At 55.3% G+C, this 53,080-nt stretch carries 65 protein-coding genes, 1 tRNA gene, 1 pseudogene and 1 riboswitch (1 of these 68 cut by a window edge); of the genes and pseudogenes, 16 read left to right on the top strand and 51 right to left on the bottom strand.

Annotation, left to right across the window (positions count from 1 at the left end; genetic code table 11):
• Positions 1 to 98: the 5' portion of a 4,5-DOPA dioxygenase extradiol gene (gene ygiD, locus WFO64_RS11200; protein WP_337011665.1), read on the bottom strand. 688 nt of this gene lie to the left of the window's left edge; the window shows 98 of its 786 coding nt (coding positions 1-98); its start codon is at positions 96 to 98; the stop codon falls past the left edge of the window.
• 235 nt (positions 99 to 333) lie between these two features.
• Positions 334 to 990 carry a 3,4-dihydroxy-2-butanone-4-phosphate synthase gene (gene ribB / locus WFO64_RS11195; RefSeq protein WP_337011663.1) on the bottom strand — a complete coding sequence of 219 codons (657 nt, stop codon included), beginning with the start codon at positions 988 to 990 and terminating at the stop codon, positions 334 to 336.
• A 109-nt stretch (positions 991 to 1,099) separates the two neighbouring features.
• A riboswitch (FMN riboswitch) is annotated at positions 1,100 to 1,257 on the bottom strand.
• Between the two features lie 171 nt (positions 1,258 to 1,428).
• Between ribB and ubiK the strand changes: the two genes are divergently transcribed.
• A complete protein-coding gene (gene ubiK / locus WFO64_RS11190; RefSeq protein ID WP_337011661.1) occupies positions 1,429 to 1,827 on the top strand; it encodes a ubiquinone biosynthesis accessory factor UbiK in 399 nt (132 codons plus the stop codon).
• Between the two features lie 39 nt (positions 1,828 to 1,866).
• Here ubiK and hldE read toward each other — a convergent pair whose 3' ends face one another.
• The 3 genes from hldE to WFO64_RS11175 all read right to left on the bottom strand — a co-directional run bounded on the left by hldE (position 1,867) and on the right by WFO64_RS11175 (position 7,558).
• Positions 1,867 to 3,291: a bifunctional D-glycero-beta-D-manno-heptose-7-phosphate kinase/D-glycero-beta-D-manno-heptose 1-phosphate adenylyltransferase HldE gene (gene hldE / locus WFO64_RS11185; protein WP_337011659.1), complete on the bottom strand. Its 1,425-nt coding sequence runs from the start codon at positions 3,289 to 3,291 to the stop codon at positions 1,867 to 1,869.
• A gap of 70 nt (positions 3,292 to 3,361) precedes the next feature.
• Entirely contained in the window at positions 3,362 to 6,214 is a 2,853-nt protein-coding gene (gene glnE / locus WFO64_RS11180) for a bifunctional [glutamate--ammonia ligase]-adenylyl-L-tyrosine phosphorylase/[glutamate--ammonia-ligase] adenylyltransferase (RefSeq protein WP_337011657.1), read from the bottom strand.
• A gap of 33 nt (positions 6,215 to 6,247) precedes the next feature.
• Positions 6,248 to 7,558 (bottom strand): CYTH domain-containing protein, encoded by a 1,311-nt coding sequence (locus WFO64_RS11175; protein ID WP_337011655.1) that lies wholly within the window; start codon positions 7,556 to 7,558, stop codon positions 6,248 to 6,250.
• A gap of 272 nt (positions 7,559 to 7,830) precedes the next feature.
• Between WFO64_RS11175 and WFO64_RS11170 the strand changes: the two genes are divergently transcribed.
• A complete protein-coding gene (locus WFO64_RS11170) occupies positions 7,831 to 8,451 on the top strand; it encodes a TIGR04211 family SH3 domain-containing protein (RefSeq protein WP_337011653.1) in 621 nt (206 codons plus the stop codon).
• A 158-nt stretch (positions 8,452 to 8,609) separates the two neighbouring features.
• Entirely contained in the window at positions 8,610 to 9,833 is a 1,224-nt protein-coding gene (locus WFO64_RS11165; protein WP_337011651.1) for a multifunctional CCA addition/repair protein, read from the top strand.
• Positions 9,834 to 9,857: 24 nt separating this feature from the next.
• Here WFO64_RS11165 and bacA read toward each other — a convergent pair whose 3' ends face one another.
• Together bacA and folB are read right to left on the bottom strand one after the other, a co-directional pair.
• Positions 9,858 to 10,676, bottom strand: a complete 819-nt coding sequence (gene bacA, locus WFO64_RS11160) for an undecaprenyl-diphosphate phosphatase (protein WP_337011649.1) — start codon at positions 10,674 to 10,676, stop codon at positions 9,858 to 9,860.
• A 191-nt stretch (positions 10,677 to 10,867) separates the two neighbouring features.
• A complete protein-coding gene (gene folB, locus WFO64_RS11155; protein WP_013359068.1) occupies positions 10,868 to 11,227 on the bottom strand; it encodes a bifunctional dihydroneopterin aldolase/7,8-dihydroneopterin epimerase in 360 nt (119 codons plus the stop codon).
• Between the two features lie 108 nt (positions 11,228 to 11,335).
• Here folB and plsY point away from each other — a divergent pair, with 108 nt between their 5' ends.
• Positions 11,336 to 11,941, top strand: a complete 606-nt coding sequence (gene plsY / locus WFO64_RS11150) for a glycerol-3-phosphate 1-O-acyltransferase PlsY (protein WP_337011647.1) — start codon at positions 11,336 to 11,338, stop codon at positions 11,939 to 11,941.
• A gap of 28 nt (positions 11,942 to 11,969) precedes the next feature.
• On the opposite strand, the gene tsaD is transcribed toward plsY, so the two are convergent.
• Positions 11,970 to 12,983 carry a tRNA (adenosine(37)-N6)-threonylcarbamoyltransferase complex transferase subunit TsaD gene (gene tsaD / locus WFO64_RS11145; protein WP_337011645.1) on the bottom strand — a complete coding sequence of 338 codons (1,014 nt, stop codon included), beginning with the start codon at positions 12,981 to 12,983 and terminating at the stop codon, positions 11,970 to 11,972.
• 278 nt (positions 12,984 to 13,261) lie between these two features.
• Between tsaD and rpsU the strand changes: the two genes are divergently transcribed.
• The 3 genes from rpsU to rpoD all read left to right on the top strand — a co-directional run bounded on the left by rpsU (position 13,262) and on the right by rpoD (position 17,587).
• Entirely contained in the window at positions 13,262 to 13,477 is a 216-nt protein-coding gene (gene rpsU, locus WFO64_RS11140) for a 30S ribosomal protein S21 (RefSeq protein ID WP_001144069.1), read from the top strand.
• Between the two features lie 118 nt (positions 13,478 to 13,595).
• Positions 13,596 to 15,341, top strand: coding sequence for a DNA primase (gene dnaG, locus WFO64_RS11135; RefSeq protein WP_337011643.1), 1,746 nt, complete (start codon positions 13,596 to 13,598; stop codon positions 15,339 to 15,341).
• Between the two features lie 404 nt (positions 15,342 to 15,745).
• The gene (gene rpoD, locus WFO64_RS11130; protein ID WP_337011641.1) at positions 15,746 to 17,587 is read left to right on the top strand and encodes an RNA polymerase sigma factor RpoD; all 1,842 of its coding nucleotides are present in this window, start codon (positions 15,746 to 15,748) and stop codon (positions 17,585 to 17,587) included.
• A 31-nt stretch (positions 17,588 to 17,618) separates the two neighbouring features.
• On the opposite strand, the gene mug is transcribed toward rpoD, so the two are convergent.
• Complete coding sequence (mug, locus tag WFO64_RS11125; RefSeq protein ID WP_337011639.1) at positions 17,619 to 18,179, bottom strand: G/U mismatch-specific DNA glycosylase; 561 nt, start codon at positions 18,177 to 18,179, stop codon at positions 17,619 to 17,621.
• Entirely contained in the window at positions 18,176 to 18,637 is a 462-nt protein-coding gene (locus tag WFO64_RS11120; protein ID WP_337011637.1) for a TetR/AcrR family transcriptional regulator, read from the bottom strand. The genes mug and WFO64_RS11120 overlap by 4 nt, the downstream gene beginning before the upstream one ends.
• 272 nt (positions 18,638 to 18,909) lie before the next feature.
• On the opposite strand from WFO64_RS11120, the gene WFO64_RS11115 reads away from it, so the two are divergent.
• The 4 genes from WFO64_RS11115 (at position 18,910) to WFO64_RS11100 (ending at position 20,276) form a co-directional block, all read left to right on the top strand.
• Positions 18,910 to 19,137 (top strand): hypothetical protein, encoded by a 228-nt coding sequence (locus tag WFO64_RS11115; protein WP_337011635.1) that lies wholly within the window; start codon positions 18,910 to 18,912, stop codon positions 19,135 to 19,137.
• Positions 19,138 to 19,237: 100 nt separating this feature from the next.
• Positions 19,238 to 19,498, top strand: coding sequence for a hypothetical protein (locus WFO64_RS11110; protein WP_337011634.1), 261 nt, complete (start codon positions 19,238 to 19,240; stop codon positions 19,496 to 19,498).
• Positions 19,499 to 19,699: 201 nt separating this feature from the next.
• A tRNA-Ile gene (locus tag WFO64_RS11105) sits at positions 19,700 to 19,775 on the top strand.
• 123 nt (positions 19,776 to 19,898) lie between these two features.
• Positions 19,899 to 20,276 (top strand): hypothetical protein, encoded by a 378-nt coding sequence (locus WFO64_RS11100; protein WP_337011632.1) that lies wholly within the window; start codon positions 19,899 to 19,901, stop codon positions 20,274 to 20,276.
• A 20-nt stretch (positions 20,277 to 20,296) separates the two neighbouring features.
• Here WFO64_RS11100 and WFO64_RS11095 read toward each other — a convergent pair whose 3' ends face one another.
• From WFO64_RS11095 to WFO64_RS11030, 14 genes are all read right to left on the bottom strand, one after another.
• Complete coding sequence (locus WFO64_RS11095) at positions 20,297 to 20,515, bottom strand: ogr/Delta-like zinc finger family protein (protein WP_071888693.1); 219 nt, start codon at positions 20,513 to 20,515, stop codon at positions 20,297 to 20,299.
• A gap of 66 nt (positions 20,516 to 20,581) precedes the next feature.
• The gene (locus WFO64_RS11090) at positions 20,582 to 21,682 is read right to left on the bottom strand and encodes a phage late control D family protein (protein WP_337011630.1); all 1,101 of its coding nucleotides are present in this window, start codon (positions 21,680 to 21,682) and stop codon (positions 20,582 to 20,584) included.
• The gene (locus WFO64_RS11085; protein ID WP_337011628.1) at positions 21,679 to 22,164 is read right to left on the bottom strand and encodes a phage tail protein; all 486 of its coding nucleotides are present in this window, start codon (positions 22,162 to 22,164) and stop codon (positions 21,679 to 21,681) included. The genes WFO64_RS11090 and WFO64_RS11085 overlap by 4 nt, the downstream gene beginning before the upstream one ends.
• Positions 22,161 to 25,196, bottom strand: a complete 3,036-nt coding sequence (locus WFO64_RS11080; protein ID WP_337011626.1) for a phage tail tape measure protein — start codon at positions 25,194 to 25,196, stop codon at positions 22,161 to 22,163. Before WFO64_RS11080 ends, WFO64_RS11085 begins: the two co-directional genes overlap by 4 nt.
• Positions 25,189 to 25,323 (bottom strand): GpE family phage tail protein, encoded by a 135-nt coding sequence (locus WFO64_RS11075; RefSeq protein ID WP_105399974.1) that lies wholly within the window; start codon positions 25,321 to 25,323, stop codon positions 25,189 to 25,191. Before WFO64_RS11075 ends, WFO64_RS11080 begins: the two co-directional genes overlap by 8 nt.
• A gap of 2 nt (positions 25,324 to 25,325) precedes the next feature.
• The gene (locus WFO64_RS11070; RefSeq protein WP_061063398.1) at positions 25,326 to 25,634 is read right to left on the bottom strand and encodes a phage tail assembly protein; all 309 of its coding nucleotides are present in this window, start codon (positions 25,632 to 25,634) and stop codon (positions 25,326 to 25,328) included.
• Positions 25,635 to 25,690: 56 nt separating this feature from the next.
• Entirely contained in the window at positions 25,691 to 26,206 is a 516-nt protein-coding gene (locus tag WFO64_RS11065; protein ID WP_337011622.1) for a phage major tail tube protein, read from the bottom strand.
• 12 nt (positions 26,207 to 26,218) lie between these two features.
• A complete protein-coding gene (locus WFO64_RS11060) occupies positions 26,219 to 27,388 on the bottom strand; it encodes a phage tail sheath protein (RefSeq protein ID WP_336748605.1) in 1,170 nt (389 codons plus the stop codon).
• 118 nt (positions 27,389 to 27,506) lie between these two features.
• On the bottom strand, positions 27,507 to 28,106 hold the full coding sequence (locus WFO64_RS11055; protein ID WP_061063401.1) for a tail fiber assembly protein: 600 nt from the start codon (positions 28,104 to 28,106) through the stop codon (positions 27,507 to 27,509).
• Positions 28,106 to 29,362 carry a phage tail-collar fiber domain-containing protein gene (locus WFO64_RS11050; RefSeq protein WP_337011616.1) on the bottom strand — a complete coding sequence of 419 codons (1,257 nt, stop codon included), beginning with the start codon at positions 29,360 to 29,362 and terminating at the stop codon, positions 28,106 to 28,108. Before WFO64_RS11050 ends, WFO64_RS11055 begins: the two co-directional genes overlap by 1 nt.
• Positions 29,359 to 29,970: a phage tail protein I gene (locus WFO64_RS11045; protein ID WP_337011614.1), complete on the bottom strand. Its 612-nt coding sequence runs from the start codon at positions 29,968 to 29,970 to the stop codon at positions 29,359 to 29,361. The genes WFO64_RS11050 and WFO64_RS11045 overlap by 4 nt, the downstream gene beginning before the upstream one ends.
• Positions 29,967 to 30,881 (bottom strand): baseplate J/gp47 family protein, encoded by a 915-nt coding sequence (locus tag WFO64_RS11040; protein WP_337011612.1) that lies wholly within the window; start codon positions 30,879 to 30,881, stop codon positions 29,967 to 29,969. Before WFO64_RS11040 ends, WFO64_RS11045 begins: the two co-directional genes overlap by 4 nt.
• Entirely contained in the window at positions 30,868 to 31,224 is a 357-nt protein-coding gene (locus WFO64_RS11035; protein ID WP_313611540.1) for a GPW/gp25 family protein, read from the bottom strand. The genes WFO64_RS11040 and WFO64_RS11035 overlap by 14 nt, the downstream gene beginning before the upstream one ends.
• Complete coding sequence (locus WFO64_RS11030; protein WP_337011609.1) at positions 31,221 to 31,799, bottom strand: phage baseplate assembly protein V; 579 nt, start codon at positions 31,797 to 31,799, stop codon at positions 31,221 to 31,223. Before WFO64_RS11030 ends, WFO64_RS11035 begins: the two co-directional genes overlap by 4 nt.
• 97 nt (positions 31,800 to 31,896) lie before the next feature.
• On the opposite strand from WFO64_RS11030, the gene WFO64_RS11025 reads away from it, so the two are divergent.
• Positions 31,897 to 32,601, top strand: coding sequence for a DUF6216 family protein (locus WFO64_RS11025; protein WP_123809969.1), 705 nt, complete (start codon positions 31,897 to 31,899; stop codon positions 32,599 to 32,601).
• On the opposite strand, the gene WFO64_RS11020 is transcribed toward WFO64_RS11025, so the two are convergent.
• From WFO64_RS11020 to WFO64_RS10965, 12 genes are all read right to left on the bottom strand, one after another.
• Positions 32,589 to 33,044: a phage virion morphogenesis protein gene (locus WFO64_RS11020; RefSeq protein WP_337011602.1), complete on the bottom strand. Its 456-nt coding sequence runs from the start codon at positions 33,042 to 33,044 to the stop codon at positions 32,589 to 32,591. The two genes, WFO64_RS11025 and WFO64_RS11020, sit on opposite strands and share 13 nt — an antisense overlap.
• Positions 33,037 to 33,468 (bottom strand): phage tail protein, encoded by a 432-nt coding sequence (locus tag WFO64_RS11015; protein ID WP_337011600.1) that lies wholly within the window; start codon positions 33,466 to 33,468, stop codon positions 33,037 to 33,039. The genes WFO64_RS11020 and WFO64_RS11015 overlap by 8 nt, the downstream gene beginning before the upstream one ends.
• Entirely contained in the window at positions 33,431 to 33,670 is a 240-nt protein-coding gene (gene lysC, locus WFO64_RS11010) for an Rz1-like lysis system protein LysC (RefSeq protein WP_337011598.1), read from the bottom strand. Before lysC ends, WFO64_RS11015 begins: the two co-directional genes overlap by 38 nt.
• The gene (gene lysB, locus WFO64_RS11005) at positions 33,564 to 33,992 is read right to left on the bottom strand and encodes an Rz-like lysis system protein LysB (RefSeq protein ID WP_337011596.1); all 429 of its coding nucleotides are present in this window, start codon (positions 33,990 to 33,992) and stop codon (positions 33,564 to 33,566) included. Before lysB ends, lysC begins: the two co-directional genes overlap by 107 nt.
• Positions 33,989 to 34,360, bottom strand: a complete 372-nt coding sequence (locus tag WFO64_RS11000) for a DNZ54_00345 family protein (RefSeq protein WP_337011594.1) — start codon at positions 34,358 to 34,360, stop codon at positions 33,989 to 33,991. The genes lysB and WFO64_RS11000 overlap by 4 nt, the downstream gene beginning before the upstream one ends.
• A gap of 1 nt (position 34,361) precedes the next feature.
• Entirely contained in the window at positions 34,362 to 34,871 is a 510-nt protein-coding gene (locus WFO64_RS10995) for a lysozyme (protein ID WP_337011592.1), read from the bottom strand.
• Positions 34,852 to 35,064, bottom strand: coding sequence for an HP1 family phage holin (locus WFO64_RS10990; RefSeq protein ID WP_442956147.1), 213 nt, complete (start codon positions 35,062 to 35,064; stop codon positions 34,852 to 34,854). The genes WFO64_RS10995 and WFO64_RS10990 overlap by 20 nt, the downstream gene beginning before the upstream one ends.
• Before the next feature lie 3 nt (positions 35,065 to 35,067).
• Positions 35,068 to 35,271, bottom strand: a complete 204-nt coding sequence (locus tag WFO64_RS10985) for a tail protein X (protein WP_033786650.1) — start codon at positions 35,269 to 35,271, stop codon at positions 35,068 to 35,070.
• Complete coding sequence (locus WFO64_RS10980) at positions 35,271 to 35,735, bottom strand: head completion/stabilization protein (protein WP_337011590.1); 465 nt, start codon at positions 35,733 to 35,735, stop codon at positions 35,271 to 35,273. The genes WFO64_RS10985 and WFO64_RS10980 overlap by 1 nt, the downstream gene beginning before the upstream one ends.
• A gap of 99 nt (positions 35,736 to 35,834) precedes the next feature.
• Positions 35,835 to 36,485, bottom strand: coding sequence for a phage terminase small subunit (locus tag WFO64_RS10975; RefSeq protein ID WP_313611550.1), 651 nt, complete (start codon positions 36,483 to 36,485; stop codon positions 35,835 to 35,837).
• A gap of 3 nt (positions 36,486 to 36,488) precedes the next feature.
• Positions 36,489 to 37,553, bottom strand: coding sequence for a phage major capsid protein, P2 family (locus tag WFO64_RS10970; RefSeq protein ID WP_337011585.1), 1,065 nt, complete (start codon positions 37,551 to 37,553; stop codon positions 36,489 to 36,491).
• Between the two features lie 16 nt (positions 37,554 to 37,569).
• Positions 37,570 to 38,424, bottom strand: coding sequence for a GPO family capsid scaffolding protein (locus WFO64_RS10965; RefSeq protein WP_337011583.1), 855 nt, complete (start codon positions 38,422 to 38,424; stop codon positions 37,570 to 37,572).
• A gap of 143 nt (positions 38,425 to 38,567) precedes the next feature.
• Between WFO64_RS10965 and WFO64_RS10960 the strand changes: the two genes are divergently transcribed.
• A complete protein-coding gene (locus WFO64_RS10960) occupies positions 38,568 to 40,337 on the top strand; it encodes a terminase ATPase subunit family protein (protein ID WP_337011581.1) in 1,770 nt (589 codons plus the stop codon).
• Entirely contained in the window at positions 40,338 to 41,387 is a 1,050-nt protein-coding gene (locus WFO64_RS10955) for a phage portal protein (RefSeq protein ID WP_337011579.1), read from the top strand.
• 20 nt (positions 41,388 to 41,407) lie between these two features.
• On the opposite strand, the gene WFO64_RS10950 is transcribed toward WFO64_RS10955, so the two are convergent.
• The 14 genes from WFO64_RS10950 to WFO64_RS10885 form a co-directional block, all read right to left on the bottom strand.
• A complete protein-coding gene (locus WFO64_RS10950) occupies positions 41,408 to 41,707 on the bottom strand; it encodes a DUF1493 family protein (protein ID WP_337011577.1) in 300 nt (99 codons plus the stop codon).
• On the bottom strand, positions 41,701 to 42,165 hold the full coding sequence (locus tag WFO64_RS10945; RefSeq protein WP_337011575.1) for an STM2901 family protein: 465 nt from the start codon (positions 42,163 to 42,165) through the stop codon (positions 41,701 to 41,703). Before WFO64_RS10945 ends, WFO64_RS10950 begins: the two co-directional genes overlap by 7 nt.
• A gap of 436 nt (positions 42,166 to 42,601) precedes the next feature.
• Positions 42,602 to 43,894 carry a DUF6575 domain-containing protein gene (locus tag WFO64_RS10940; protein ID WP_337011573.1) on the bottom strand — a complete coding sequence of 431 codons (1,293 nt, stop codon included), beginning with the start codon at positions 43,892 to 43,894 and terminating at the stop codon, positions 42,602 to 42,604.
• Positions 43,891 to 44,331, bottom strand: a complete 441-nt coding sequence (locus WFO64_RS10935) for a hypothetical protein (RefSeq protein ID WP_337011571.1) — start codon at positions 44,329 to 44,331, stop codon at positions 43,891 to 43,893. Before WFO64_RS10935 ends, WFO64_RS10940 begins: the two co-directional genes overlap by 4 nt.
• A gap of 389 nt (positions 44,332 to 44,720) precedes the next feature.
• Complete coding sequence (locus tag WFO64_RS10930) at positions 44,721 to 44,909, bottom strand: hypothetical protein (protein WP_337011569.1); 189 nt, start codon at positions 44,907 to 44,909, stop codon at positions 44,721 to 44,723.
• Positions 44,910 to 45,077: 168 nt separating this feature from the next.
• Positions 45,078 to 47,447, bottom strand: coding sequence for a replication endonuclease (locus WFO64_RS10925; RefSeq protein WP_337011567.1), 2,370 nt, complete (start codon positions 47,445 to 47,447; stop codon positions 45,078 to 45,080).
• Positions 47,447 to 48,250 (bottom strand): DNA adenine methylase, encoded by an 804-nt coding sequence (locus WFO64_RS10920; protein WP_337011565.1) that lies wholly within the window; start codon positions 48,248 to 48,250, stop codon positions 47,447 to 47,449. The genes WFO64_RS10925 and WFO64_RS10920 overlap by 1 nt, the downstream gene beginning before the upstream one ends.
• Entirely contained in the window at positions 48,243 to 48,830 is a 588-nt protein-coding gene (locus tag WFO64_RS10915) for a 3'-5' exonuclease (RefSeq protein WP_337011563.1), read from the bottom strand. The genes WFO64_RS10920 and WFO64_RS10915 overlap by 8 nt, the downstream gene beginning before the upstream one ends.
• Positions 48,831 to 49,055: a TraR/DksA C4-type zinc finger protein gene (locus WFO64_RS10910; RefSeq protein WP_337011561.1), complete on the bottom strand. Its 225-nt coding sequence runs from the start codon at positions 49,053 to 49,055 to the stop codon at positions 48,831 to 48,833.
• Positions 49,055 to 49,282 (bottom strand): DUF2732 family protein, encoded by a 228-nt coding sequence (locus WFO64_RS10905; protein ID WP_337011558.1) that lies wholly within the window; start codon positions 49,280 to 49,282, stop codon positions 49,055 to 49,057. The genes WFO64_RS10910 and WFO64_RS10905 overlap by 1 nt, the downstream gene beginning before the upstream one ends.
• Before the next feature lie 69 nt (positions 49,283 to 49,351).
• Positions 49,352 to 49,690 (bottom strand): DUF5347 family protein, encoded by a 339-nt coding sequence (locus WFO64_RS10900; protein WP_337011556.1) that lies wholly within the window; start codon positions 49,688 to 49,690, stop codon positions 49,352 to 49,354.
• A complete protein-coding gene (locus tag WFO64_RS10895; protein WP_074399313.1) occupies positions 49,654 to 49,842 on the bottom strand; it encodes a phage filamentation protein Fil family protein in 189 nt (62 codons plus the stop codon). Before WFO64_RS10895 ends, WFO64_RS10900 begins: the two co-directional genes overlap by 37 nt.
• Before the next feature lie 3 nt (positions 49,843 to 49,845).
• The gene (locus WFO64_RS10890; RefSeq protein ID WP_337011553.1) at positions 49,846 to 50,355 is read right to left on the bottom strand and encodes a phage regulatory CII family protein; all 510 of its coding nucleotides are present in this window, start codon (positions 50,353 to 50,355) and stop codon (positions 49,846 to 49,848) included.
• 34 nt (positions 50,356 to 50,389) lie between these two features.
• Positions 50,390 to 50,626 carry a regulator gene (locus WFO64_RS10885; RefSeq protein ID WP_337011551.1) on the bottom strand — a complete coding sequence of 79 codons (237 nt, stop codon included), beginning with the start codon at positions 50,624 to 50,626 and terminating at the stop codon, positions 50,390 to 50,392.
• Between the two features lie 90 nt (positions 50,627 to 50,716).
• Between WFO64_RS10885 and WFO64_RS10880 the strand changes: the two genes are divergently transcribed.
• On the top strand, positions 50,717 to 51,328 hold the full coding sequence (locus tag WFO64_RS10880; RefSeq protein WP_337011549.1) for a phage repressor protein CI: 612 nt from the start codon (positions 50,717 to 50,719) through the stop codon (positions 51,326 to 51,328).
• A gap of 5 nt (positions 51,329 to 51,333) precedes the next feature.
• Positions 51,334 to 52,347, top strand: a complete 1,014-nt coding sequence (locus WFO64_RS10875; protein ID WP_337011547.1) for a phage integrase — start codon at positions 51,334 to 51,336, stop codon at positions 52,345 to 52,347.
• A 638-nt stretch (positions 52,348 to 52,985) separates the two neighbouring features.
• On the opposite strand, the pseudogene WFO64_RS10870 reads toward WFO64_RS10875, so the two are convergent.
• Positions 52,986 to 53,080, bottom strand: a pseudogene (locus WFO64_RS10870) (integrase); the annotation flags it as partial.

Here is a 53,080-nt window from a genome sequence, read left to right as displayed (position 1 = left end):
CCTGCGTGACGCCACGCTGCGGTATAACGGTTCTCTTCAAGGACATTCATCGGGCTGCCGTGACCCAAAAACAGCGCTGGCATTCGTAACTGGCTCATTTGTGATCCCCGTTATCGGTTATTTGTTAGCCACTACGATACGCGCATTCGCCGCTTTATCACGCTGATAACCATGATGGTGATCATCAGCAAATTTGAATGAGATTTAAAATGGCAGGTCTGACATAGTTTTCAGCATCAAGGAGAGAGGGAAAATCAGAGGTCAGGCCGCGCCATCGCCGTACGGCAGAAAGAAAACAGGCCCAATACAGGCCTGTTTATCGCGGTAGACAGATTAGCTCGCGTGGCGCGTCTCGTGTTCGCGACGCCAGGCAATCAGATCTTCGATGGTTACGACCGGCATATTGTGCTGACGGGCGAACGCAATCGCTTCAGGCGCATGGGCCATCGTGCCGTCGTCGTTGGTCAGTTCGCACAGCACACCTGCGGGTTTAAAGCCTGCCAGCGTCACTAAATCGAGGGTCGCTTCCGTATGCCCGCCACGGGTCAATACACCGCCTTCGCTGGCACGCAATGGGAAAACATGACCAGGACGGTGCAGATCGGCAGGCTTAGCATTGTCGGCAATGGCGGCGCGGATAGTGGTGATACGGTCCTGTGCGGAGACGCCAGTTGTGACGCCTTCTGCGGCCTCAATAGTCACAGTGAAGCCGGTGCCAAAAGAGCTGGTGTTATTTTCCACCATCATGGGCAGATCGAGTTGCTGACGACGGGCTTCGGTCAGGCACAGGCAGACGATGCCACTGCCGTGACGAATAGTTAGTGCCATCTGTTCAACGGTCATGGTTTCTGCGGCGAAGATCATATCGCCTTCGTTTTCACGATTTTCATCGTCGAGTACCATCACACCGCGTCCCTTACGCAGGGCGGCGATAGCACGTTCTACACGCTGTTCAGGCGTGCCAAATTCAGAAAGTAGCGTCTGATTCATGGTAATAAAAACCTTAAAATGTATGGGTTACCAGAATCAGGGCGTGCTTAGGAGTGACGTCAAAAAGACGTGGCATGACGTGAAGCAGACACAATTGTCCGACAGATGTCGTTACCCTCTCCCATCCGGACTGTAACCGTCGGCCCCGGAATTACACCGGATCTGCTGACCTTTACCTCTCTTTTCATCAAGATAAAGCGCTCGCGGGCTTTCAGCCGAAACTGATTTACCGCCGGTGGGGAATTGCGCCCCGCCCTGAGAATAAGCCGCTCAACTATAACGCCGATCGTTTGAGGCGGCAATCATCAATAGCGCAATTGCTTTTGCATTTCCTGCGTTACCGATTTGAGGTTTATCCTTTTCATTTCTGGCATTACACTTAACTCTTATTACGTTGGTAAACACGCTGACACAGCTCCCCGTAACCAGGAAATCATCATGATCGACACGAAAAAAATTGAAAAACTTGCCCGTCAGGTTCACGAAGCGATGCCTAAAGGCGTTCGTGAGTTTGGTGATGATGTCGAAAAGAAAATTCGTCAGGTTCTTCAGGCACAGCTGACCCGGATGGATCTGGTCAACCGTGAAGAGTTTGATGTGCAAACGCAGGTATTACTGCGTACACGGGAGAAACTGGCGGCGCTGGAGCAGCGCCTGGCCCAGCTGGAAAGTCAGGGTTCATCAGCCGGTACGCCACCAACTGCAACTGCCCCGGTCACAACAGCAACGCCAACTTCCGCGATCACCCCACCCTCAGCAGTAGCGACCTCGCCAGCCGCTTCACCGTCACCGGTTGCAGACGGGGTGAAACCTGTTGTGGACCACAAGCCAGAATAAGCGTTTTAGCGGGAGCCCGGCTCCCGCTTACTCTCCGCTTTAGCTGCCGCGAATGGTTTTGATAATGTTGGTGGTAGAGATACCCTCTTCGAAGTTCAGCACCTTTACGTCACCGCCATTTGCCCACACTTCTTTACTGCCTGCAATATCTTCCGGTTTGTAATCGCCACCTTTGACCAGCAGGTCAGGCAGAATGCCCGCAATCAGACGCTGCGGCGTATCCTCTTCAAATACCACCACCCAGTCGACCGCTTCAAGCGCGCCGAGCACGATCATCCGGTTTTCCTGCGGATTCACCGGACGGCTTTCACCTTTCAGACGCTTAGTAGACGCATCGCTGTTCACCGCGACGATCAGGCGATCGCCGAGCTTACGGGCGTTGGCCAGATAAGAGACATGTCCTGCATGCAGAATGTCGAACACGCCGTTAGTCATCACCACTTTTTCGCCACGACGGCGGGCCATCTCAACGGCGGCTTTTAACTGCGCTTCCGTCATGATGCCGAAACCCTGTTCCGGGCGAGCGTGAATCGCATTTTCCAGCTCCACCGTGCTGACAGTTGAGGTACCCAATTTACCCACCACCACGCCAGCCGCAGCGTTGGCAAGGAAACAAGCTTCCTCAAGCGAATCACCCGCGGCTAAAGCCGCGGCCAGCACGCCAATAACCGTATCGCCTGCACCCGTTACGTCATAGACTTCCTGTGCCTGAGTCGGCAGATGCAGAGGCGCTTTACCCGGCTGCAGCAGCGTCATGCCATTTTCTGAACGGGTCACCAGCAGTGCGGAAAGATCAAAATCCGTGATCAGCTGCATGCCGCGCGACACAATCTCCTCTTCGTTTTTGCATTTGCCGACCACGGCTTCAAATTCAGAGAGGTTCGGCGTCAGCAGCGTCGCACCACGGTAGCGCACAAAATCGGTGCCCTTCGGGTCGATTAATACCGGCACGCCAGCTTCGCGCGCCAGGGTAATCATAGTTTGCACGCTGCACAGCGCGCCTTTGGCATAATCGGACAGCACCAGCGCACCCGTTGCGGCCAGAGACTCACGCATTTTCTGGTGAATCGGCTCCGGATCAACCTGATCAAAGCCCTCTTCAAAATCGAGTCGGATCAGCTGCTGATTGCGGGAAAGCACGCGCAGCTTGGTAATGGTCGGATGGCTTTTAACCGCCACGAAGTCACAATGAACGTTGACGTCTTTCAGTGTGTTACTCAATACACGCGCCGCATCATCTTCACCGGTCAAGCCGATCAATCGCGACACGGCACCGAGTGCTGCAATGTTCATCGCCACGTTTGCCGCGCCGCCAGGACGCTCTTCAACCGTGTCCACTTTCACCACCGGAACCGGTGCTTCAGGAGAGATACGGCTGGTTGGGCCATACCAGTAACGATCCAACATTACATCGCCAACAACCAGCACTGAGGCTTGGCCGAACGCGGGCAGAGTCACTTTCATTCCAGACACTCCAGACTGCATTAAAAATAGTGCGCGGATAATAGCACAGTTGCGATTTGTGCTATCAGCATCACGCCAGGATAGACGCAGGCGCTATCAGCCAGCGTTGCCAGCTGTTCAGAACTGTCTGCCGCTCTGCTGCGTACGCCTCTGGCTCAACGTGACCAGGCAGCTCCTGCAGCGCGCGATGGTGCAATGCGTCACGCAACGTCACATAAGCCTGCGTCAGAACCTGTGCTTCATCGGCGGGCATTTTATGGTACTTCGCCATCAGCTCAAAAATGCGCACATTGTCAGACCAGCGCGTCAGTTCAGGCTGCTCAGCCGCGTAGCATAAGACAAGATATTGGGCGATGAATTCAATATCGGTGATGCCGCCCGCGTCGGTTTTGATATCCCAGCGACCTTTATGTTTGTTGCTGAGGTGAGCACGCATTTTTTCACGCATCTCACGCACTTCGGTTTGCAGCATTGTCGCTGTCCGTGGTAGCGACAGAATCGCCTGACGAATGACGTTGAAACGCTCACCGAGTACCGCCTCGCCAAACACCACGCGTGCCCGGACCAGCGCCTGATGCTCCCAGGTCCAGGCCTCACTACGCTGATACTCTTCGAAAGCCCCAAACGTACTGACCAGCATGCCCGCCGCGCCGGATGGACGGAGCCGCGCATCTACTTCGTAGAGAATGCCGGAGGAGGTACGGGTACTGAAGAGGTGCATGATGCGCTGGGCGAGGCGCAGATAGAACTGACGGCCATCGATACTGCGCTCCCCTTCTGTCACCGCGTCTGCCGGGCAGTCATGCAGAAAGACCAGATCGAGGTCGGAACTGTAACCCAGCTCCCAGCCCCCCAGTTTGCCGTAGCCCAGCACCGCAAACCCGCGTTCATGTTCATTACTCAGATGTGAAGGGCGACCGTAGCGTTGCACCATCATATTCCATGCCTGCCGCACCACGGATTCGATAATCGCCTCAGCCAGCCAGGTGAGATGGTCGCTGACTTTCATCACCGGCAACGTGCCGGCAATGTCGGCGGCAGCAATACGCAGATGCTGTGCCTGCTTAAACTGCCGCACCGCTTCCAACTGCTGTTCTTCATCTTCGGTGGGGATGCGCAGCAGATACTGCCGCAGCTCATCGCGATAGGCATCGGTAGCGGTCGGCTGATAGAGCGTGGCGGGATCGAGCAGTTCATCCAGCAATAATGGGTGACGCGCCAGCTGGCTGGCCACCATCGGTGAGGCGGCGCACAGGCGAATCAGGTGACGGAGCGCACCGTGATATTCGGTCAACAGCTCCAGATAAGTACTGCGGGTCAGCACGCCGAGCAATAGCGGCGTCAGGCGGCTGAGCGTCACAGCCGCATCTTCACGCGGGCAGACTTCGCTGAGCAGACGCGGCATCAGCTGATCCAGCGCCTGGCGACCACGCGGGCCGATGGTGCGCCGATTGATATCCTGACGAAATGCCTCCAGCGTCTGATGCAGCGTAAGCCGCTGATCGTCGCTGAGCTGCGGCACCAGTGGGGCCAGCTCGCTCTCCTCCAGCTGGTCATGCCACAGCACCTGAAACTCCGCCAGCTCACGCTGATCGCCAATTTCCGGAGTATCTTCGCCAATCAACTCGTCAAAGATGGCCCGCACTGCCGCCATCTGGCTGTCGAGCCGGGTCATCAGGGAAGTCCAGTCGGCACAATTCATCGCCCATGCCAGCCGGGCGCGATGCAGCGCATCCTCTGGCAGAGTCTGGGTCTGCTCGTCGCCCAGGCTTTGCAGCAGATTTTCCAGCCGCCGCAGGAACAGGTAGGCTTCACGCAGTGCATCGGCCTGCTCATTAGGCAACAGGGACAGGGTTTTGATCGCCTCCAGCGTTGGCAGTAATGCACGCAGCTGCAACGAGCGTTCACGCCCGCCGCGAATCAGCTGGAACACCTGCACGATAAATTCCGTTTCACGGATGCCGCCCGCGCCCAGCTTGATATTGTTTTTCAGCCCGCGTCGCCGGACTTCGCGGCTGATCATCCCTTTCATATTACGTAGCGACTGGATCACGCTGAAGTCAATGTAACGCCGGTAAACGAATGGCCTTAGCATCTGCTGCAGCTCCAGGCTCCAGCGATCGTGGTCATCGCCCATCAGCCGCGCCTTGACCATGGCGTAACGTTCCCAGTCGCGCCCCTGCTCCTGGTAATAATCTTCAAGCGCGGCAAAACTCATTACCAGCGGGCCGCTGTCTCCAAACGGGCGCAGCCGCATATCTACCCGATAGACAAAGCCATCCATGGTTGGTTGATCCAGCACCTTGATTAGCCGCTGGCCCATGCGAGTAAAGAATTGAGCGTTGTCGAGCTGACGCCGTCCGCCTCGCGTGGTGCCGTTTTCTGGCCAGGCAAAAATCAGGTCGATATCAGAAGAAAAATTGAGTTCGCCGCCGCCCAACTTGCCCATGCCCAGAATCAGCATCGGCTGCGCATCGCCGTCCACATTACAGGGTGTGCCAAAATCGCGACAGCAATCGTGATAAACCCAGTCACGCGCCCGGCTAATCTGAACCTCGGCTAATACACTGAGCTGCTGCAGGCTCTGTTCGGTCGTGGCGTGTTGCAGAGCCTGCATCCAGGCGATACGCACCAGCATACGGCGGCGAAACAGCCGCAGTTCGCGCATCAGGCTTGCTTCACTGTCGACCACGTTCAGCGCCTGATTCAGCCACGCAGAATAGTGTTGCCACTCATCAGGCTGTGGCGGCTGGTCGAGCATCGTCTGCCACCAGTCGGGATGTTGTTGCAGGTTTTCCAGCACAAAATCGCTGAAAGCCAGCCCGGCGGTCTGCTCCGCGCTGAGCGAAGCCAGCGGAACGCCAAGCTGTCGGGCGGCCTGGTCGGCCTGGTCGCGAAGCAACGCGGGAAGTGGTGACAACATAAATCCCTCCTTGATAGCATGACGGAATGCCCGTTAGCGGCCAGCGCCGCTGGTGAGCCAGAACGGCTGCTGTTTCAGCGCCTGCATCGCCAGCCAGGCTAACCCGGACATCTGCTTTTCATGAATCGCCGACAGCAGTTGCTGCCAGGGTTCCAGCCAGGCCATAACCGTTTCCGCGGGATAGGATCCGGCCAGCAGATGCACCGTGAGCAGCTGACGCGCCAGACGGCTGGCTTTGTCCTGATATTCATTGGGCTGTTTTACCGTGATGAACGTCTCTCTCAGGTCGGCATTAACGCGGCTCAGCATGATGTCGCTGAAGCGCTTAAACGACCCCTGCAGCTTGCTTTCACCTTTGAGATCGATCCACTGACGCCACTGGGATTCAGCCAGCCAGTGTGTCAGTGCCAGCTGAGTCTCAACTGAAAGCGAAGATAAGCAGAAAGTGGTCACATCCTGCTCTTCATTCACCAGCGTCTCTTCCAGCATGGTCAGCTGCTGACGCAGGACACTGCTCGCTTTGCGTGGCACCAGTGCGCCAAACAAACTGAACGCCTGACGCAACAGGTCCAGCGCTTCGCGCACCGCATTCTGGGCTGCCGCGTTGCCGCGCAGCCAGACTTCTTCATGATATTGCCAGTGACGGAGCCCCGCCGACATCGCGGCGACCATACCCTGTTCTACGGTGGCTTTGGCTACTGCTTTCAGCAGCGGGAAAGCCTCTATCTGCCGCGGTGGATTACCCTGCGCCAGCTGATAGCCGCGAGCGGCTTTGCTCAGGCTGCCCATACGCAGGCCGCCCAGCGCCACCAGCTGCTGCGCAAAGGCCAGCAGATCCTGGCGCTCACCACGTTTCAGTTCCAGTTCGATCTCGCACAGCGGTTCGCTGAACTCACCCGCCGCTACCTCGCCTTGATCAAATGCCACTTCAATTTCACTGTTGCCTGTGGTAATCAGCCAGACCTCGCGCTGGAAATGGGTGGTGAACAGCGGTTGTAAGCGCGGCTGCAGTGCGGCGACATCCGTGCCCTGTGGCCAGATTTCTGCGGGCAGACGCGCAATATCCAGCACGGGTTCGCTGAGCTCAACATTATATTCCGGACGCTGATGCAGCCCGCCGAGCGTCTGACCGGCGGCTTTCAGCGTCATTTCATACCGCTGGTCGACGCCACGGATACGCAATCCCATATCCCAGCGTCGCAGCTGGTTGTCGTCGGTTTCAAAATAGATGTTAGTCAGCTCGCGAGCAGCCAGATGCTGATGCGGCAGAGTGGAGAGCCGTTCAGCCAGTTTCCCAGCCGCCTGTGGAGTTGCAATGAACTTTAGTTCGATTTCGATGGTCATAATTTTTTATTCACTACGCCGCTGGCACTTTAGAGGATGTTTCCTGCATATTTCAGGCGCTTATCAGCAGGTTACTCACGCTGTCGCCTGGAGGGCAAGGGGTTATCAGGCGAAGATTAATGCACAGAAGCCGCGCTGTCTCTGCTTTCTTTGCTCTTTCGCAGACCTTTTTGCACTCTCATGAGACCAGGATAGTTCTCATTCAGATTTATGCGAGGCCTCTCCAGACTGTGCCGGTAAATTTTTAGTCAGATTAAGCCAAACGAAATCGAATGAAAAAAATCACACTTGCTGGACTCACTTTGCTGGCCCTTAGCCCCCTTTCACCTGCCCATGCCGACGAAAAACGCTATGTTTCTGATGAACTTTCGACCTGGGTACGTAGCGGACCGGGCGATCAATTCCGCCTGCTCGGTAAGCTGAACGCCGGGGAAGAGGTGCAGCTGTTACAGACCAATAATGACACCCATTACGGGCAGATCCGTGACTCGGAAGGCCGCACCACCTGGATCCCCCTGTCGCAGCTCAGCGCGAATCCGAGCCTGCGCACCCGCGTGCCGCAACTTGAGCAGCAGGTGAAAGATCTGACGGCCAAACTGGATAACATCGACAACAGCTGGAACCAGCGCACTGCTGAGATGCAGAACAAAGTCGCCAGCAGCGACGGCGTGATCAACGGGCTAAAAGGCGAAAATCAGAAGCTGAAAAATGAGCTGATCGTCGCGCAGAAGAAAGTCAGCGCCGCTAACGTGCAGCTGGATGATAAGCAGCGTACCATCATCATGCAGTGGTTTATGTATGGCGGCGGCGTACTGGGCGTTGGCCTGCTGCTGGGACTATTACTGCCGCACATGCTGCCGAGCCGTAAGAAAAGCGATCGCTGGATGAACTGACACCCTTCTGTCGAATCTGATCAGGGGATCGCAGGATCCTCTTTTTGGCATGTCTGCAATCCGGGGAATCTGTGCAACAATAAAATGAGATGCACCGCTGCTTTCAGGCGCGGGATGCGCCCGGCGTGCAGGCCATTTCTTTTTCTCTGGAGTTTTGCGTGAAGACGTTTCTTGTTGGCGGTGCGGTGCGTGATGCGCTGCTGAATCTGCCGGTTACAGACAAAGATTGGGTGGTAACCGGTTCCACGCCCGATGCCATGCTTAAGCAGGGCTATCAACAGGTTGGCCGCGATTTTCCCGTTTTCCTGCATCCCGTCAGTCGTGAAGAGTATGCACTGGCTCGTACCGAACGGAAAAACGGGAAGGGTTACACCGGATTTGTCACCTGGTCCGCGCCCGATGTGACCCTGGAGCAAGACCTACAGCGTCGTGATCTCACCATCAATGCTATCGCGCAGGCTGAAAACGGGGAGCTGGTTGACCCCTGGCATGGCCAGCGTGATATCGCCCAGCGCCTGCTGCGTCACGTCTCTGACGCCTTCAGTGAAGACCCGCTCCGGGTATTACGGGTCGCGCGCTTTGCTGCGCGTTTTGCCCACCTCAACTTTCGTATTGCCCCCGAAACCCAGCTGCTGATGCAGCAGATGGCAGAAAGCGGCGAACTGGCGAATCTGACTGCCGAACGGGTATGGAAAGAGACGGAAAAGGCGCTGAGCGCCCGTAATCCGCAGGTCTATTTTCAGGTGCTGCGCGACTGCGGAGCGTTGCAGGTGCTGTTTCCTGAACTGGATAATCTGTTTGGTATTCCTGCGCCGATTAAGTGGCACCCGGAGATCGATACCGGTGTTCATACGCTGATGACACTGGCGATGGCCGCCGCGCTCTCCAGTGAGATTGATGTGCGCTTCGCCACGCTGTTCCATGACGTCGGCAAGGCCCTGACGCCACCTGAGCTGTGGCCAAGCCACCACGGTCATGGCCTGGCCGGTGTTCCGCTGGTCGAGACGTTGTGCCAGCGACTGCGGGTGCCAAACGCAATTCGCGATCTGGCGCTGATCGTAACCGAATTTCACGACGTGGTGCACACCATTGAACGGCAATCCGCGGCCTCGCTGGTGGGGCTGTTTGACCGGATCGATGCCTGGCGTAAGCCCCGGCGCGTTGAGCAGATGGCGCTGACCAGCGAAGCAGATGCCCGCGGGCGTGCAGGACTGGAGAGCATGGCCTATCCGCAAGGCGACTATCTGCGTCGTGCGTTTGCACTGGCGCAGTCGGTGCCGACAAAAGCGGTGGTCGAGGCGGGCTTTCAAGGAGCGGAAGTGCGGGAAGAATTAACGCGACGACGGATTAACGCCGTCGCGCAGGGTCTGGCGATCAGGTAGCCTGACCAGCAGGCTGCCCGGCGTTTACATGAAGATCATGTAAACCGCAGCCGCCACAATAAAGCGGTAAATGGCAAAAGACACAAAAGAGATGCGTTTAATTAGCTCAAGGAAGGCTTTAATCGCGATCAGCGCCACGATAAATGCCGTCACAAAGCCCACCGCAAACATCGGGAAGTCCGCCATTGTCAGGAAGCCGATGCTCTTGTACATATCCAGTACGGTCGCACCCATCATCATTGGCACCGCCAGGATGAAAGAGAACTCCGACGCTGCATAGCGGCTCACGCCCATCAGCATCCCACCAGAGATGGTCGCACCAGAACGTGAGAAGCCCGGCCACAGCGCTAAGCACTGAAAACAGCCAATCATAAACGCCTGACGATAGGTAATATCATCGACGCCCACCGCTTTCGGCTGTTTTGGCTTGAGGTACTCTGCTGCCAGCAGCAGCACACCCCCCACCACCAGGGCGTACATCACGTTGATCGGATTAAACAGCGTTTTGATCTGATCGTGCAGCACCAGACCCACCACCACCGCCGGTACCATACCTAACAGGATATGGATCAGCGACAGACGACCGGTGCCGACACCTTCATGTCTGACTTCGCCAAAGTGGATGCCGATCAGGCCAAACAGGCGGCGCCAGAACATTACTACCACAGCCAGAATTGATCCTAACTGGATCACAACTTCAAAGGTCTCGGCTTTCTGGCCCTCAAAGCCCAGCAGGTGACCCACTATAATCATGTGCCCTGTGGAAGAGACCGGTAAAAATTCGGTAAGCCCTTCCACAAGGCCCAGGATTGCAGCTACCCAAAGCTGATGAATATCTGCCATCAAATGTTCCCTCTATCCGTTTCAAAACCATCAAAAAGGCGGTAGCACGTGGCTATCGCCTGAAATCATGCCGCTATTAGCCTGAATTAAACCTTATGGTTTACACCTTTTCGCCTGCTGTAACGAAACGGCCCACGCTATGACAGACAGTAATTTGGTTTGGTTTCATTGTGATGGCAATCACATCATGGTTATTTAGGAATAGTCCCGCGCTCAATTCGCACGCCAACTTGCGCCGCCTGGGCTACAGCGCCCGGTTTGCTTACCTTTATGCGCACACCAGGCGAATTGAAACGGTTCATCAACAGATCCGCGATTTCTTCAGCAACCCGCTCAACCAGGGCAAAACGACCGCCGTTGAGATGCGTCAGAATTGCTGAGGAGACATCCGCATAGCTGAGACAATCTTTCACATCGTCGCTGCTGGCCGCCAGACGGTTATCCCAGGCCATTTCGACATCGAGCACCAGCTTCTGCTGTATGCCCTGTTCCCAGTCATAAACGCCAATGGTGGTGAACACCGTGAGTTGTTCTATAAATACGATATCCATGATGAGGGTCTCTGTTTTTGGCTAAGCCGGATACCACTTCCGGCGGATTATGCGTATTATCCACGGTTGATGAGATCAAAACGACCCTAAAGGGAACGGTACGGTGTTATGAGTGCTTTCGCGCTTGGTATGATTATTTTCGCGTATCTTTGCGGTTCGATTTCCAGTGCGATTCTGGTGTGCAAACTCGCTGGCCTGCCCGATCCCCGCACACACGGTTCCGGGAACCCCGGTGCCACCAACGTGCTGCGTCTGGGCGGTAAAGCCGCAGCAGCCAGCGTATTAGTGTTTGATGTGCTGAAAGGGATGGTGCCGGTCTGGCTGGCCTGGCTGATGCACGTTACCCCGCTCTATCTCGGCCTGACCGCCATTGCCGCCTGTCTGGGTCATATCTACCCGGTATTCTTTCACTTTCGCGGTGGCAAAGGCGTGGCAACGGCGTTCGGCGCGATTGCACCAATTGGCTGGGACTTAACCGGGCTGGTCACCGGCACCTGGCTGTTAACGGTCTTACTTAGCGGCTACTCATCGTTAGGTGCCATCGTCAGCGCGCTGATTGCGCCTTTTTATGTCTGGTGGTTCAAACCGCAGTTCACCTTCCCGGTTTCCATGCTCTCCTGTCTGATCCTGCTGCGTCATCACGATAATATTCAGCGGCTATGGCGAGGTCAGGAAGGCAAAATCTGGAAGCGTAAAAAGAAATCTCAGCCATAAAAAAGCCGGCAAGCCGGCTTTTTTCACATCAGATGGCGGGTAGTTCTGCCAGCGGCCAGCGCGGTCGCACGCTGACACTTAACTCTCCCCGCGTTCCGCCTTTTAACCGCACCATGCCCGCATACGCGATCATCGCACCGTTATCCGTGCAGAACTCCGGGCGGGCGTAGAACACTTCACCGCCGCGCTTTTGCATCAGGGTCGCCATCTGCTCACGCAGAGTACGATTGGCGCTCACGCCACCGGCAATCACCAGACGCTTAAAACCGGTCTGATCCAACGCACGCTTACATTTGATTGAGAGCGTGTCTACAACCGCATCTTCAAATGCGCGGGCGATGTCGGCACGCGTCTGTGCATCATCCGAATTGGCGCGAATCGTATTGGCGGCAAAGGTTTTCAGACCAGAGAAACTGAAGTCCAGACCCGGACGATCGGTCATCGGACGCGGGAACGTAAAACGTCCTGCCGTCCCCTGCTGCGCCATCTTCGACAGCATAGGGCCGCCCGGATAATCCAGACCGAGCAGCTTCGCCGTCTTATCAAAGGCTTCACCCGCGGCATCATCAATTGATTCACCCAGCAGCGCATATTCACCGACGCCAGTGACGCTGATCAGCTGTGTATGTCCGCCCGACACCAATAGTGCGACAAAAGGAAATTCCGGTGGATTCTCTTCCAGCATCGGCGCCAGCAGGTGACCCTCCATATGATGGACCGGCACCGCGGGCACTTTCCAGGCAAACGCCAGGGCGCGGCCAATGGTGGCACCGACCAGCAGCGCACCGACCAGTCCAGGACCGGCAGTGTAAGCCACCGCGTCGATCTGCTGCGGTTCCAGCCCGGCCTCTTTCAGCGCCGCCTGAATCAACGGCACAGTTTTCCTCACGTGATCACGTGAGGCCAGTTCCGGCACCACACCGCCATAATCGGCGTGCAGTTTTACCTGACTGTAGAGTTGGTTAGCCAGTAATCCGGCCTCATCATCATAGATTGCGATGCCGGTTTCATCGCACGACGTTTCAATACCCAGAATTCGCATTGCATCACCTCATTCTTGCGGCGCGCAGTTTATCACAGCAATTGGATGTGCAGCGCGGGCATCCCGTGCAAAAAGTCATTTTCTGTCGGCTAAAGAGTGCGCTATACTCCCGCCCCTGGAAAAACCGGCAGCCGCACAGGCAAACGCTCCTGTTGGTTTCAAATTATCCTTGGTGCTTTACAAACCAACTTGAGTTGGAGTAAAATGCTGCACCATTTTGAAATGTGCTGGCGCCGCAGTCAGCAGCAAAAACCGAATTTTATCGAGGTGAGAGTTACATGCCGGTAATTAAAGTACGTGAAAACGAGCCATTTGACGTAGCATTGCGTCGCTTCAAGCGTTCTTGCGAGAAAGCAGGCGTTCTGGCTGAAGTTCGTCGTCGTGAGTTCTATGAAAAACCGACTACCGAACGTAAGCGCGCCAAAGCGTCAGCAGTTAAGCGTCACGCCAAAAAACTGGCTCGCGAAAACGCACGCCGCACTCGTCTGTACTAAGCCGTTCCGGGGGTTCGCCTCCACCGCGTGATTCACGCAGACAGAGTCAAGTAAAAGGCCGTGCTTTCCGAAAGGAAGCGCGGCTTGTTGCCGTTTATGAGCTGAAAATCTGGGGCGTATGGCTGGACGAATTCCACGCGTATTTATCAACGATTTACTTGCCCGCACGGATATCGTGGATCTTATCGATGCCCGCGTTAAGCTGAAAAAGCAGGGCAAGAATTTCCATGCGTGCTGTCCTTTCCATAATGAAAAAACGCCTTCTTTCACTGTAAACGGCGAAAAGCAGTTCTATCATTGTTTCGGCTGTGGTGCACACGGCAACGCTATCGACTTTTTAATGAACTTTGATCGTCTGGAGTTTGTTGAAAGTATTGAAGAGTTAGCCACTTCCCACGGTTTAGACGTGCCTTACGAAGCAGGCAGCGGGCCAAGCCAGATGGAACGCCATCAGCGCCAGAGCCTGTATCAGCTGATGGAGAACCTGAACGGTTTTTATCAGCAGGGTCTGCAGCAATCCAGCGCGCAACCAGCACGCGACTATCTGGATCGTCGTGGTCTGAGTGCCGACATCATCAATCATTTCGCCATCGGTTACGCACCAGCCGGCTGGGATAACGTTCTCAAGCGTTTTGGTAAGCAATCGGAAGACCGCGAGTCATTGATGGAAGCGGGCATGCTGGTCAGCAATGACAAAGGCCGTACCTATGACCGGTTTCGCGACCGCGTCATGTTTCCGATTCGCGATAAGCGTGGCCGCGTCATAGGTTTTGGCGGACGCGTGCTGGGTAACGAAATACCGAAGTATCTGAACTCGCCGGAAACACCGATTTTCCATAAAGGCCGCCAGCTCTATGGTCTTTATGAAGTAGTAAAAAACCATCCTGAACCCGCCCGCCTGTTAGTGGTCGAGGGATACATGGACGTGGTTGCGCTGGCGCAGTACGGAATAGATTATGCCGTCGCGTCACTAGGCACCTCAACCACTGCTGAACATATTCAGTTGCTGTTTCGCAGTACCGACACCGTAATCTGCTGTTACGACGGCGATCGGGCTGGTCGCGAAGCAGCATGGCGTGCGCTTGAAACCGCATTGCCTTACATGAATGATGGGCGTCAGCTACGCTTTATGTTTTTACCCGAGGGTGAAGACCCGGATACGCTGGTACGCAAAGAGGGTAAAATCGCCTTCGAAGCAAGGATGGAGCAGGCGATGCCGCTCTCTTCGTTTTTATTTGATAGCCTGCTGCCGCAGGTGGATCTGAGCTCACGCGACGGAAAAGCGCGCCTGAGCACGCTGGCTTTACCGCTGATTACGCAGATCCCTGGTGAGACCTTACGTATTTATCTACGTCAGGAACTGGGGAATAAACTGGGTATTCTGGACGACAATCAGCTTGAAAAGCTGATGCCGAAGCTTGCCGCAAGCGGAACCGCGCCGGTTGCGCCACCGCTGAAACGTACTACCATGCGCGTGCTGATTGCGTTGCTGATTCAGAACCCGCAACTGGCGACCATAGTGCCTTCGCTTGATGGGTTGTCTGATTCAAAAATGCCGGGTTTACCACTATTTATTGAATTAGTGGGCCGTTGTAATGAGAATCCTGGATTGACCACCGGTCAGCTACTAGAGTTATATCGCGGAACAAATTTTAGTCAGGCGCTTGAAACGCTGGCGATCTGGAACCACATGATAGTAGATGAAGAAGCCGAAGCGGTATTTCAGGACTCGCTGGCCAGCATCTACGATGCTGCTCTTGAAGAGCGCCTGGAATTTTTGATTGCGCGTGAACGCACCCAGGGACTGAGCGCCGATGAGCGCCGTGAACTCTGGACACTCAGTCAGGCGTTCGCCCGAAAATAAGTGTTTTCAGCATGCTGCCCGTTCTGACAGATGAAAGGGCGGCTTGCCTTTTTAGTGCAGTGACGCCAGCTGTTTCGCTACGGTGAGTTCTATCAGCACCGAAATAGCCAGCAGCACGATAATTTAAGGCCGTCGGCGTCAAAGCCAGTCTGGTCACCGCCAGCGCACAGCTTCCGAAGCGTACTGAAGTACGTGAGGAAAGTGAGCACTACTGGGGAACAGAATGGCGAGTAAGCCAGGCCACGAACACCAAAATTTATACAAGCGGCTTAAGTGCCGATTACTGATGGGCAAAGCCCACGCCGCGACGAAGGCAGCGGCAAGAATTAAACGCCTTTACTGCTTATTGTTGGCGCGCTGCCGACCGACACCAATCTAATTAACAGAAGTGTGGATACCGTCTTATGGAGCAAAACCCGCAGTCACAGCTCAAGCTTCTTGTCACCCGTGGTAAGGAGCAAGGCTATCTGACCTATGCTGAGGTCAATGACCATCTGCCGGAAGATATCGTCGACTCAGATCAGATCGAAGACATCATCCAGATGATTAACGACATGGGTATTCAGGTGGTTGAAGAAGCCCCGGATGCCGACGATCTGATGCTGAACGAAAACAGCTCTGATACTGACGAAGATGCCGCGGAAGCTGCCGCTCAGGTGTTATCCAGCGTTGAATCTGAAATCGGGCGTACTACTGATCCGGTTCGCATGTATATGCGTGAAATGGGTACCGTTGAACTGCTGACGCGTGAAGGCGAAATCGACATCGCTAAACGTATTGAAGACGGTATCAACCAGGTTCAGTGTTCTGTTGCCGAATATCCTGAGGCCATTACTTACCTGCTGGATCAGTATGACAAAGTTGAAGCAGGCGAATCACGCCTCTCCGATCTGATCACCGGTTTCGTCGATCCTAACGCAGAAGAAGACCTGGCCCCAACGGCAACGCACGTGGGTTCTGAACTCTCTGAAGCCGATCGTAATGACGACGAAGAAGAAGATGAAGAGGATGACGACAGCTCCGACGACGATAACTCAATCGACCCGGAACTGGCGCGCGAGAAGTTTTCTGATCTGCGTAAGCAGTATGAAGCCACCCGTAGCGTGATCAAAACCAAAGGTCGCAGTCATGCTGCCGCCGTTGCCGAAATCCAGAACCTCTCCGACGTCTTTAAACAGTTCCGCCTGGTACCGAAGCAGTTCGATTACCTGGTAGGCAGCATGCGCACCATGATGGAACGTGTCCGTACTCAGGAACGTCTGATCATGAAGCTCTGTATTGAGCTGTGCAAAATGCCGAAGAAAAACTTCATCACACTGTTTACCGGCAACGAAACCAACGAAAGCTGGTTTAAAGCTGCTCTGGCGATGAACAAGCCGTGGTCTGAAAAACTGCTGGAAGTGCAGGATGACGTCATGCGTTCCCTGCAGAAACTGGCGCAGGTTGAAGAAGAGACCGGCCTGACCATTGAACAGGTTAAAGATATTAACCGTCGCATGTCGATCGGTGAAGCCAAAGCGCGTCGCGCCAAGAAAGAGATGGTGGAAGCTAACCTGCGTCTGGTTATTTCGATTGCGAAGAAATACACCAACCGCGGTCTGCAGTTCCTTGACCTGATTCAGGAAGGTAATATCGGCCTGATGAAAGCCGTAGATAAGTTTGAATATCGCCGTGGTTACAAGTTCTCGACCTATGCGACCTGGTGGATCCGTCAAGCTATTACCCGCTCTATCGCCGACCAGGCGCGTACCATCCGTATTCCGGTGCATATGATTGAGACCATCAACAAGCTCAACCGTATTTCGCGCCAGATGCTGCAGGAGATGGGTCGCGAGCCGTCGCCGGAAGAGCTGGCTGAACGTATGCTGATGCCAGAAGATAAAATCCGTAAAGTGCTGAAAATCGCTAAAGAGCCGATCTCTATGGAGACGCCGATTGGTGATGATGAAGATTCACATCTGGGCGATTTTATCGAAGACACAACGCTGGAGCTGCCGCTGGATTCAGCTACCTCAGAGAGCCTGCGTTCTGCCACCCACGATGTGCTGGCTGGCCTGACTGCGCGTGAAGCAAAAGTGTTGCGCATGCGTTTCGGTATCGATATGAACACGGACCATACGCTGGAAGAAGTGGGCAAACAGTTCGACGTGACGCGTGAGCGTATTCGTCAGATTGAGGCGAAAGCCCTGCGCAAACTGCGCCATCCGAGCCGTTCGGAAGTGCTGCGCAGCTTCCTCGACGATTAAGTCCGACAACACCCCGGTTCGCCGGGGTTTTTTATGCCTGCCTGCAATCGCTCTCCCCCGCCCTGCTCAGCTTCAGTTGCTCACCCGGATACAGTTCCACATACAGTTGACGATAAGCCTGTACCATCTGATCCAGTGATGCGCGATTAAGTCCGCTGGGATTCGGCAACACCCACACGTTGGTTTTCCCCATACATATCGGCTGCTTGCCCCATTCGACCTTGCTCTGCTTAAAAGCGCGACGAAACGCATCTTTACCCAGGATAGCCAGCGCGGCGGGCTGATAATCCAGCACCTTTTCCATCAGGCGTTTACCGCCATCCCGCAACTCGTCAGGCGCTAGCTCACTTGCCTGTACCGTGGGCCGTTCAACCAGCATGGTGATGCCGCAGCCGGTTTCCGTTAAGCGCAGTTCCTCTTCAGGCTTCAGCTGCTGCCGGGTGAATCCGGCCAGATGAATCACTTTCCAGAAGCGATTGCCAGGATGCGCGAAATGATATCCCTGATGGGCGGTTGACTGACCCGGATTAATACCACAGAACAGCACATCGAGGTCCGAGATGAGGATATCGCGGATAGCGTGTCCACTCATGCCATTAGCTCCAGCGTGCGCTGCTTAAGGGCAGCTTGACTGCGTTGCAATATCAGGCTGGTGTGCAACGCATCAACGCCCTGCGCGAAGAGCTGCCGCGTCGGCTGTGAAAGATGCGCCACTTCGCTCACCAGAGCCGTCAGCGGATAACCCTGCGCCGGAGCATTGCGGTGTGCTTCGGAGAGATAGCGATCAATAAACCCAGCCAGCTTCGGTGCTGGCTGGGTTACGGAGACAGCGGGCTTAAAGGTACTGGCTTCATGAAACATATGCTTCAGCACCTCCTCAACCAGCGCCTCGCGTGATGCAAAATGCGCATAAAAACCGCCGTGTGTCAGACCGACCCGCTTCATCAGTGCCGCCACACTGATTCCTTTGGTGCCGGTTTCTCGGATCACGCGTACCGCCTCGCTCAGGATACGCTGGCGCGTATGCACTTTGCTGCTCTGCTTCTCCATTTTATCTCCTGCGGTTTTAGCTGCGGTGCTTCTGGCTTTTATAGTAATTATTACGCTCATCATATTCCAGCCAGATGGAAAATATGATGGAAGGGAAAATGTCACAATCTGGCACAGCTTTAATCACCGCCACGTCCAGCGGTATTGGTGCAACCTATGCAAAGTGACTGGCAGCACGTGGTTATGATCTGATCGCGGTGGCGCGGGATCAGGCGCGACTTACCCCTCTGGCAGATGCCCTGGCGTAACGGCACGATATTCAGGTGACGGTGATGGCAGGTGACTTAACGTACGAGCAGGTTCTGCAACGCGTGGAAACGGATCTGGCGAACAACGCGGGCATGAATGTTGAAGGTGAGATTCTGCAGGCAGACATCACGCGCACCAACAGCATGCTGGCATTAATAATTCTGGCGCCAACCCATCTGGCACAAGCGGTTGGCCAGGCTAAGCGTGTGAGCACGGCATCATCATCAATATCGCCTCGGTGCTATCGCTGATGCATGAGATTTTCGACGGCGCCTATAACGCTACCAAATTTTACGTGCTGAGTCTGACGCGCGCTCGCGCGCTATGTAACGTGAACGTGCAGAGAGCGGCGTGCAGGAACAGGCAGTGATGCCTGGCGGCACCGAAATTTTTGACCGTGCAGGACAGCCGATTAATGAACCCCCGGCTGAAATGCTGATGGGGGTTGATGATAGGGTGGACATCGCACTTGCCGGCCTCGACACAAAGGAGGCGGTAACCCATTTCAGCGCGGGAGGATCTGCTGATGTGGCACAACTACGATCGGGCGCGTGGCGCGATAGCCCCTATCTTTCGCAAGATCGCGCTGCGGCTCATTATCGTCAGAACTGATTCAGTCATCCATCGTAGCACCTGACGTCCGGTTTGGCTTAACGTATGGAGACGCATTATCCGTGCCATTTTGCGACTTCAACAGCACGGTTATACAAATTGGTATAGAAATCAGCAGGTAAATCACTGCTGCTTATTTCAGCAACCGGTGGCTGAGTGCTGGATCGCCCTGAAGAGATACTTTATAATCCCCGCTCCGCTGGCCCCTTAGCTCAGTGGTTAGAGCAGGCGACTCATAATCGCTTGGTCGCTGGTTCAAACCCAGCAGGGGCCACCAAATTTAGTGATGTAAATCATGCAGTTAAGCAACCCTTGATGGTGGCTTTTTTGTTTACACACTCGACCGTTGGCAGCAAAATGGCAGCAGATTTTTACTCATAGTCCACATGAAGGTGCGAACATGAAAAAATTACTTTTAGCAATTTCTGTGTTGTTAACAGCTTTCAGTGCGGTAGCTTCCCCAATTCCTGACTATGTAGAAAAAACCCTTAAAACTTATCAGTTCGATAACTATTCATTGCGTAATGGCGTGCTTACGCTATCTCTCAGAAAACCTGTGATAAATAAAGAAACGGCCTATTTCTTTTTTTCTGGCATCTGCAATACGATTTTTGTGCATCCTTGGGATGAAAACATAATTACTTCAATGCGTATCTGGAATTCAAAACAAGATCAGGGATTTGAGTTCGACGGCGGGGGAAAGGAGTGTAAACAGATTGGTCCATTTAATGCTGATAAAAGCAAGGCCTTCATTGATTCACGAACTTCAGAATTATAAGCCCGCAGAGCGGGCTAATCTTACAACCACAGGCCACCTTGAAGATTCCTGTCCGGGTGAGGTGGAACGGGCTTAATAGTCCCAGGACTCATGATAATTTCAGAGACAGTTTCATGTGATTTGAAAGTGCAACTGCAGTTTATATTCTGGCACTGGTTATAACGCTCTTTTGTGGTTTTTGAAACCTGAAAACTACTTCTTGTGTGGGCTGAGTTCCCGCACAACGGACAATTCATCATCTGATAACCCTCACCCAATCTCATTTTGGTTGAATCATACACACAAAACCCCAATTGAGATAGTTCTCATTCCATCTCTAATGAGTCTATTTTCACTTCCAATTCAATGCTTGTTGTAAATCCGCTGTCAGCACTCAGGCTGTGCGTCAGCGTTGTGATGATCCACTCCCCTGCATCAATCTGCTGCTTAAACCCGCTAACTTTCACCGGCATTTCCGTATGCAGATCAGCGCGCCCTTTTGCCAGCTGAATGGAAAACGTTGCAGCCCCCCGCTGCAGACGCTCCCACTGCATTTTGGCTGCGCGTTCGGCGTTACTGCGGTTTGCGTAAGTTCGGCTCAGTACCAGCACGTTTTCATCGGTGCCGATCAGGTAATCCCCCTGCTTCGCCTCCGGTTCCTTCTTCTTTGCAGTGGTTTTACGTCGCCTGCGCTTAACCTTTGCCACCGGTTTTTTTGCGGGTTCGCGTGTATGCAGCCAGCTGGCAATTACGCCGGTGTAAGCGTCCCGGTCCGCAAGCGTGAAACGGTGGCCGTCTCCGTTCCTGCGCTGAAGAATAATGACCGGCAACACCTTACCGCTTGCCGTCTTCCCCTGCCCCTGCCGGATAAACAGCAGATTGCTGTCCTTGACGCAGGCCACAGCGCCGCACTGTTTAGCCAGGCGCATCAGAAAGCTGGCGTCGGATTCGTTAGTCTGGTCAAGGTGATCAATTTCTGCGGCCGCCATGTCCTCACCCATCGCCGCCTTCAGCTTATGCCGCCCGGCAATATCCCGGACGATTTCGCCCGCCGTGGTTTTATGCCAGGACTTCTCCCTTTTAATGTTGAGCGTCTCCCGGAAGTCCGCGCTGCGCGCCCTGAGCGTCAGCCGGTCAGGCGTGCCGCTGTGCTCGATTTCGTCAACCGTATAGCTGCCTTTCGGAAAAAGTGCCTCTCCCTGCCAGCCCAGCGACAACGAAAGCACGACGCCCCGGCGTGGCAGCTGCAGCTGGCCGTCTGCGTCGTCCAGCTCGATGTCCAGCTGGTCCGCCTCAAAGCCCCGGTTATCGGTGAGCGTCAGGCTCAGCAGGCGCTTTTCCAGCTTCTGCGTGATGTCTGCACCGTCCATCGTCAGCCGAAACGCGGGGGAATTCTGCTTGCCGGAGATCCACGGGCTGGTCATCATGAGAATAACCCTCCCGCTGCGGCGCTGACCTTACCGGCGGCGGTGGTAGCAGCACTCTGCATGGCAGACAGCTGATCGCTGAGGCTGCCGAACATTTCCCCCAGCGATTCATCGGTGCGCTTAAGCGTCAGCGTGAATTCAATGCGGCGGCACACGCCGCTGCTGAAGAACTCCGCTTTGGTCTGGTTAAGACTCTCGATCACGAACATGCCGTAAATTGTCCCGCTGCCCTCAATGAGGGGCCACGCGCGGCCAAGCTCCGCAATCTGCTCCAGCGCGAACAGCGACAGCCTGCCGCCGGTAATCTCCGGCAGCAGCACGCCGGAAAGCGTCAGCGTGTCGTTGTCCGGGCCTAAAAACTGCAGCGATGGTCGCACGCCTACCCGGCTGTTTGACGGGAAGCGCCAGCTGCGCTGGTACTGCAGTTCCTGATACGGCACCGTCTTCAGCATGAAAACAAACAATCCCAGCGTCATCATCATTCCTCAAATCCTCCCCTGTCACGGTAACTGCTGCGGGCGCGGGCCTGCGCCTGACGCTCTTTTGCCTCAAGCCTGCGCATCAGTTCATCAAGCAAATCGTTAGTGCTCTGACCCGGCTGCTGCACAATGGTGATGGGCGCGTGAAGGCTAAACGCTGGCATGGCTGCGCCTGCAGACGGCTGACGCGGCGCGTCCTGCCGGTATGCCTGTGCGGGCAGGCTCAGCGGATGCAGCGGTGCGGCTGTGGCAGGTGCGGCAGCACTGCCCAGCGCCAGCGCCGCCATTGCGGCCAGCCGTGCGGTACGCCTGCGGCTGGTCACGTTTACTGGCCCGTTGATCAGCTCCGGCCCGTTTTCCCCGACGATGCCGGTGTGGCCGGACGGAATATTTCCGCCGGTGTCGTACATGCGCGGGAACCCGCCCGGCGGCAGCACCACCTTTCCGCCCGCGTTAACCGTGGCGGCCTGCTGGCGCGTGACGTGCTCCGGCAGCTTCGCGTTTGCCGCCTCTTTTGTCACGATGCCGAGTTTATCCAGCAGCCAGGACACTCCTGATTTCAGCGTGTCCAGCGGGTGCATCACCATGCTGAGGCCATCGGCCAGCGCCTGACCAAACGCCTTACCCTTCGCGGCTGCGCTGTCCAGTTCAGCCCCCGTGGACTGCACCGGTGTCAGCAGGTCGCGGAACCAGCCGAACAGCGCCTGCACTTTATCCCCGACCCACTGAAAAACCGGTTTCAGCGGGGCAAATGCCTCACTTACCGGGGCGGCGGCAGCCCTGAATCCCTCAACCACGCCGCCGAGAAACGCCTTAATCGGCTGCCAGTATTTCCAGACAACCAGCGCCACGCCTGCCAGCGCGGCGACCAGCAGCCCGACCGGACTCAGCAGCGCGCCCATGGCCCACGAAATGCCGGTCAGCGCAACGCGAAGCACCGCCACGGGACCGGACGCCAGCCAGCGCAGCACCTGACCTGTACCGCTCAGCAGCACCCGTCCTGCCGCTACCGGGTTCATCATCATTCCGGCAGCGGCGGACACGCCGCGCATGGCTCCCCTGAACAGGCGCAGTGGCGCACCGGCCACCGCCTTAAGCGCATTACCCGCCATGCCTGCGCTGGCGCGGAGTGAAGCAAGCGGCCCGGCCAGCAGGCTGACGCGCCCTCCCGTGTCGCCCATTCCCCGCCGCAGCAGGCCCAGAGGGGCGCTTCCCAGCCAGCCGAACATACTGCCTGCCCGTGACGCGGCTGAAGCAAGCCCCGGCAGCGCCTTGATCCCCAGCACGCTGCAGCTCAGGCGCAGCAGCGCCAGCGGGCCGAGAATGGCCGCTGCCGCCAGTGATAGCGCACCCACTGCGGTGACGGCGATGGCGAAACCTGCCGCCATCCTGAACAACGCTGCCGTCAGCTGCGGATGCTGCTGCGCAAAATTACCCAGGGCGCTGGCAAGGTCGCCCAGCCAGTCAACCAGCCGTTTGAGGTCAGGGGCGATAGTTGCACCGATTGCGGACAGTGCATTCGTGAATGAACCGCCCGCCGCGTCCCAGCGGTTTGCCAGCGTTTTCAGCGAGGCGTCCACACGTTCACGCAGCGAAGCCTGATTCTCAAGTTTTGCGGCTGTTTCCCTGTACCCCTCTATCCCCTTGCTGATCATGATGTTCAGCGCCTGCAGGGTTTCGGCGTCGTCACCAAAAAGGGTATTCAGCACGGACTGTCGCTTACCGTCGTCCGTCATTTTTCTGAGTTTCGCCAGCTGCGCATACAGGTTTTCAAGCCCGGCAAACTGACCTTTCTTATTCTGAAAATTCAGCGTGATGCCGGTGCCCGCCAGTGCGTCGTTTGCCTTGCCAATCTTTTTATTATTCAGTGTGGCCTGAAAAATCTTGCGGTAGGCGTTGCCCGCTGACTCACCGGCCATACTCGCCTGATCGGCCATCACCAGCAGCGGCGCAAAGGTTTTCGCAGCGTCGATGCCCTTCTGATGAAGGATATCCATCGCGCTGCCTATTTTGGAGAAGCCCTGCAGCATGTTGTCCGAATCGACGCCCGCATAAAATCCCTTCTGGATAATGTCGGTGAGCGCCATCATGTCCTTTTCGCTGGTCTGCGTGGCGTCCTGCAGCTTCGCGGCAAATTCCGCCGCATCGGTCGGTGCCATACGCAGCTGCACGCCAAGATACGCCGTAGCCTCACCCAGCCCGCCGAGTATTGCCTGTGCAGTCATACCCTGACGGCGAAGCATGGTCATCATGTTCTGAAAGTCCGCCGTTGTGCCGGGCAGCTTATCGCCCAGGCTTACGGCCAGCCGGTTAATCTGCTCGTACTCCGGCAGTACTTTTGCCCCCGGCCCCATCATGGACGCGGCCAGCTGCGTCGCGGCGTTCTCCGAGTCCGAATAGGCCCGTACAGGGGCCATCAGGGTAACGCCGGTCGTCACGCCGGTGGCAACCATGCCCGCCCCGTTACCGGCCAGCTTGTTACGCGTTTCGTTCAGTTTTTCATGACGCGCCCGGATGGCGGCCAGCTTCTGCTGACGTTCGCCCAGCTTTCGCAGTTCGGCCTGCTGACGCTCAATTGCCCCTGTTGCCGCCTGTGCATCAGTACGCAAGTGGCGCTGCGCAGCACTCAGCTGCTTTGTGTCGATACCGGCGGCGCTCAGCGCCTCACGCTGGCGCTGCACTGACAGGCGCAGCCCGTTATAGGTCTGCTGCAGCTGGCTGGCGCGGCTCTTTGCCTGCTCAAGCAGCCTGGCCTGCTGCGCAGTTGGGCGATTCGTTGCGGCAAACTGCTGCGCCAGTGCGGCGGCCTCCTGCCGGGCACCGGCCAGATTTTTTTCAGTGATGGCAAGCTGGCTGCGCGTTTTGCGAAAGCCATCAATGCGGCCCGCCTGCTCGTTGAGGGATTTCAGGCCGTCTTTACTGGCCTTAAGCGCAGCGGCCAGCTCTTTCGAGCCGTCGCGCGCATTGCGGAAGGGGCGCGTGATTTTATCAACCGCGCTTAAAACCACCTGCAGGCGCAGGTTTGTGTCACTCATCGTCACCGGCTCCGCTTCGCTGGATTGCTTTATGCCGCCACTCCAGCACGTCCGTCAGCGATTCCGCGTACATGACCGGCGGCGGCCAGTGAAAAACGGTAGCAATATCGGCTACCAGATCTTCAATTGTCAGGCCGTCGGGAAAGCTGACAGCGCCGACTTCGGCAACAAAAAAGAGACAACCTCAACGGACAGCGACAGCAAATCCGCCGGGTCCATCTCGTTGATTTCCTGCGCTGTCAGCGCCGGGCTGGTCACGCGGGGCAGCACAACCATCATGGCGTTCACGTCCATGTCCATCAGCGCCTGCAGGCGTGTACCGCGCAGCGCACCGGACTGCGGCTTGCGCACGGTGACGGAGGTGATTTCGGTTTTACCGCGCAGGATCGGGGTGTCCAGCTCGACGGCTTTTTCATTAGGTGCAATTTTGTCTGTCATGATGCGATTCCTTTAAAAAGAGAGATAAGCGGCAGGCGCGCGGCCTGCCGGTGTGATTACAGGCCCAGCGCGTTGCGGTGCGCTTCCATCAGGTCGGTGCCGTCCACGATGTGGATCATGTTCACGATGTCGATTTCGTAAACCACCTCGCCGTTGATGGTCAGCTTTGCATAGCTGTTGGTTGCGGACACTTTCGTGGTGCTGGATTCGCCCGTTTTCCATTCGCCGGAATCCAGCTCCTTATAGCGTCCGCGCGTGACCAGCTCGACCGCCTGCACCTCACCGGTATCGTCGCGCTGAATGGAGCCGGTAAAGCGCAACTGGATGCCGTCCACCGTTTCGGTGCCAAGCTGTTTAAACAGCAGGGCTTCAGTGCCGCCGATGGTAAATTCCGTGTCCAGCGCGCCGTCGTCCAGGCCCATGTCGATGTCCACCGCACCGGCCATGCCGCCGCCGCGATACTTTTCGAACTTGCGCGCGACTTTTGGCAGCGTCAGGGACTCAACCAGCCCCTGCCAGTTGTTGCCTGCGTTGAACAGGTTCAGGTGCTTGAGTTTGCGGGGTAATGCCATCTTTCCGTCTCCTTATGCGCTGACGCGGCTGCTGAAATCGACCAGATACTGGTCGGTGATGCGCTGACGCAGCAGCAGGTTTTCCAGCGGCGGCACCGGCGTGTAGTCGTAATCGATCAGCAGCTTGCCCGCCTTGAGCGTGTCCTTGTCGTTCACGCTCTCGTCCAGCCAGCAGTCCGCGCCAATCAGATAGCCCTGATTCACCAGGCTGCGCAGCTTCGCGCGGATGCTCTCGATGATGTCGCGGGCCAGCGACGGGTTCAGCGCACCGTCAACACTCCACATCTGCGCTTCTGCCATCGTGTCCATCAGCACCTGCGCGGTGCGGGTGTAACACTCAAACTGAAACAGCGCGTCATCACTGAGGCAGCGGGAACCCCAGAAGCGGAAGCCGTCTTTACGGATTAGCGTGGTGACGTCGTTCTGGTTCAGCAGGCCCGCATCGGTGGCCGGATCCTGCAGGTCCCAGAAAACGTCTTTTGAAATGCCGGTGACGCCGTTCACGCCGACGTTTGACAGGGACTTATGCCAGCCGGTCTGCTCGTCGATTTTTGCACGCAGCCCCAGCGCGCGCGCGGTGGCGTAGGCCGTCGCGTCCGCCTTCAGCACGGTGTCAAAGCTGATAAAGTCAGGCCAGATCAGCATCCCTTCGCGCTGGCTGAAGTTGGCACGGTAGGCAATCGCCTCTTCAACGCTCTTGCAGCCGTACGCTGACAGGTAGGCAAAGCCGCGCAGGCTCTGCGCCACGCTCAGCAGCTCGGTGGCAACGGCTTTGGTGTCGTGACCCGGCACGCCCAGAATGCGGGGCTTTACGCCGCACACGGACTGCGCGGCCAGCAGCGCCTTCATGCCGGTGCGCTGGCCGTCGGTCACGCCGCCGATAATGTTGGCGGTGGTTTCCGCTTCGGTCTGGCCCTGTGGAACGCGCACAACGACGGTGACGGGTTTTGACTGGTCCGCGATGGCGTCCAGTGAACGGGCCAGCGTACCGGATTCCCCGGCCTTGCCGCTGGCGGTGAGTACGTCGGTTAACAGCACCGGGCGGTTAAGCGGGAAGGTGGCCGCGTCGGCGTCGTCGCCGGTGCAGACCAGCCCGACAATCGCGGTGCTGACGGTGGTGATGGTTCGGGTGCCCTCGTTGATTTCCTCAACGCGCACGCCGTGGTGATAATCCTGTGCCATGTGGCGGTTCTCCTGTGAAGGGGTTCCGCTATGGTGAAAGGTCGCGGGCGCGGGTGCATCCTGATGGCGTTGTGTGGAAAATCACACAATGAAAAAAGGCCCGTAGCGGGCCTGATGGTTACTGCGGTTTTGCGGGCCAGCTTATATCCGGCGCGCCTGACACGTCGGTGGCCTGCACAGCCTGCACGTACTTCATCCAGGCGGTAAGCGTGGCCTTATCCGCATCGGTGATGATGCCTAACAGCAGCTGCGTCTGCCATGCCTGGGTGATGCCGTTTGCCTCGCTCACGCGCGCCGCTTTTTCGCTGGCCGCCGCGTCAAGCCGCGACTGCTGCTGTGCATCGCTGTCGGTCACCCACTTTTCACCGCCCCATTTATCAAAAGCCGTTGCGGGCTTCTGCGGGGTGGTGCCGCCGGGATAGTCGCCCGGCAGCGTGACGGTCACGGCTTCGCCGGTTTCGGTGCTGTAGACCGTTTCCCCGCGATGGTCGGCCACCTGCTGCCAGCCCCCGTCACGGAATACGCAGACTTTCCCCGGCACGTCTGCGGGCGGAGCCATACCGGTTGAATGCGCGGGGATGCCGACGCCCTTTGCCAGAAACTCCTGGCAGCTGCCGGTAAACAGACCCGTTTCAGGGGCAAAGCTGTACACGGTCAGGCTGCCTGACGCCTGCGCCAGTCCGTCACCATCCAGCGTTACGTTTATTTCTTCGGTCATTATGCGGCCCTCACAATGTAGTTAAACGCCACGTTGCGCGGGCGACTGTCACCCGCAGTCACGTTAATCGTCTTATAAACCGAAGACGGCTCGTCATTAAATGTCTCACCGGCTAACGTGAAGAAATCCATGACGGGTGTTCCGTTCTCATTTGCCAGAACTTTGATAGGATTCGAACTTGCAATAAAACTGCCTGCTGACGCTGCCTGAATGGAAAGTAAACTGCGCCCGCTGTCCACACCCCGCCCGTCGTCCCAGCCGCGGATAAATTCCCCCCGCAGGTCCGGCAGCACCAGAGAGGGAAAGGCTTTAGCCAGCTTCGGGTAGGTGGCCGCTGCAAACGCTGCACCGTTACACTTAAGCCAGCCAGTGGGCGGGGTTGCTGCAGGCCACGGCACCGGCACGCCGACCGGCAGCGCCGAACCGTCACCCAGCCCCAGATTTTTCAGGAAAGCAGACACGTCGGCGATGTCTGAACCGTTTTTCGCTATATCCATTTTCCCGGCCAGCTTATTAAGGACTGTGGCGGAAAAGTTAGCATCCCCGCCCAGCGCGTCGGCCAGCTCCTTCAGCGTATCAAGCGCAGCGGGCGCACCGCCTGCCAGCGCGGCCAGCGCCGCCTGCACAAATTCAGTGGTTGCCAGCTGGGTGGAGTTGTTACCCGCCGCTGCCGTGGGCGCTTTCGGTGTACCGGTCAGCACCGGGCTGGCTTTCGGCGCGTACTGAGTATGGGGATCAGCGGCCTTCTGATGTTCGGCCAGCAGGCCGTCAGCGTACTGGCGTACCTCAACCACCCGCTCGTCCGTATACTGCCGCGTTGCCAGCACCACGGACGGGTCCACCTTCAGCGTCACGGCGTCGGTGCTGCTCACGATGATGATCATGCGCAGCCGCTGTGTGCGCCCGCTTCCCTCCTGCAGCTGCGGCTTGTAGGTTTCGGCGGTGTTGCACACGGCAATCAGCGTGCCGTCACCGTCAAACAGCCCCATTTCCCGGATCCAGAATCCGCCCTCGGTTTCCGGGATGACCTGCTCTGCAATAATCTGGCTGCTGTTGGCCGCGTCCACCGTCAGCGAATTAAGCGCGGCGCGGCGCACCTCGTTAACCAGCTTCGTCTGGCTGGCGTTCGGCGTCGGCAGCGTGCCGCCGCCGTCGCCCACGGCCATGTGCGTGATATTCAGTTTTGTGCCGAGCGACACGGCGTTGGCAATCTTTGCCGCGCCGGTGCTGGTCACGATGGCATAAAATTTTGTCATGGTCCCACTTCCATCAGGTCGATAACGTGAACCGCCGCGCCCGTGTAGCTCTGGCCGCCGACGGAGATAATGTCCGGGGTGTAGGGGTAGACGGTGAGATCGTCGCCGTCATAGCTGCCCGCGCCGGTAAATAACGTCCCGCCACTCTGCAGGTTGATGGACATCCCCAGCAGGTGACGGCTGCACGGTTTCGCGTCGCTTATCAGCCGCTCCAGTTCCGTGTAGGTTTCTTCCGTAATGCCCTGGTCCTGCACGCCAATGTCCAGGCGGAACGTGCCGGGCGGCTCATTGTTGTTCCACCACTCAATAACCCGGATCAGGAAGCCGAACGGCTCCACCACGCGGCGGATGGCGCTGATGGTGCCTTTGTGCTGATGAATGTAAAACGCATCGCTCACCACCTGCCGCTTGACGCTCTCCGCCCAGCTTTCGTCCCAGCGGTCCACCGAAAACGCCCAGGCCAGATAAGGCAGGAAGCCCGCCGGGCAGGTGGCCGGATTCCACAGATCGCGCAGCGGCACGCTCAGCCCGGAAATGCCGCTGCAGGCTTCTGCCAGGCGGCGCTCCAGCGCAGACGAACCGGGCGGCATCAGGCTGCTGTTGCTCATGTCACCCCCTGATCGCCCGCCACGGAAATGTCCGTGCCGGTGCAGTAGCCCGCCTGCGTGCGGTCCATGATGATGTCCTGCGCCGGTTCGGTGATTTCCACCCAGTCCACACCGGCCACGCGCATCACCGCCCCGCAGGACTCACGCCGCACGCTGCGCCCCAGCTTTTTCTGCTCGGTCAGGTAAGCAGCCAGATTCGCGTTTGCCGCCTCAAGGCAGGGACCGGCGGCCACGCCGTCGAACAGGTGCAGCCTGGCCTTCACGCTGTAGCTGCGGATAGCTGCTCCCTGAACCGTCACGCGGTCAGCCACCGGGCGCACGCTGTCTGCGTTCAGCGCGGTGTTCACTGTGGTCAGCAAGTCCGCTGCCGCCGTGCCGTCGCCTTCGCGGCTCAGGACGGTGATCAGCACCGTCGCCGGTGACGGGCTGATGGCGGACACGTCCTGCACCCGGCCATCGGCGCTTTTTGCGTGAAACTCATACGCACCCGTCGGCCCGGCCACGCTCAGCCCCTCAAACGCCTCCGGCACGCGCACGCGCAGCGCGTCGTCCGATTCCATTACCGCATCCACCGGCGGCACCGCGTCCGGGTCAGCAGGGGTCACGGTCAGGCGCTGCACGTTACTGCGGGCGGCCAGCTGGTCCAGATCGCTGCCGATGGCGTAAGCCACCATGACCGCCTGTGCTGCCTCGTTAATGCGCTGGCGCAGCAGGATTTCCCTGTAGACGTTCTCCTGCAGGCTTTTAACCACCGGCTCAGACTCCAGCGCCAGCACGCGGCGCATGGCGGCCTGTTCATCCGCCGGATAAAGCGCAATCAGCGCCTCTTTGCGCTCTGCCAGCAGCGATTCAAAGTCCGGCACCTCAATAATCTGCGGCGCGGGCAGCTGGGAAAGATCAATTACCGCCACTGTTTACCCCCGTTGAAACCGTCATAGAAAGCGGTGAGCCGTCGGCGCGCTGACCGCTAAGATCAACCTGCATAGAGCCGTCCGCATTGCGCGTGATGTTTACCGACGCCAGCCGGATGCGTGGCTCCCAGCGGCTCAGTGCGGTATAGGTGGCGGCCATTACCTGCAGTTCGGTGGCGTCGTTCTGCGGCCAGTCAATCATCGCGGACAACATCGAACCATAACCACGCCGGGCAATGCGGCTGCCTTCCGGGGTGATCAGGATGTCGCGCACGCTCTGCCGGATGTGTTCGATGTCGGTAATGGCTTCGCCGGTGTCGCGGTTCATGCCGAGATACATCATTGCGGGCCTCCTGACATATCGCTGCCTTTCTTCACCCCGTCATGTAAGTGCTTATCAGCAATTACGCCGTTAGAACTCATTGAACCGCCACCGTGAATCACATCACCGTTCATCGTGGTGTCACTGTTAATTCGGGTCTGGCTGGCCTCTATCCCCAGCGCGTCGGTGATCAGCTGAATACCGTCTGCTGCTTCAATGCGCACGCTTTTGATATTCTTTATCAGCAGCTGGCCGGTTTGCGGCTCGTACTGAAACCAGCCGCCGTCCTTGAACACGGTAGTGGTGCCGTCTTCTGAATAGTCGGGCGGCGGAAAGGCTTCGGAATAAATGGCGGGCAGCGCAAAGGCGGTTTCAAGATTACCGCCCAGGCTCAGCAGCACCACCTGTTCCCCGACGGTGGGCTTCCACCATGTGCGGGTGTTACCGGCGCGCAGGGTGAGCCAGTTAATCCAGTTGGTTTCGAGGTCGCCCGTTTTCACCCGGCACAGCCAGTTCACCGGATCCACTTCGGACACGGTGCCGGTGCGGATCAGGTTGGTGATAAGGCGCATAATTTCGGTGAGTTGTGTGTTCATAAACATAAAGCTAATCTAATAATTCCAGATATCCCATATCTCGCAGTTTGTGTGAGGGTTGACACAAGTAATATTTTTTCAATGGAGAACTTAGTCGATGGAAAACCAAACAAGTGTTAGTGCAATATTAAATGCTCCTTGGTTAATAGCTTTGTTACCTACGCTATTAACTATGGTGATAACTGTAATAAGGAAATTAAACTCACCACTGAAAGAAAATGCTAGTTATTTTAAGGATTGTGGCATTCCGCCGTTAATACTGAGAATGTCTCTTTCTCGCGCAAAACTAAAAGAATTTAAGCCTTATGATAAAGTTACATATGCGTTCACTTTAATTCTTGGTCTGACTGTTTTTTCAGGGGCTGGCTGGGTCACGTATTTAGTGAGTGAGACTTACCATGAATCCCCAAAAGGATGGGCGTTATTAAAATTAACCTCAACTAATGAGGATTTTCTCATCTCCTTAAATAAGGCATCTTCTCCTGACAGAAAAAGCTGGACAATCACACCTGAAACCTGCAGGTCAAAAACTTATGATAACATTGCTTCAGAATTTAAAATATCGACAGAGCTTGTTTATAAGTTATGTACAGCAACCACTTTCAAGAGTGAAGAAGAAGAAATTAAAGAATGGATTGTCAAGGTGCATTATGGTGCATTTAAATTAGTCATATTTTTCGCCCCGATATTGTTTCTAATGTATTGGTTTGCAATAGCGTTGTTTTTGGACGCCGCTTTAAAGTTATCAATTGATAAATATAACCAGCAGCAGGCAGAACGCGCAAAGTTTTACCTTACTTGACCTGCAAGCCACTGTAAAAGCGTTTCTCGTACCGAAATTTCAACATTATTATTGACGCCCAGCAATGGGCGTTCCGCATATTTCACCACCGGGCCGCGACGGCTTACCCGGTCCCGCAGGCCGAAGTGATGGACGCGCGCCAGCTTCTGCACCCCCGGAACAAAGGCAACCTCAGCGGCGTCCGCGCCTGCCTGCGCCTTCAGGTACTTTGCCGTTTTCAGCTTCGCAAACATGCCGCGACGGATGCGCCCCTTTTTGCTGCGGGCGCTGATGCGGCGCGGCTCCCATGCGGTGCCGTCCGGGGAACGCTGTGCGGTGATGTTTCCCTGCTGAATGCGGCGCACGTCGCGCGCCACCTCGCGCAGCATCTTTTTCCGGGCGGCAGGCTCCAGCTGTGAGAGCAGCGCCGCCAGCCAGGCGTCCACTTCATGCAGTTCAGCCACGTTTCACCGTCCAGACTTCCTCCGGCGCGTCCGGCTCGGACACCGCCTCAATGCTGATTTTCCCGTCTACCGCCGTTGCCACCACGCGCTCGGTCAGCTTCAGATCCATGCTGATGTCGCAGCGGTCATTCCCCAGAATATCGACCTCAAACGAAAACAGCCTTTCGCGCGCCTCGCTGTTCTGCAGCGCGTCGGGCTGGTTTTCCCGCAGCCACAAAAGTACCGGGGCCATCAGCAGGTTCTGGTCGCCGGTAAAGTCGGTGATCACGACGTTCAGGGTGTAGCGATACTCCCACGACAGGGACGCGGCGGACGTGGCGACCAGCTGGCCGCTGTCCACGAACAGGTGCAGGCGGTCCGGGTTGTCGGCCACATACTGAACGGACTTATTCAGGGCGCTGCGTAAGGACTGCGGCTTGTTCATCGTCTTTTTCCTGACAGCTGATGATGGTGTCTACCTTATCCGCGCACGCCGCCCAGGCGGCCTCGGTTTCGTCCAGCAGGGCCAGAAGGTCGCCGTTAGTGCGCGGCGCTGCCGGGTCCAGCTGGCAGCGGGTGATTTTCGGACAGCCACTTACGGTAAGATTCACCTCCTGCGAGGGCCGGTCGCTGGCGCAGCCGGACAACAGGATCAGGCAAAGCAGTATCACTCCAGCGGCGCAGGTCTTCATTTTCACGTTTCAGTTCCTCAATTTTTCGCTGCCGTTCGCGCAGCAACTGGCCGTTGCGTTCGGCGGCGGCGTAAAGCTGCGTCTGCGCCTGGCTGCTGTTCTGCGTCAGGATGTTCAGGGCAATCAGCTGGCTGTTTTTCTGGCTCAGTTTTTTGCTCTGTCCCTCAATCGTGGTCTGCTGCGCATCAATCCTGCCGTGGGCGCTGCTCAGCCGGTAAGACTGCACCCCGGCAATAAGCAGCAGGATCAGCACAATGACTGCCAGTGCACGCGTCATGCCGCCGCCCGTTCAAGTTCGGACCTGATCATTCGGCGGTAAAAAACTGCATGAATACCGGCAAATGCCGCCAGCTTCCAGCCCGTGTCCCACATCACCACCGCAATAAATACGCGGTGATACCACCTGAGCGGCACGCGGTCAGCCAGCTGCGCAAACCGCAGCAGCCACGCAAACACCCGCTTACGTTCGCCGCCGGTCAGGGCGCAGGCGTACAGGCCGGAAAACCCGATAACGGCCCAGGCGAAGAAGTCAGCCCACAGCAGGGCCGCCAGCGGATAGCCCGCAAAGCTGCCGTGACTGATGCTGACCAGCGTCAGCAGGACGGTGAGTAACGCCGTAAACCACCATTTTTTAACCATCTGCATTTCAGACTCCTTTAAGGCACCAGGCCAGTTCACGTCCGCGCCGGTTATCCAGCCCCTGATTGAATTCGCCTTTCACGTACACCCAGCGCGGCAGCTGGTAACACGCCTCGCGCCACTGGCCCTTTTTCAGCAGCGCCACCATGGTGGAGCCGCATACGTTGCCGGTTCCCACGTTGAATGCCAGCGACACCAGCGCGTCATAAACCTGCTGCGGCATGGAAACCGCCACGCAGCGCGCCAGTGCCGCCTCGGTGCGTAACACGTTGGTGATGAAATTCCCCGCCGCCTGCCGTTCCGTGATGGACTTACCCGGCACCACACCGGACGTGTTGCCGATCCCGTCGGTCCACTTTCCCGCGCTGCACTGGTACGGCTGCAGGCGGCAGCCCTCATAGTCGGCAATCAGCCGCAGCCCCTCCACGGAGGTGTGCAGCTGCTGAAAGCCTGGCATCGTGGCGGCCAGTGCCAGCACCACACCCACGGCGCAGCGTTTAACGGTCTGCAGATTCATATTCCCCCCGCGTAATGCGCCCGCTTGCCAGCAGCTGATAGGTTTTGTGTTTGTAGTACCAGCTGATAAGCGCCATCAGCAGGCCGATTAATACACCGGCCACGGTGGACACGTCTTTCAGGTCCATGCCGCCCAGCCACGCCATCACCACCGCAATGCACCAGGTTAAAAAGGTGCTGATTTTTTCCCACATGATTCAGTCCCAAAGCTGGACGGCCTGCACGGTGGCCGTCGCTGTCACGTCCGGCAACTCCACCTCCAGCCCGTGCGGTAAGAGGGGGCCGTGCTCCGCCAGCCCCGGATTTGCCTGCAGCACCTGCTCCGTCATGCCCTGCGTGCGCCCGTAGTGACGCCAGCAGAGTGCGTCCACCGTGTCATACTGCTGCGCACGTACTTTCATCAGATAAGCTCCATGGTGCAGTGCGGCATGTCCTGCACGCGGCTGACGGCCCAGCGCGCATCGCGCCAGAGATTGCCGCTGGCATCACTCAGTTCTTCGCCGCGCTTAACCGCTGTCGCGGTGGCGTCAAAGTCCTGATAACGCTCGTTCAGCACCGCGCGGGTCCAGCACCACACCGCATTTTCATAGTGATGCAGCCGCACGCTCACACCGGCCAGCTTCTCAGCCGGAACGTCAGCCAGGCTGTTACGCCCGGCCAGCTCCTGCCGCTCACGCCACGGATAAAGCTCCGCGTTAACCTCCGCCATGGCGGTCAGCACCACCTGACGCAGACGCTCCGGCGTTACGGTGCCGTCAACGCGCATCACGCTGCGGAACTTCGCCAGATCAACGTCCGGCCAGAATGAGTTGTTGGGGATAATGTCCGGCGCTGCCGTCGCCTTCTGTGGCGCGATAAATTCCATTGCTCTGTTACTCCTGAATAGGTGGGCGGTGGACGGGGTTTTGATGCGGCGCTGCCTGTCGCCACCCCGTGCCGCCCCGCGCGTGGGCACGTCCGGTTATCAGCTGGCGTTACGGATTTTCCGCTCCAGCTGCTCTATGTCTTTTTTCACACCGCAGCGTTCATCAAGCTGCATGGCCTGCTGCAGATGGTTCAGCGCAGAAACGGGCTGGCTTTCACGCAGCACCCAGCCGATGGACTTATGCAGGCGCGCACGCGACTGATCGGGCATATCCCGATCGCCAATCGCATCAAGCGTCTGCAGCAGCAGTGCGGAGTCGAAGGTATTTTTTGCCTGAAGGGCATTTTTTGCGGCGTCGGCCATTTCTTCGGCCAGCAGCGTCTGCACGTTGCGGTTAAAGCCCTGCGGCATTCCCCAGCCGTGCCTGAGCGCATGGCGGCCAATCATGAGCGCACCGGCATAGTCACCGGCGTCAATGCGCCAGAGCATCACGTACATCAGTACGTCGTCCTGCTGCGCGCCATCAGCGGCCAGCACACCGTCCACCCAGGCAACGTATTTCGGCAGGACTTCCACCTTGATTTCCGCCTTCTTCACGGTGGACTGAATGCCCTTGAGGCGGCGGCGGTCTTCATTCAGCTGCATGAGCATCAGCTCATAGCCGCTGGCGTGGCGAACACTGCCGCCCTGACGGGCGGCCTGTTCAGCCTGGACGCGCTGACGGTGCTGCCGTGCGGGACTCAGGCTCATGGATTAACCCTCTGCACCGGCTGACTGCGCAGCAGCAGCGGCGGCCACGATTTCGATATTCTCGATCAGCGCCGCGCAGCGGTAATCCTCCACCACGTACGCCTCGTTGACCGACTCAAAGTTTTCGATGCGGTCACGCTTCGGATTATCAATCAGCGAACGGCGGCGGGAATCTTCCTGCCAGTAGATGGACAGGTTATCCAGACGGGTGATCAGTACGGCGTTTGCCGGGAAGTACGGCGCGCGCACCGCCTGCAGGCCGCCCATGCGTTTCTGGCTGATAATCAGGTCAGCGGCCAGCTTTTCGGTGTTGGCCTGATCGCTGTTGACCAGCGGGAAATACTTGTCAGACAGCAGCTCACGTCCGCAGATCACCACCAGTTCGTCGTCGTCCTGGAAGATGGGATCGATAAGCTCGTTCACCGCATCCATCACCAGCGCGTCCAGGTTGGCATAGGCTCCGCCCTTGCCGACCTTCACCGGCGCGGCGGTAGTTGCGCCTTCTTTGGTGGTGCTGCCCATGACGTTATCCGGCGCATCTTCGCGGACCTTCTGCAGCCAGCCTTTATTCACGTCCTGCAGCAGCGGGTTTTTAACGCGGTCAGAGGTCTTTTCACGCTTCACGCCGTTGAAGCCGATCATGATGCGGTCCAGCGCCTGACGTTTCACGATGGCGTCGCGGATGCGGGTCTGGAAGTCCTGAAACTTCGCCCACAGGTCCAGCTTCGCGTAGGTGATGGCCGTATCGAAGTTGGTCTGCTCGCACTTGTAGCTGATGTCCGACATATCCGTCGGGTCCGTCGGCTCACGCTCTTTGGAACCGGTATCGGTGGTGCCTGCGATGGTGCTGCCGACGCCGAGTCCCAGCAGCTGACCTGACTGATCGGTTACGCCGATCACGTTAATCAGGGTCAGAAAGGCAGTGGACTGCTGGATGGTATCTTCCAGCGTCTGCGCCACGGACGGCTCCACGCTGAACTTGCCGTGCAGCTCTTCCTGCTCAACTTTGTAAACGCGCGCCAGCTGCACCAGAAAGGCGTTGAAGGCAAAACGGGTATTCTTTTTCATGGGGTTTACTGCTCCTTTAGCAGTTGGTCAGGTGTCCGGCTGGCGCGTTGCCACCCGGCGTGCGCTGGCGGAAATCTTTGCGGCCGTCTTCGCGCTCCAGCTGCTCTTTCAGCTCACTGAAATCAGCTTTCTGAGCGTCAAACTCAAGGACGCGCGTCTGCAGGTCCGCTTCCAGCCTGCTCAGGCGTTCGGTCTGCTCCTGCAGCGCCTTGTCGGTGCGGGAGCCGTACTGCTGCTGTTCGCTGGCAATCAGCTCAACCGCCTGATGCACGTCGCTGAAGCGGGCGGCATCGGTCTGCTGCTGCTTTGCAAACATGGCTTTGATACGGGTAAACAGGGCGGGCTTTTCCTCCGGCACGTCTTCCAGCTCGATCACCGTTTCGGTCGCGGCGCTGAACAGGTTTTCCGGGTGCTGCTTGCGGTTTGCCAGCGGGTTCTGCTCCGCTCTGGCACTGAAGGCCAGCATTTCGGTGCCGAGGCTTGCCGGGTCGTCAGTGACGGCCAGACCAACCAGATAAGGTGCGTCGGTATCGGCAAACTTCAGGCTGATTTCCATCGACGTGAACAGCTTCTGCATTTTGCCGGTCATATCGATCAGATCATCCGACGGGGAAATCGTGGCAAAAAGCCCCAGCTTGCCTTTCAGCATTCCGTCTTTGATTTCTTCCGTGTCCAGCGCATCAACGACACCGAACCGGCGGAACGGACTGTCCGGCGTGTAGCCCTTGATGTGTTCCATGTTGATGACGGCGGTATAAACAGCCGGATCGTAATTTGCCGCCATCTGCTCAAGCCAGCTGCGCTCGATGGTGCGCCCATCCGTGGTGGCACCTTCCACCCCGATACGGAAACGCTTTGCTTTCTTTGCCATTGTCCAGGCTCCGTTGTGATAAATCGCTCTGAGGCCCTATGTTTGCGGCGAGGGGGGTAGTGAAACAACGCGCGGACGTTGTGCGGCTTACCACACAATGAGGGGCAGCAGAAAAGGCGGCGACGGGGCCGTATTTTGGCTGCATGAACATGACACCCGCCCCCGAAGACCTCGATCCCCGCAGGCAGGCTTTGCTGCTGTACTTTCAGGGATACCGCATCGCCCGCATTGCTGAAATGCTGGGAGAGAAACCCGCAACCGTTCACAGCTGGAAAAAGCGCGACAGGTGGGGCGACTATGGCCCGCTGGATCAGATGCAGCTGACCACCGCCGCACGCTACTGCCAGCTGGTTATGAAGGAGACGAAGGAAGGAAAGGACTATAAAGAAATCGACCTGCTGGCCCGGCAGTCAGAGCGCCACGCCCGGATCGGGAAATTCAATAACGGCGGCAATGAAGCCGACCTGAACCCCAACGTGGAAAACCGCAACAAAGGCCCGCGGGCAGCACCGATTAAAAACCTGTTTACCGACGAACAGATTGAGAAACTGCAGGAAATCTTCCACAGCTCGATGTTCGGGTATCAGCGCCAGTGGTGGGAAGCCGGTAATAAGCACCGCATCCGCAACGTGCTTAAATCCCGCCAGATTGGTGCGACGTTTTACTTTGCCCGCGAGGCGCTGATCGATGCGCTGACCACCGGGCGCAACCAGATTTTTCTGTCGGCCAGCAAGGCGCAGGCGCACGTCTTTAAGCAGTACATCATCGAATTCGCCAAAGAGGCGGACGTTGAACTTAAGGGCGACCCGATGACGCTGAGTAACGGCGCGTGCCTGTACTTTTTAGGCACCAACGCCCGCACCGCACAGAGCTATCACGGCAATCTTTACCTGGATGAATATTTCTGGATCCCGAAGTTTCAGGAACTGCGCAAGGTGGCGTCCGGCATGGCGCTGCATAAGAAGTGGCGGCAGACCTATTTCTCCACGCCGTCCAGCCTGACGCACAGCGCCTATCCGTTCTGGTCCGGCGCGCTCTTTAACCGGGGCCGCGCGAAGGCGGACCGCGTAGACATCGACCTGACGCACCCGAACCTGTCGCCGGGCCGCTTCTGCGATGACGGCCAGTTCCGCCAGATTGTCACCGTTGAGGATGCGGTGCGCGGCGGCTGTAACCTGTTTGACCTCGACCAGCTGCGCCTGGAATACAGCCCGCCGGAATACCAGAACCTGCTGATGTGTGAATTCGTGGATGACCTCGCGTCCGTATTCCCGTTGCAGCTGCTGCAGAAATGCATGGTGGACAGCTGGGAAGTGTGGAAAGACGATTTCGAAGCACTGGCGCTGCGTCCGTTCGGCTGGCGTGAAGTCTGGATCGGGTACGACCCGGCGAAGGGCACGCAGAACGGCGACAGCGCCGGGTGCGTGGTCATGGCTCCGCCCGCCGTGCCGGGCGGTAAGTTCCGCATCCTTGAGCGGCATCAGTGGCGCGGGATGGACTTCCGGGCGCAGGCTGAGTCCATTAAAAAACTGACGCAGCAGTATAACGTGACCTATATCGGCATCGACTCCACCGGCGTTGGCCTGGGGGTTTATGAAAACGTAAAAGCGTTTTTCCCGGCGGTGAAAGAGTTCGTCTACAACCCGACCGTGAAAAACGCCCTGGTGCTTAAGGCGTTCGACATCATCAGCGGCGGGCGGCTTGAGTTCGACGCCGGACACCTCGACATCGCGCAGTCATTTATGGCAATCCGCCGCGCCACCACGGCCAGCGGCAACCGCCCGACCTACGAAGCCAGCCGCAGCGAAGAAGCCAGCCACGCGGACTTAGCCTGGGCGGCCATGCACGCGCTGGCAAACGAACCGCTGCAGGGTGAATCCGCCCACACACGCAACATCATGGAGATTTTTTAAATGAGCAAACGCAGGAACCCCACGCGCACGCAGCCCGTGCAGGAGCAGATGACCGGCGGCCCGGCGGCGGAAGCATTCACCTTTGGCGACCCGATCCCGGTACTGGACCGCCGCGAACTGCTGGACTACGTGGAATGCGTTGTGCTGGACAGGTGGTATGAGCCTCCGGTGAGTTTTGACGGGCTGGCGCGCACGTTCCGCGCCGCCGTGCATCACAGCTCACCGCTGAACGTGAAGCGCAACATCCTGACCAGCACGTTTATCCCGCACCGGCTGCTCAGCGGTCAGGCGTTCAGCCGCTTTATCCAGGACTATCTGGTATTCGGCAACGCCTATCTTGAAAAGCGAACTAACCGCCTGGGCGGCGTGATTGCACTTGAGCCGTCGCTGGCGAAATTCACCCGGCGCGGCACTGACCTGGACACCTACTGGTTTGCGCAGTACGGCCTGACCACGCAGCCCTACCAGTTCACGCCGGGCAGCGTTTTTCACCTGATGGAGCCGGACCTTAATCAGGAGATTTACGGCCTGCCGGAATACCTGTCCGCTATCCCGTCAACGCTGCTGAATGAGTCGGCTACGCTGTTCCGCCGCAAGTATTACCTCAACGGCAGCCACGCCGGTTTCATCATGTACATGACCGACGCCGCGCAGAATCAGGAGGATGTGGACAACATCCGCAAAGCGATGAAGAGCGCGAAGGGTCCGGGAAACTTCCGTAACCTGTTTATGTATTCACCCAACGGGAAGAAAGACGGGATTCAGATCATCCCGCTGTCAGAGGTGGCGGCTAAAGATGAGTTCCTGAACATCAAGAACGTGAGCCGCGATGACATGATGGCAGCGCACCGCGTGCCACCGCAGATGATGGGGATCATTCCGAACAACACGGGCGGTTTCGGTGACGTTGAAAAGGCCAGCCGCGTGTTCGTACGCAATGAACTGATGCCGCTGCAAAAACGATTTGAGGAACTGAACAGCTGGCTGGGCGAAGAGGTGATCCGCTTCGCACCCTACAGTCTCGACTTAAATAGCAACGATTCTGAGTGAGGTTAAGCGCCTAAGGGCGCTTATTTTTTACCTAACCATTTCCCGGCTATTGCAGAATCAATCAGTAGCTGAATAGTAAGTGGTTCCGGCGCATCACCATAATCGGGAAAATAATAAGTGAAGTTAATATCGGAGGGTTCAATATCGAATTTTTCAGCGAATTGCTCCATCAGATCATAAGCATCCAGTGGGTCCATGCGAAAATCTTTATTGAGATCGGTATCATGGCGCAGCTTAAAACGGCGTAAAGTAAATAAACTTCGACCATTATATGATTCAACAAGATCGAAAACAGCCTGCTCAATATCCGCAGTTACCATATCTTATCCTCTTTACTTACGATCCTGTTGTACTGAACCATAGCCTGGTAACTAATTTGGGCTACATCAGTGGCTAGTACGACCCATCCGACCACAGGGATAGTACGTCCGGCAAAAGTCGCCAGTCGTTGCGTCATTAGCTGCTTTATCCTGAATGGGTTGCCGGGTTTAGGGGAATGAATCCATGTCGGCAACTTGAAAGGTAACATTATTTCTTTGAGCAACTTCCGGGAATATATCGATGCATAGCTTGTACCTTTGGTTGCTCCCCCAAGTTTACCTTTGACTGCAATTTGATTGCTGCCAGCATAGATTGCAGCTCCAGCGATGACATCTTTCGCTCCGGTAAAGTGCTCTGCAGTCACATCAACCATAATCCAGAAGAACAATTCTCCTGCACTCAGATTGGTCAGCCCGCCATAGAAATACGTTCCGTTTAACTGCTCTGTCGTGTCCATCCCAATTCCCTGCGCTGAGATCCTGACCTAACCATAAACCCATCTCTGTCACATTACCACCCGCCAGACCGCCCCAGCGGCATTCTGCGAGGTGCTATCTTTTTACCCCTCCAGACTCAGCCACACATCAGCGACGCGCCAGCGGCCCGGAAATTGCGGCCCTTTCTGACCACCTGGCACCTGCAGCGCGCGCTCGTAGCCCCGCCACGCCTGCCCGCTTCATGCAGTGATTTTCATGCAGCTGCATGACATAAGCAAAAGCCCGCCATTACTGGCGGGCCGGGGCATAAACGATCCTTCAGGGATCATGCAGATTCATGCAGCATAGACATGCACTCACATGAAAAGCTGTAATCTCAGAGCGGACTGATGTACCGGGAAGTCATATGCTTCGCTTTATTGCTTTGATCCTATCTATGTCTCTAACTTTCTTCCATCATTGCTCTTGGTAAGATGGTTTTAGTGCCTCTACCCATTTTCTTAATGTAGAGGCTCTTCTTTGCATGGTTTTAACACTCAATGATAAACATTTATCGAGTAAGAAAGCCTCTGCTGTACTGGGATCAAGCTCTGAAAGGTTCTTGGCCTGACTCCAAGTGATCCAAGCCCAGCCGCAATGGCTAGATTCAAAACTACGTGCTGCAATTCTTAACCGTTTATCATGGTCTGATTCAGCAACCTGCTGCCCCAGAGCAGAAACAGAGCCATTACTATTAATAAACCCTAATATTTTAGCAGCATGAATATAGTATAAAATATGCCTATCATCCAAGCCTGTGCTAATTAAATTAAGATGCTTATCTTGCCATTTTAATTCAACTATTTTGAAAACCTGATCAATTAAATTAGCTTGAGGCACTTGATAGCCGCCTACCACCTGTGCAGACATTTTTGCTAATACGCCATTGTAAAACTCTGCGTCATTTTTTCTTACTACCAAAACCAATTCGTCTGTGGTGTTACTTTTAAGTTCAAAACTTGAGCTTGTTTCAATTATATTTTCAAAAAGTGCAGAAAGCACCTGAACATCGATCTTAGTTCTTTTAATGAAACTAACGATATCTCCCCGAGATATTATCAATTCATTCAAGCTCTTAAGCAGTGGTTCAACCTGATGCATCTTATCTGCCTGAAAAGACAAAACAAATGAACCAGGGCGTCCAGATACAGGCCGCATTATATCCTTTTCATCTAAAGAATTCATAATTGATGAATAAAGATCATTAAAACATTCAAATAGCTTTGAAACACCTTTTAATACTAGCGGTTCTTTAGATGAGGCAGTTTTCTCAACATGGATCTCATGTGTTGAAAACTCAATACTCGAACCTAGCTTGCCAGTTGGCAACATCGGTATTACAGAGCTAATATACAAACCCACTTTCGGAAACTTTATTGAACTTTTGAAATCATCAGCATTTAATCTGTTAAAAACATGCTTTTGGCTATCATCATATGGTATATTTAGCTGGAAGCAAAAACTTTGCTCCTGATACATAAGCAAACTATTGATGTCTATTCTTTTACGTTCGAGGTGTTCTAAGCGTCCTTTTGAAATGGGCAGTACTATCCACTTATCGAAATCTTCTTCATCACCAATCCAATAGACAACAAACAAACCATCCACTTCATTAGTTACAGAAAACAGTTTAGGCCCTTCAAAAAACTCATACACGTTTTTTATGTAAAGTGTGCCTAAAAGAGTATCTGCAAGAAAAATGTTACTCATTTCACTAGCCCTCTGATGCAAGAGAACTTTTGATGAATCTCAGCATCTGTACTAAGCCAAATAGTGTAATGAGTAGAATCAGGAGCTCCTGTCTTCATCATCGCACCGTCAGCAGTATCAAGCGTTCCTTTCGCTATGAAACGTTCACCTACCCCTTCGGGAAATTTGTCGAATGCATTAATCAGCGATTGTTCTTCTGTATACATTGAGACCCCATAACAACACTTCAAGAGAAGACCTTTGAAACGGCTCATTCTTTTGGGGTTTTCATCATGCATGTTAAGGAAACAATCTTTTCCCGGAGGTTTAGCTCTAGTTAAGCGATAAAACTCCCCGGATGCTTCTTTTGCCTCTTTTGGTGGAACGCCAGAAGGAAAGTAACCGGGAAAAGAAACTTGCGCAGGCTGTGAAGCTGCAGGCTGTGAATTTTTTGACATTTTTTGGAACCTATTAACTTATAAAAAACTGCCAAAATAAGAAAAGGTTAACGCTCAATCCTTGGCATCTCTATGAATATAACAAATGTAAAATAAATTTCTTATATCCATATGAAATAACAAGAAAGATATTTTTGTATAAAACACACCAAGCACTACATATGGTTAAAACATCATGGATGTGTTCTATATATAGTCATCGCCTTATCTTTTCACCTGCTACAGCTAATCCAGTTATCCTGCTGCTCCTTATAGTTTCTTTATAGAATCTAATGCCTTCTCAGCTTTACTCTGACAACAACATTTACGCATACAACCACATAAGTTCTTGCTTTTATTGAATTTTTATCTTTTCACATCTTAGCCTGAACAATCTCCCGATGCTCTTACTATTTTGAAACTTCCATGGAACGGGCGTATTCGTGATTTCTAACCTTGCGCATCAGCTCGTCAGTAAGCTCAGAAACCCACTGAATCGCTAACCGTTTTTCTTCCTCTGAACAATCGCTTGCAGCGACAAGTTTTATAAAAAAATCAATACGCTGCAACTTCATTGACTCTAAAAAAAAATCCTGCATATTCCCTCCGCACAATCAACAACTGGTTATACATACAGTATATTATCAGTTTTCAAATGTGAAATTATTTTTTACGATCAATAGGCCGTTTTCTGATTTTTTGCCGAAACATGTGCTTTGTCTAGCCCTTGATTTTTATCCATTTACACCACCTGGATGCGATTAAGGCTAGATCCATCGACTCCATTTATCATCCTCCTGCAGCCGTCCATTACTGTAAAAAATGCGCATGCCTGCCCCGGAATCAAGGCTACCCCCGGACAGAAGCAGGTTTATTTCCCTTTCTTCCCCGGTAAATCCCCTCACCCGCAGTTCTGCAACCAGAAACGCCCGCTGATTGTCGTCAATTTCCTGCTTATAACCCTGCTTCTGGCGCGGTTTCACCACCCGCAGACGCGCCAGCAGATCCCGGCGCTGCTTTCTGGTCATGTTCTCGAAATCAGCCGGACCATAAATAGCAACTTCGCCCGGCTCTGCAGGTTCAACTGATACAGGATTGCCCCCTGAAATGTTCAGTTTTTCATCAGGGGGACAGTTATTGCCACGAGTCCAAGGGGCGCTAGCGCCCTGGTCGGCTGTCGCCTCCTGAACGTCAACGGCCTTACGAACCATTTTCCATTTCGTTGCGTGCGTGCAGATGCGGCCTGCCACTAATGGGGACCAGATGCCATAAATGCGGGTGCCGTGGTCGCCGTAAGGGGTTGGCTCGTCGTTAAGCTCGTAGGCAGTTCTTACGATGTGATGCTTGCGCGGAACCAGTACGCCGCCCTGTTTCGTAATGTAGGTGGCAAAGCAGCCCGCATCTGCAGCGGCCAGCACCGCATCCAGCTGCGCATTTTCAAGCACCGGCGCACCGGCTTTTTTATCGCTCTGATTCCTTAACGCCTGACGGGCAAGCACGCGCAGCTCCCGGTAAGCCTGGCGGCCCGGAATGCCAAAGAAACGAAACTGCTGAACACGGTGAAGTGACGCCCACGCGCCCACGTTCTCCGTGTTATCACGCAGTGATTTTCCGGTTTCTGCACTGATTTCATCAGACAGGCCACGGCCATCAATATTTTTACTGACGTATTTAGCGATGTAGCTGGTCGGCGTTCCCTCGCGCGGATCGATAAGCACCGCTTTAAATCGCGGCTCTGTATTGCCGCCAAGCTCTTCGCGGGCTTCCCGAATGGCGAACTTTTTTAGCAGAGCCGTGACTGAACGGCGCTCTTTTTTGCGCATAAAGCACAACAGGTGCCAGTGTACGGTGCCGTCGTGATGTGGCTCAGCAACCCGCACGCCATACCAGCGCATACCGGTTTTGTGCATGGCTTTGCGGAAGGCGGCAAACGTATCGACCAGATAATCACTGCTCTGGCGAACCGTTGCCGTGGTCCATTTAGGATTGGGCCTGCCGTTGTTAAGCGTTGCGTGAAAACGTGACGGGCAGGTGATGGTGTAAAACACGGCGCAGTCGCCGCGCATTTCCGCGATAAGCTCCAACCCCTTAACACAGGCCATCATTTCTAGGCGGCGGTTAGCGGGATTGCTGTTGCTGGCATTTACAACATCTTCCATATCCAGCGTATCGCCTTCATCGCTGACCAGCTCATGTGAGCGGAAGAACTCCAGAGACTTCCGGCGCTGCTCCCGCTTATGGATCACCGCTTCAAAGCTGACGTAGGGGGACGCTTTCTTGTTGACCAGGCAGACAGCACGCAGCTGCTCTTCACGCCATTCACAACGCAGTTGCCATAACTTGCGATACCACCAGTCCGCGCAGAGCATACGGGCCAGCGATGGCGGAATCAGATCATAAGGCACAGGCTTGCGGCGGCGCTTTTTGCGGCGCAGCTGCTCAAAGGCCGGGGGGATAATGTCCAGGCGCATCGCTTCCGCTGCAACAGCCTCCCATGCCTGGCGGACCTGCTCCGGCGTCACGTCGTCACTGACGAACAGGTGGCCGCTGGCTTTATCAAGGCACATGCTCATGTGCGCTGCTACCAGCGTTGATAAACGCTTGACCTGATTCTGGCTCATTTCTGGCAACGCCAGCAGGCCGTCCAGCCCGTCGTGACCGGCCATAAAACGGAAAGAGGCTGAAATCTGGCTTTCCCGCACGCGGGCCAGCCTCTCAAGGCAGGGGCGGATGGTTTCGCGCAGGTAGCGGGAATAAGCCTGCGGCCTGCCGAGATTGTGGAAAAACTTAACGCGCTCCATGAGTGGCTTGCTGATGTGCGAAGGCTGGGCGCTGACATCGGCCACGATAATCAGATCGGGATTGTGTTGCTGCTGTTCGCGGGCCATCTTTGCCCGGCTGATAATTCTGTCCTGCACAATTTCGCGCTGGACAGGATCGCGGGACTCATTGAAAAAGTAGCGGTCCCAGACCTGATCGCTCACTGCCTCACGGCGCAGCTGCTCCTGCTCGTTATCCGTAGCATAGAGAGCGATTAGGTTTGAAAGCGCGGAAACCGGCGCAACTTCCGCCGGGTCCATTTTTGGATTTATTGCCGCTTTAGGGGCATTCCACGGATATGCATAAGCCTGAGTCATTACACCGCCAGACTCATGTGACGCACTGCGATGATTTCGGATGCGCGCTTGCCTTCACCGGCAGCCACGCCAACAGAGCGGGAAGCGCTGATTTTTGTTAGTTCAAATTCGCGGAATATACTGCGGGTAAACAGGTTATCGCTGTTTGAAACGATGACCGGGTTAAGCTCAGAGATACCCAACAGGATGCAGGCCAGCGAGTGCTGATCATCGTCGCTGAATCCATCGGTGTGATAAGCGGTGAATGTGCCGTGATAAGGCGGATCGCAGTAAACGACATCACCAGCACGGACCATGCTCAGTGTTTCGCTATAGCCCTGACATTCAAACGTCGCGCGTTGAGCCTTTGCGGCAAACGCCTCAATTTCGGCCAGCGGGAAATATGGCTCTTTATAATTGCCGTATGGGATATTGAATTCACCGCGCTTGTTATAGCGGCAAAGTCCACGGTAGCCATGGCGGTTCAGGTAGAGGAATTGCGCGGCGCGCTCCAGCAGTGGCAGCGCTGCGTTGAAGTTGAATTCTTCGCGGACCTGCTTATAACTCTCTTCCGTTTTATTCTGATGAAAGAGCGATGCCGCCAGCACGATAAACGGGCGCGTATGCTCTTTAACCTGTCGATACAGGTTAATCAGATCGGGATTTACGTCGGCCACCAGATAAGCCGGGTAATCCGTATTCATCATGACCGCACAGGAACCGGCAAACGGCTCAACCAGACGATCACCGGCGGGCAGATGCTTAATCAGCTCAGGCATCAGGCCGGACTTGCTGCCGGCCCATTTCAGGATGGTTTTATTCATTGCCGCCACCCCGCGCCATCTTTTCAATAATTCCCAGCGTCATCAGGCAGTCTGACATGGCGCGGTGCGCGCTCCCGAGGCGGTTCACCCCTTCGTACTTTCCGGCATCTTCCAGCCTGTGCCACTTCGCACTGCGTCCGTCCCGGCCCGGCTTGTCGCGGTAGTCGGCATACAGCAGCATGGCGCACTCGTGCCAGCAGACAAGCGGCGTGAACAATCGGGCGTTGCTGCCAAAGGTCTGCTCACTGGTTTGACGCAGCAGGCGGGAATCAAAATCCGCGTTGTAAGCGAGGAACTTTTTATCACCGATGACGCTTGCCAGTTTCCCCATCACCTCCGGCCAGCGCGGCGCGCCAGACACCATTTCATCAGTGATGCCGTGAATGGCGCTTGCTTCTGCCGGAATGGCAGAGCGTGGTCTGACAAAAGTGTTAAGCAGCACGCGACCAGCGCAGTTGATAGCGGCAATCTCAACGATTTCCGCCTCCGGGCCGAGGCCGGTTGTTTCGGTATCAATAATGACGCGGTTTTCACGCAGCCATATCGCAGCCTGCTGAGAGGCCAGCTTCTTACGTATCATTTACTCACCCTTCCTGTAATGCGCTGCCATGCGCTCGTTAATGTCCTGACAGGTGACGCAGAAGCACACGCCGGGAAGGATTTCCCGGCGCTTTTGCGGAATATCTGCCCCGCACGACTCACAGAAGAACGCCGACGGCAGCGGCTTACGCTGCGTGGCCCTGGTGATGTTGCGCGCCAGCTCTTCGGTGACGTGCTGCTGCACCCTGTCCATTGCGTCGGCCATTAGTGCAGCTCCTGCGCTAAGTTCTCGAAGCGTTCTGCCTCTTTGGCCAACAGCTCAATGATTTCCACAGCTGACATTTCTTTCTGCCTGGCATGAACTGCCAGCGCTACAAGGCGGATTGAAACGGACAGCGCATCATCAGAACGCTGCTCAGTTTTGGCCTTGCTCAGCAGGGCATTAAGCGCGTCGTCGTCAGCTTTAAAATTACGGTTCTGGATATTTCGCATTTATCTTTCTCCTGAATTCGGGCATAAGAATGCCCGGCGGGTTTACGCCATTTAATTTGTTCGGGTTAATTAATTAGGTAACGTCAGATTCTTTGGAAATAAACTCACGACTGCCTTTAAGTGATTCATCGCGCCAATCAGCGCCGTTACTTCGTCACTCGTCAGTTCACTGAAATCAACGCCGTGACGTTCTTTGCTAATATTTGCCAGGAAGTAAATTGCGCTCAGTGCGCGGCCATTCTGTTCAGCCTGGTGATCGCGCTTATTACGCATGTCTGCGATAAAGCGTTTCAGTTCGTGGCTGCAATCGCCGTACATCATGGTGCGAAGTGCAGAGATATGATTAAGCGCACTTGCGCGCTGACCCGCATTCATCTGAACAGTGATACTCTCAGCTTTGTAACCCATGATTCTTTCCTCTTACCGGTTAACTCTGCCAGCAGTTCGGCCTGTGAAATTGCCGGATGCCAGCGCCTGCCCTTATCTGCCGCAATCCAGCCGTGACCGTATGCGTGGGACGGGCTTTGCCGCTTCAGAAGCGGAGCCACTGAAAAAGCCATATCTCAGACCATCCCGATAGATGCACCGATACCGCTTAAAACATCAGCAGTACCTGACAGTGCAGGGTTAGAGTGAACGCGACTCTGAACAGCGAGAGCCGCCAGCATCATGCAGCGAATGCCGGTATTAGCTGCTTCAACAATCCCGCGACGGCATGAGGTGGTAATGCTTGCGTGATTTGCAGCACTGGCCGCAAGGGTTCCAACCTGGGCGGAAGCATTTAGAACATAAGCTGTAAACTTCTCTGAAGCGTGCTCATTTACTGGAACACAAGGCAAGCAGCTTAACTGAGCCAGCGCCCCATCAATCAGCGTTGCGTCTTCTGTCAAATCAGTCAGCAGTAGCATTTCTTCAACAGTCAGCTTGTGAACCTGATCCGGGTTCAGCTTGTTGCGCAGAGTCTGGACCTTCATTTCCGCTCGCTTAGCCAGCTCGTTCATGTTGTGAGTCAGCGCGAACTTGCGGCAAGCGTCTTCAAAATGAGTTTGGGTGGAAACACGAAAATCAAACATGCCAATTCCTTTTAGATGTCTCAATATGGTTTTATCAGGCCGACATTGAGATGTGATAATCAGACGCTGCCTCAACAATCAAAGCCAGCATGTTCACCTCAATAAGAGAATTCACGCCCTCTTTCTTCCTGATTGGCAGGCGGTTTTCTTGACACATCTTACGCGCGGTTCGCTTACAGATTCCGGTGCGGCGGCAGTATTCATCCAGAGAGATGAACGGCTCAGCAATTACGAAGTTGAGATTTGGTCGCATTGAAAAATCACTTTTCATGATGCAAGATTCCTTTTTGGTAGTTGGATGTCACTAAATGTCGCTATATGTCAAACACCACAAATGCGATGATAGGATCTCAAATAAAACATGTCAAACACTAATAAAACCCCAGAAGAGACAAACCAGCATCTTTACCCATCCCAAAGCGGCGGAAGAGAGGCAATCACCCGCCTAATGGAGGCGTATCAGTTCTCGACACGCCAAGCCTTATGCAACCACTTAGGCATCTCACAGAGCACAATGGCAAATCGCTGGATGCGCGACACTTTTCCACATGATTGGCTTATTGCATGTCACCTTGATACTGGCACTTCATTGCTGTGGCTCGCTACAGGACAGGGATCACCAGAAGCTCCTGCATCAACCAATACCGCCAATCAATTGAGATTAAAAAAGATCACAAATGGGTTTTTCGAGAGTGAGAGTTTTGTTTATTACGATTCCAAATTGATACCCCAAAGCATCTCTGAACCGTTTTTAGTTGAGATTGACAACGCGATTTACTTAGTTGAAGGGGCTAGAAATGAGATTACGGACGGAATGTGGTTGATAGATATTGATGGCTTAGTGAGCATTAAGAGGCTTTATCGCCTTCCTGGCAAAAAAATGCGTGTTGAAAATGGCCCCGCATCCTTTGACTGCTCACCTGATGACATTTCAGTTTTGGGTAAAGTCACATTTAAAACGGAGCAAGTCTAAAGCGCATGGCCGTAAGCAAATTACCTAATGGCAAATGGCAGGCACAAGTTTTTCCCAACGGACGAGATGGCAAGAGAATACGCCGCCAGTTTGCGACAAAAGGCGAAGCCTTATCTTTTGAAAAGCACATCAAAGATCAGGCTCAAGATAAGCCCTGGCTCGGTGAAAAAACCGATAAACGCACCGTATTCGACTTGGTTAATACATGGTACGGGGCACATGGCATAACCTTAACAGACGGCCAAAAGCGGAAAGACGCGATGGAGTTTGCCTGCAAAGCTATGGGAAATCCGCTTGCATCAGAATTCAATGCTCGTATTTTCTCCTCTTATCGTGAGCAACGCCTATCCGGGAAAATCACTCGATCATCTCGTGTGAAAACTGTGACACCGCGAACGGTCAATCTTGAACTGGCTTATTTTCGAGCAGTATTTAATGAGCTTAGACGGTTAGACGAATGGCAAGCACCTAACCCTTTAGATAACGTTCGAGAATATAAAATTGCTGAATCTGAAATGGCCTACCTTACAGACGAAGAGATTAGGGCATTACTGAGAGAATGCGAGGCAAGCACATCGAAAGATTTACTCACTGTAGTTAAGCTATGTCTAGCTACGGGCGCGCGCTGGGGAGAAGCTGAAACACTGAAGGGCAACCAAATCAGAGCAGGAAAAGTAATTTTCACGAAGACTAAAGGGAAGAAAAACAGAGCGATTCCGATAAGCGAAGCATTAATAGCAGAGCTACCAACAAGCAGAAAAGCAAAACCCCTTTTTAATTCATGCTATGCAGCCTTCCGTTCAGCACTCAAGAGGGCCGAAATCGAAACGCCAGCGGGTCAGTTAACACATGTACTACGCCACACTTTTGCCTCTCACTTTATGATGAACGGCGGAAATATTTTGGTGCTACAGCGCATTTTAGGTCATACCGATATTAAGGTGACAATGCGCTATTCTCACTTTGCACCTGATCATCTTTTTGAAGCTATCAACCTCAACCCCCTTGAGAGGCTGTGAGAGAAAATTGGCAGCAAAATGGCAGCAGAGGATGTCACTACTTGATACTATATGTCACTATATGCCACTCAACAATGCAATAAAATCAGTAACTTATTGATTTAATGAAAAACATTTTCGGACTCATAATCGCTTGGTCGCTGGTTCAAACCCAGCAGGGGCCACCAAATAAAACAAGGAGTTAGATGAGAAATCGTCTGACTCCTTTTTCTTTGGGCGCGAATCAGGTGATGTAGTGGGTGACGTAAGTGAATGGCTGGGTGACGTAAGTAGTGTGGGTTTAAATGTCTGGCTGGCCGGTTGCCAGAAACCTGATTTCCTTTTTCGAAAAGCCTGACAGCCATCCAGATTCAATCATTAAGACAGCCTTATCTGACCCCCCAGGATTGCAGTACAAAAACAAGCCATGAGTTTCGACGATTCCATTCAGCAATTGCGTAATGAGCAACTCGCGCGCCGGTCCGATACAGAACGCTTCATCAGTGTTAAGACTCTATTTGAACAGCTCAAACAGCGTTATCCAGATCAGAGCTACAACGCCCTGTGCCTTTTAGCGCTGAAAAAGTATCGACGTTCAGAGCATCAGCCTTCGCTGTATTGGTTTAGATATGAAAGCTGGTATTGTAAACAGACCCGTTTTAGTTCCACACACTTTTTGAGATTTCCGGTTTCTCAGCCATCAGCCGATATTCTTCCGGCGTCAGGTTATTCAGGGATTCATGAGGCCGCTCGC

The sequence above is a fragment of the Pantoea sp. AS142 genome, from assembly GCF_037152305.1.
Lineage (GTDB): Bacteria > Pseudomonadota > Gammaproteobacteria > Enterobacterales > Enterobacteriaceae > Pantoea.
Note: the sequence above shows the minus strand (reverse complement) of the source record. Positions and strands in the feature narration are given on the sequence as shown.

What these genes read in the sequence shown, in the direction of transcription:
- ribB (WP_337011663.1), bottom strand. Translation starts at nt 990, where the DNA reads ATGAATCAGACGCTACTTTCTGAATTTGGCACGCCTGAACAGCGTGTA.
- ubiK (WP_337011661.1), top strand. Translation starts at nt 1,429, where the DNA reads ATGATCGACACGAAAAAAATTGAAAAACTTGCCCGTCAGGTTCACGAA.
- hldE (WP_337011659.1), bottom strand. Translation starts at nt 3,291, where the DNA reads ATGAAAGTGACTCTGCCCGCGTTCGGCCAAGCCTCAGTGCTGGTTGTT.
- glnE (WP_337011657.1), bottom strand. Translation starts at nt 6,214, where the DNA reads ATGTTGTCACCACTTCCCGCGTTGCTTCGCGACCAGGCCGACCAGGCC.
- WFO64_RS11175 (WP_337011655.1), bottom strand. Translation starts at nt 7,558, where the DNA reads ATGACCATCGAAATCGAACTAAAGTTCATTGCAACTCCACAGGCGGCT.
- WFO64_RS11170 (WP_337011653.1), top strand. Translation starts at nt 7,831, where the DNA reads ATGAAAAAAATCACACTTGCTGGACTCACTTTGCTGGCCCTTAGCCCC.
- bacA (WP_337011649.1), bottom strand. Translation starts at nt 10,676, where the DNA reads ATGGCAGATATTCATCAGCTTTGGGTAGCTGCAATCCTGGGCCTTGTG.
- folB (WP_013359068.1), bottom strand. Translation starts at nt 11,227, where the DNA reads ATGGATATCGTATTTATAGAACAACTCACGGTGTTCACCACCATTGGC.
- plsY (WP_337011647.1), top strand. Translation starts at nt 11,336, where the DNA reads ATGAGTGCTTTCGCGCTTGGTATGATTATTTTCGCGTATCTTTGCGGT.
- tsaD (WP_337011645.1), bottom strand. Translation starts at nt 12,983, where the DNA reads ATGCGAATTCTGGGTATTGAAACGTCGTGCGATGAAACCGGCATCGCA.
- rpsU (WP_001144069.1), top strand. Translation starts at nt 13,262, where the DNA reads ATGCCGGTAATTAAAGTACGTGAAAACGAGCCATTTGACGTAGCATTG.
- dnaG (WP_337011643.1), top strand. Translation starts at nt 13,596, where the DNA reads ATGGCTGGACGAATTCCACGCGTATTTATCAACGATTTACTTGCCCGC.
- rpoD (WP_337011641.1), top strand. Translation starts at nt 15,746, where the DNA reads ATGGAGCAAAACCCGCAGTCACAGCTCAAGCTTCTTGTCACCCGTGGT.
- mug (WP_337011639.1), bottom strand. Translation starts at nt 18,179, where the DNA reads ATGAGTGGACACGCTATCCGCGATATCCTCATCTCGGACCTCGATGTG.
- WFO64_RS11120 (WP_337011637.1), bottom strand. Translation starts at nt 18,637, where the DNA reads ATGGAGAAGCAGAGCAGCAAAGTGCATACGCGCCAGCGTATCCTGAGC.
- WFO64_RS11115 (WP_337011635.1), top strand. Translation starts at nt 18,910, where the DNA reads ATGGCAGGTGACTTAACGTACGAGCAGGTTCTGCAACGCGTGGAAACG.
- WFO64_RS11100 (WP_337011632.1), top strand. Translation starts at nt 19,899, where the DNA reads ATGAAAAAATTACTTTTAGCAATTTCTGTGTTGTTAACAGCTTTCAGT.
- WFO64_RS11095 (WP_071888693.1), bottom strand. Translation starts at nt 20,515, where the DNA reads ATGATGAATTGTCCGTTGTGCGGGAACTCAGCCCACACAAGAAGTAGT.
- WFO64_RS11090 (WP_337011630.1), bottom strand. Translation starts at nt 21,682, where the DNA reads ATGATGACCAGCCCGTGGATCTCCGGCAAGCAGAATTCCCCCGCGTTT.
- WFO64_RS11085 (WP_337011628.1), bottom strand. Translation starts at nt 22,164, where the DNA reads ATGATGATGACGCTGGGATTGTTTGTTTTCATGCTGAAGACGGTGCCG.
- WFO64_RS11080 (WP_337011626.1), bottom strand. Translation starts at nt 25,196, where the DNA reads ATGAGTGACACAAACCTGCGCCTGCAGGTGGTTTTAAGCGCGGTTGAT.
- WFO64_RS11070 (WP_061063398.1), bottom strand. Translation starts at nt 25,634, where the DNA reads ATGACAGACAAAATTGCACCTAATGAAAAAGCCGTCGAGCTGGACACC.
- WFO64_RS11065 (WP_337011622.1), bottom strand. Translation starts at nt 26,206, where the DNA reads ATGGCATTACCCCGCAAACTCAAGCACCTGAACCTGTTCAACGCAGGC.
- WFO64_RS11060 (WP_336748605.1), bottom strand. Translation starts at nt 27,388, where the DNA reads ATGGCACAGGATTATCACCACGGCGTGCGCGTTGAGGAAATCAACGAG.
- WFO64_RS11055 (WP_061063401.1), bottom strand. Translation starts at nt 28,106, where the DNA reads ATGACCGAAGAAATAAACGTAACGCTGGATGGTGACGGACTGGCGCAG.
- WFO64_RS11050 (WP_337011616.1), bottom strand. Translation starts at nt 29,362, where the DNA reads ATGACAAAATTTTATGCCATCGTGACCAGCACCGGCGCGGCAAAGATT.
- WFO64_RS11045 (WP_337011614.1), bottom strand. Translation starts at nt 29,970, where the DNA reads ATGAGCAACAGCAGCCTGATGCCGCCCGGTTCGTCTGCGCTGGAGCGC.
- WFO64_RS11035 (WP_313611540.1), bottom strand. Translation starts at nt 31,224, where the DNA reads ATGATGTATCTCGGCATGAACCGCGACACCGGCGAAGCCATTACCGAC.
- WFO64_RS11030 (WP_337011609.1), bottom strand. Translation starts at nt 31,799, where the DNA reads ATGAACACACAACTCACCGAAATTATGCGCCTTATCACCAACCTGATC.
- WFO64_RS11025 (WP_123809969.1), top strand. Translation starts at nt 31,897, where the DNA reads ATGGAAAACCAAACAAGTGTTAGTGCAATATTAAATGCTCCTTGGTTA.
- WFO64_RS11015 (WP_337011600.1), bottom strand. Translation starts at nt 33,468, where the DNA reads ATGAACAAGCCGCAGTCCTTACGCAGCGCCCTGAATAAGTCCGTTCAG.
- lysB (WP_337011596.1), bottom strand. Translation starts at nt 33,992, where the DNA reads ATGACGCGTGCACTGGCAGTCATTGTGCTGATCCTGCTGCTTATTGCC.
- WFO64_RS11000 (WP_337011594.1), bottom strand. Translation starts at nt 34,360, where the DNA reads ATGCAGATGGTTAAAAAATGGTGGTTTACGGCGTTACTCACCGTCCTG.
- WFO64_RS10995 (WP_337011592.1), bottom strand. Translation starts at nt 34,871, where the DNA reads ATGAATCTGCAGACCGTTAAACGCTGCGCCGTGGGTGTGGTGCTGGCA.
- WFO64_RS10990 (WP_442956147.1), bottom strand. Translation starts at nt 35,064, where the DNA reads ATGTGGGAAAAAATCAGCACCTTTTTAACCTGGTGCATTGCGGTGGTG.
- WFO64_RS10985 (WP_033786650.1), bottom strand. Translation starts at nt 35,271, where the DNA reads ATGAAAGTACGTGCGCAGCAGTATGACACGGTGGACGCACTCTGCTGG.
- WFO64_RS10980 (WP_337011590.1), bottom strand. Translation starts at nt 35,735, where the DNA reads ATGGAATTTATCGCGCCACAGAAGGCGACGGCAGCGCCGGACATTATC.
- WFO64_RS10975 (WP_313611550.1), bottom strand. Translation starts at nt 36,485, where the DNA reads ATGAGCCTGAGTCCCGCACGGCAGCACCGTCAGCGCGTCCAGGCTGAA.
- WFO64_RS10970 (WP_337011585.1), bottom strand. Translation starts at nt 37,553, where the DNA reads ATGAAAAAGAATACCCGTTTTGCCTTCAACGCCTTTCTGGTGCAGCTG.
- WFO64_RS10965 (WP_337011583.1), bottom strand. Translation starts at nt 38,424, where the DNA reads ATGGCAAAGAAAGCAAAGCGTTTCCGTATCGGGGTGGAAGGTGCCACC.
- WFO64_RS10960 (WP_337011581.1), top strand. Translation starts at nt 38,568, where the DNA reads ATGAACATGACACCCGCCCCCGAAGACCTCGATCCCCGCAGGCAGGCT.
- WFO64_RS10955 (WP_337011579.1), top strand. Translation starts at nt 40,338, where the DNA reads ATGAGCAAACGCAGGAACCCCACGCGCACGCAGCCCGTGCAGGAGCAG.
- WFO64_RS10950 (WP_337011577.1), bottom strand. Translation starts at nt 41,707, where the DNA reads ATGGTAACTGCGGATATTGAGCAGGCTGTTTTCGATCTTGTTGAATCA.
- WFO64_RS10945 (WP_337011575.1), bottom strand. Translation starts at nt 42,165, where the DNA reads ATGGACACGACAGAGCAGTTAAACGGAACGTATTTCTATGGCGGGCTG.
- WFO64_RS10940 (WP_337011573.1), bottom strand. Translation starts at nt 43,894, where the DNA reads ATGAGTAACATTTTTCTTGCAGATACTCTTTTAGGCACACTTTACATA.
- WFO64_RS10935 (WP_337011571.1), bottom strand. Translation starts at nt 44,331, where the DNA reads ATGTCAAAAAATTCACAGCCTGCAGCTTCACAGCCTGCGCAAGTTTCT.
- WFO64_RS10930 (WP_337011569.1), bottom strand. Translation starts at nt 44,909, where the DNA reads ATGCAGGATTTTTTTTTAGAGTCAATGAAGTTGCAGCGTATTGATTTT.
- WFO64_RS10925 (WP_337011567.1), bottom strand. Translation starts at nt 47,447, where the DNA reads ATGACTCAGGCTTATGCATATCCGTGGAATGCCCCTAAAGCGGCAATA.
- WFO64_RS10920 (WP_337011565.1), bottom strand. Translation starts at nt 48,250, where the DNA reads ATGAATAAAACCATCCTGAAATGGGCCGGCAGCAAGTCCGGCCTGATG.
- WFO64_RS10915 (WP_337011563.1), bottom strand. Translation starts at nt 48,830, where the DNA reads ATGATACGTAAGAAGCTGGCCTCTCAGCAGGCTGCGATATGGCTGCGT.
- WFO64_RS10910 (WP_337011561.1), bottom strand. Translation starts at nt 49,055, where the DNA reads ATGGCCGACGCAATGGACAGGGTGCAGCAGCACGTCACCGAAGAGCTG.
- WFO64_RS10905 (WP_337011558.1), bottom strand. Translation starts at nt 49,282, where the DNA reads ATGCGAAATATCCAGAACCGTAATTTTAAAGCTGACGACGACGCGCTT.
- WFO64_RS10900 (WP_337011556.1), bottom strand. Translation starts at nt 49,690, where the DNA reads ATGGGTTACAAAGCTGAGAGTATCACTGTTCAGATGAATGCGGGTCAG.
- WFO64_RS10895 (WP_074399313.1), bottom strand. Translation starts at nt 49,842, where the DNA reads ATGGCTTTTTCAGTGGCTCCGCTTCTGAAGCGGCAAAGCCCGTCCCAC.
- WFO64_RS10890 (WP_337011553.1), bottom strand. Translation starts at nt 50,355, where the DNA reads ATGTTTGATTTTCGTGTTTCCACCCAAACTCATTTTGAAGACGCTTGC.
- WFO64_RS10885 (WP_337011551.1), bottom strand. Translation starts at nt 50,626, where the DNA reads ATGAAAAGTGATTTTTCAATGCGACCAAATCTCAACTTCGTAATTGCT.
- WFO64_RS10880 (WP_337011549.1), top strand. Translation starts at nt 50,717, where the DNA reads ATGTCAAACACTAATAAAACCCCAGAAGAGACAAACCAGCATCTTTAC.
- WFO64_RS10875 (WP_337011547.1), top strand. Translation starts at nt 51,334, where the DNA reads ATGGCCGTAAGCAAATTACCTAATGGCAAATGGCAGGCACAAGTTTTT.